This is a genomic window from Actinomyces haliotis, from assembly GCF_015355765.1.
Classification (GTDB): Bacteria; Actinomycetota; Actinomycetes; order Actinomycetales; family Actinomycetaceae; genus Actinomyces; species Actinomyces haliotis.
Map to the genome: position 1 here is coordinate 288358 of NZ_JACWNA010000001.1, position 45233 is coordinate 333590.

Annotated in this window: 38 protein-coding genes (1 of these 38 running past the window's edge); 6 read left to right on the plus strand and 32 right to left on the minus strand. The window is 71.2% G+C overall.

The window, feature by feature from the left end; translation table 11 throughout:
* The 7 genes in view from nuoF to IXW69_RS01155 are tightly spaced (at most 43 nt apart) and all read right to left on the minus strand, a layout consistent with a single transcriptional unit that may run on beyond the window.
* Positions 1 to 237, minus strand: the 5' end (the start) of a protein-coding gene (nuoF, locus tag IXW69_RS01125; RefSeq protein ID WP_194784538.1) for an NADH-quinone oxidoreductase subunit NuoF. 1119 nt of this gene lie to the left of the window's left edge; only the first 237 of its 1356 coding nucleotides appear in the window; the start codon lies at positions 235 to 237; the stop codon falls past the left edge of the window.
* Positions 234 to 965, minus strand: a complete 732-nt coding sequence (gene nuoE, locus IXW69_RS01130) for an NADH-quinone oxidoreductase subunit NuoE (protein ID WP_194784539.1) — start codon at positions 963 to 965, stop codon at positions 234 to 236. The genes nuoF and nuoE overlap by 4 nt, the downstream gene beginning before the upstream one ends.
* The gene (locus IXW69_RS01135) at positions 965 to 2359 is read right to left on the minus strand and encodes an NADH-quinone oxidoreductase subunit D (protein ID WP_194784540.1); all 1395 of its coding nucleotides are present in this window, start codon (positions 2357 to 2359) and stop codon (positions 965 to 967) included. Before IXW69_RS01135 ends, nuoE begins: the two co-directional genes overlap by 1 nt.
* Positions 2359 to 3120, minus strand: a complete 762-nt coding sequence (locus IXW69_RS01140) for an NADH-quinone oxidoreductase subunit C (RefSeq protein WP_194784541.1) — start codon at positions 3118 to 3120, stop codon at positions 2359 to 2361. The genes IXW69_RS01135 and IXW69_RS01140 overlap by 1 nt, the downstream gene beginning before the upstream one ends.
* Entirely contained in the window at positions 3117 to 3746 is a 630-nt protein-coding gene (locus IXW69_RS01145; RefSeq protein ID WP_194784542.1) for an NADH-quinone oxidoreductase subunit B, read from the minus strand. Before IXW69_RS01145 ends, IXW69_RS01140 begins: the two co-directional genes overlap by 4 nt.
* A gap of 43 nt (positions 3747 to 3789) precedes the next feature.
* Positions 3790 to 4149 (minus strand): NADH-quinone oxidoreductase subunit A, encoded by a 360-nt coding sequence (ndhC, locus tag IXW69_RS01150; protein WP_194784543.1) that lies wholly within the window; start codon positions 4147 to 4149, stop codon positions 3790 to 3792.
* Positions 4146 to 5441, minus strand: coding sequence for a geranylgeranyl reductase family protein (locus IXW69_RS01155; protein WP_194784602.1), 1296 nt, complete (start codon positions 5439 to 5441; stop codon positions 4146 to 4148). Before IXW69_RS01155 ends, ndhC begins: the two co-directional genes overlap by 4 nt.
* A gap of 406 nt (positions 5442 to 5847) precedes the next feature.
* Here IXW69_RS01155 and IXW69_RS01160 point away from each other — a divergent pair, with 406 nt between their 5' ends.
* Together IXW69_RS01160 and IXW69_RS01165 are read left to right on the plus strand one after the other, a co-directional pair.
* Positions 5848 to 6549 (plus strand): demethylmenaquinone methyltransferase, encoded by a 702-nt coding sequence (locus IXW69_RS01160; RefSeq protein ID WP_194784544.1) that lies wholly within the window; start codon positions 5848 to 5850, stop codon positions 6547 to 6549.
* Positions 6546 to 8075 (plus strand): isochorismate synthase, encoded by a 1530-nt coding sequence (locus IXW69_RS01165; protein WP_194784545.1) that lies wholly within the window; start codon positions 6546 to 6548, stop codon positions 8073 to 8075. Before IXW69_RS01160 ends, IXW69_RS01165 begins: the two co-directional genes overlap by 4 nt.
* A gap of 125 nt (positions 8076 to 8200) precedes the next feature.
* Here IXW69_RS01165 and IXW69_RS01170 read toward each other — a convergent pair whose 3' ends face one another.
* From IXW69_RS01170 to IXW69_RS01190, 5 genes are all read right to left on the minus strand, one after another.
* The gene (locus tag IXW69_RS01170; protein ID WP_194784546.1) at positions 8201 to 9937 is read right to left on the minus strand and encodes a S1C family serine protease; all 1737 of its coding nucleotides are present in this window, start codon (positions 9935 to 9937) and stop codon (positions 8201 to 8203) included.
* A gap of 201 nt (positions 9938 to 10138) precedes the next feature.
* Complete coding sequence (gene menD, locus IXW69_RS01175; RefSeq protein ID WP_323745099.1) at positions 10139 to 11914, minus strand: 2-succinyl-5-enolpyruvyl-6-hydroxy-3-cyclohexene-1-carboxylic-acid synthase; 1776 nt, start codon at positions 11912 to 11914, stop codon at positions 10139 to 10141.
* On the minus strand, positions 11911 to 13158 hold the full coding sequence (locus IXW69_RS01180; protein ID WP_456048969.1) for an o-succinylbenzoate synthase: 1248 nt from the start codon (positions 13156 to 13158) through the stop codon (positions 11911 to 11913). The genes menD and IXW69_RS01180 overlap by 4 nt, the downstream gene beginning before the upstream one ends.
* Positions 13155 to 14150, minus strand: a complete 996-nt coding sequence (gene argF / locus IXW69_RS01185) for an ornithine carbamoyltransferase (protein ID WP_228524497.1) — start codon at positions 14148 to 14150, stop codon at positions 13155 to 13157. Before argF ends, IXW69_RS01180 begins: the two co-directional genes overlap by 4 nt.
* 163 nt (positions 14151 to 14313) lie before the next feature.
* Positions 14314 to 15693, minus strand: coding sequence for an arginine deiminase (locus tag IXW69_RS01190; RefSeq protein ID WP_194784547.1), 1380 nt, complete (start codon positions 15691 to 15693; stop codon positions 14314 to 14316).
* A gap of 72 nt (positions 15694 to 15765) precedes the next feature.
* Here IXW69_RS01190 and IXW69_RS01195 point away from each other — a divergent pair, with 72 nt between their 5' ends.
* On the plus strand, positions 15766 to 16869 hold the full coding sequence (locus IXW69_RS01195) for a 1,4-dihydroxy-2-naphthoyl-CoA synthase (RefSeq protein ID WP_194784548.1): 1104 nt from the start codon (positions 15766 to 15768) through the stop codon (positions 16867 to 16869).
* Between the two features lie 283 nt (positions 16870 to 17152).
* A complete protein-coding gene (locus IXW69_RS01200) occupies positions 17153 to 17767 on the plus strand; it encodes a YagU family protein (RefSeq protein ID WP_194784549.1) in 615 nt (204 codons plus the stop codon).
* Between the two features lie 200 nt (positions 17768 to 17967).
* Here IXW69_RS01200 and IXW69_RS01205 read toward each other — a convergent pair whose 3' ends face one another.
* Both IXW69_RS01205 and IXW69_RS01210 read right to left on the minus strand, forming a co-directional pair.
* Positions 17968 to 18939 carry a 1,4-dihydroxy-2-naphthoate polyprenyltransferase gene (locus IXW69_RS01205; protein ID WP_194784550.1) on the minus strand — a complete coding sequence of 324 codons (972 nt, stop codon included), beginning with the start codon at positions 18937 to 18939 and terminating at the stop codon, positions 17968 to 17970.
* Positions 18940 to 19142: 203 nt separating this feature from the next.
* Complete coding sequence (locus IXW69_RS01210) at positions 19143 to 20558, minus strand: AMP-binding enzyme (protein ID WP_323745100.1); 1416 nt, start codon at positions 20556 to 20558, stop codon at positions 19143 to 19145.
* A 72-nt stretch (positions 20559 to 20630) separates the two neighbouring features.
* Between IXW69_RS01210 and IXW69_RS01215 the strand changes: the two genes are divergently transcribed.
* Positions 20631 to 20996, plus strand: a complete 366-nt coding sequence (locus IXW69_RS01215; RefSeq protein ID WP_194784551.1) for a PLD nuclease N-terminal domain-containing protein — start codon at positions 20631 to 20633, stop codon at positions 20994 to 20996.
* Between the two features lie 8 nt (positions 20997 to 21004).
* Here IXW69_RS01215 and IXW69_RS01220 read toward each other — a convergent pair whose 3' ends face one another.
* Both IXW69_RS01220 and IXW69_RS01225 read right to left on the minus strand, forming a co-directional pair.
* Positions 21005 to 21757 carry a hypothetical protein gene (locus IXW69_RS01220; RefSeq protein WP_228524407.1) on the minus strand — a complete coding sequence of 251 codons (753 nt, stop codon included), beginning with the start codon at positions 21755 to 21757 and terminating at the stop codon, positions 21005 to 21007.
* Positions 21754 to 22452 (minus strand): histidine phosphatase family protein, encoded by a 699-nt coding sequence (locus IXW69_RS01225; protein WP_194784552.1) that lies wholly within the window; start codon positions 22450 to 22452, stop codon positions 21754 to 21756. Before IXW69_RS01225 ends, IXW69_RS01220 begins: the two co-directional genes overlap by 4 nt.
* Positions 22453 to 22526: 74 nt before the next feature.
* Here IXW69_RS01225 and dapD point away from each other — a divergent pair, with 74 nt between their 5' ends.
* Complete coding sequence (gene dapD, locus IXW69_RS01230) at positions 22527 to 23510, plus strand: 2,3,4,5-tetrahydropyridine-2,6-dicarboxylate N-succinyltransferase (RefSeq protein ID WP_194784553.1); 984 nt, start codon at positions 22527 to 22529, stop codon at positions 23508 to 23510.
* 122 nt (positions 23511 to 23632) lie between these two features.
* Here the strand turns inward: dapD and IXW69_RS01235 are convergent, their stop codons facing one another.
* The 16 genes from IXW69_RS01235 to IXW69_RS01310 all read right to left on the minus strand — a co-directional run bounded on the left by IXW69_RS01235 (position 23633) and on the right by IXW69_RS01310 (position 45101).
* On the minus strand, positions 23633 to 25177 hold the full coding sequence (locus tag IXW69_RS01235) for a glycoside hydrolase family 32 protein (protein WP_194784554.1): 1545 nt from the start codon (positions 25175 to 25177) through the stop codon (positions 23633 to 23635).
* Entirely contained in the window at positions 25174 to 26241 is a 1068-nt protein-coding gene (locus IXW69_RS01240) for an ABC transporter ATP-binding protein (RefSeq protein WP_194784555.1), read from the minus strand. Before IXW69_RS01240 ends, IXW69_RS01235 begins: the two co-directional genes overlap by 4 nt.
* The gene (locus tag IXW69_RS01245; protein ID WP_194784556.1) at positions 26238 to 27254 is read right to left on the minus strand and encodes an ABC transporter ATP-binding protein; all 1017 of its coding nucleotides are present in this window, start codon (positions 27252 to 27254) and stop codon (positions 26238 to 26240) included. Before IXW69_RS01245 ends, IXW69_RS01240 begins: the two co-directional genes overlap by 4 nt.
* 1 nt (position 27255) lies before the next feature.
* Positions 27256 to 28122: an ABC transporter permease gene (locus tag IXW69_RS01250; protein WP_323745101.1), complete on the minus strand. Its 867-nt coding sequence runs from the start codon at positions 28120 to 28122 to the stop codon at positions 27256 to 27258.
* Positions 28123 to 28203: 81 nt separating this feature from the next.
* A complete protein-coding gene (locus IXW69_RS01255) occupies positions 28204 to 29184 on the minus strand; it encodes an ABC transporter permease (RefSeq protein ID WP_194784558.1) in 981 nt (326 codons plus the stop codon).
* Positions 29185 to 29283: 99 nt separating this feature from the next.
* The gene (locus IXW69_RS01260) at positions 29284 to 30975 is read right to left on the minus strand and encodes an ABC transporter substrate-binding protein (RefSeq protein ID WP_194784559.1); all 1692 of its coding nucleotides are present in this window, start codon (positions 30973 to 30975) and stop codon (positions 29284 to 29286) included.
* Positions 30976 to 31068: 93 nt separating this feature from the next.
* Positions 31069 to 32097, minus strand: coding sequence for a LacI family DNA-binding transcriptional regulator (locus IXW69_RS01265; protein WP_194784560.1), 1029 nt, complete (start codon positions 32095 to 32097; stop codon positions 31069 to 31071).
* A 283-nt stretch (positions 32098 to 32380) separates the two neighbouring features.
* On the minus strand, positions 32381 to 33787 hold the full coding sequence (locus IXW69_RS01270) for a citrate synthase (RefSeq protein ID WP_194784561.1): 1407 nt from the start codon (positions 33785 to 33787) through the stop codon (positions 32381 to 32383).
* A gap of 173 nt (positions 33788 to 33960) precedes the next feature.
* A complete protein-coding gene (locus IXW69_RS01275) occupies positions 33961 to 34269 on the minus strand; it encodes a GNAT family N-acetyltransferase (protein WP_194784562.1) in 309 nt (102 codons plus the stop codon).
* A gap of 74 nt (positions 34270 to 34343) precedes the next feature.
* Positions 34344 to 35564 (minus strand): succinyldiaminopimelate transaminase, encoded by a 1221-nt coding sequence (dapC, locus tag IXW69_RS01280; RefSeq protein WP_323745102.1) that lies wholly within the window; start codon positions 35562 to 35564, stop codon positions 34344 to 34346.
* Between the two features lie 91 nt (positions 35565 to 35655).
* Entirely contained in the window at positions 35656 to 36009 is a 354-nt protein-coding gene (fdxA, locus tag IXW69_RS01285) for a ferredoxin (RefSeq protein WP_194784563.1), read from the minus strand.
* Positions 36010 to 36203: 194 nt separating this feature from the next.
* Positions 36204 to 38054, minus strand: a complete 1851-nt coding sequence (locus IXW69_RS01290; RefSeq protein ID WP_194784564.1) for a VanW family protein — start codon at positions 38052 to 38054, stop codon at positions 36204 to 36206.
* Positions 38055 to 38325: 271 nt separating this feature from the next.
* Positions 38326 to 40248, minus strand: a complete 1923-nt coding sequence (typA, locus tag IXW69_RS01295; RefSeq protein ID WP_194784565.1) for a translational GTPase TypA — start codon at positions 40246 to 40248, stop codon at positions 38326 to 38328.
* Positions 40249 to 40484: 236 nt separating this feature from the next.
* The gene (locus tag IXW69_RS01300; RefSeq protein ID WP_194784566.1) at positions 40485 to 41228 is read right to left on the minus strand and encodes an MFS transporter; all 744 of its coding nucleotides are present in this window, start codon (positions 41226 to 41228) and stop codon (positions 40485 to 40487) included.
* A 141-nt stretch (positions 41229 to 41369) separates the two neighbouring features.
* The gene (locus IXW69_RS01305; protein ID WP_194784567.1) at positions 41370 to 43070 is read right to left on the minus strand and encodes an ABC transporter family substrate-binding protein; all 1701 of its coding nucleotides are present in this window, start codon (positions 43068 to 43070) and stop codon (positions 41370 to 41372) included.
* A gap of 297 nt (positions 43071 to 43367) precedes the next feature.
* Positions 43368 to 45101, minus strand: a complete 1734-nt coding sequence (locus tag IXW69_RS01310; RefSeq protein WP_194784568.1) for an ABC transporter family substrate-binding protein — start codon at positions 45099 to 45101, stop codon at positions 43368 to 43370.
* Positions 45102 to 45233: the final 132 nt, after the last annotated feature.

The following is a 45233-nucleotide window of genomic DNA, read 5'->3' on the forward strand; positions in this document are numbered from 1 at the left end:
GGTGGGGAAGCCGGCGCCGCCGCGTCCGCGGAGGTTGGAGGCCTTGACGAGGCCCACGAGGTCCTCGCGGCTCATCTCCTTGGCCTTGGCGAGGCCCTGGTAGCCGCCGTTGGCGCGGTAGGTGTCCAGGGACCAGGAGCGGTCCTTGTCCCAGATGTCGGTGAGGACGGGCGTGAGGGTGCCCGGGGTGGTGAAGACCGGCCCCTGGGGCTCGGTGTCCGTGGCGTTCTCGCTCACTTGGTCTCCTCCTTGGGGGCGGTCCAGCCGTTCTCGCGCGCGATGCGCAGACCGAGGAGGCTCGGGTCACCGGGGCGGCCGCCCTCGTCGGCGCGGCCGTCCTCGAAGCCCGCGAGGACGCGGGAGTTCTCGCGGAAGGTGGGAAGGGTCTCGGGGCCGCGCGTGGGGACGACGTCCTCGCCGCGACGGAGGCGGTCGATGAGGTCGACGGCGCTGGCCGGGGTCTGGTTGTCGAAGAACTCCCAGTTGACCATGACGACGGGGGCGTAGTCGCAGGCGGCGTTGCACTCGATGCGCTCGAGGCTGATGACGCCGTCCTCGCTGGTCTCGTCGTTGCCGAGGCCGGTGTGCTCCGCGACGGCCTTCCAGACCTCGTCGCCGCCCATGACGCCGCACAGGGCGTTGGTGCACACGCCGACGTGGTACTCGCCGGCGGGGTGCCGGCGGAACTGGCTGTAGAAGGTCGCGACGGCGGAGACCTCGGAGCGGGTCAGCCCGAGGGACTCCGCGCAGATGGCGATGCCGCGGGGCGCGACGTAGCCGTCGACGCTCTGGACGAGGTGCAGCATCGGGATGAGGGCGCTGCGCTCATGGCCCTCGGGGTAACGGGACCGGATCTGGGCGATGTCCTCGCGCAGGCGCGCCTCGACCTCGGGCTCGTAGCCGGAGGCCGTGACCGGCGCGGTGGCCGCGTGGCGGCCCGCGGTGGGGGTGTTCTCGGCGGTCATCAGCGGTCCACGCCTCCCAGGACGGGGTCGATCGACGCCAGCGACGGGACGAGGTCGGCGATCATGCCGCCCTCCCCCATCATGGCCAGCGACTGCAGGTTGGAGTAGGAGGGGTCGCGGAAGTGGACCCGGTAGGGGCGCGTCCCGCCGTCGGACACGGCGTGGACGCCCAGGACGCCCTTGGCGTGCTCGATGCTCTCGTAGACCTGGCCGGCCGGGACGCGGAAGCCCTGCGTCACCAGCTTGAAGTGGTGGATGAGGGACTCCATCGAGGTGCCCATGATCTCGCGGACGTGCTCCAGGGACTGGCCCTGGCCGTCGGTGGCGATGGCCATCTGGGCGGGCCAGGCGATGGTCGGGTCGGCGACCATGTGGCTGTTGGACGGATCGTCGCCGCGGGCGGTGATCTCGTCGAGGCGGTCGAGGGCCTGGGAGACGATCTTGAGCGACTGGTAGCACTCGTCGAAGCGCACGCGCAGTCGGTTGTAGACGTCGGAGCGGTCGTAGACGGGGACGTCGAAGTCGTAGGTCTCGTAGCCGCAGTACGGGCGGGTCCTGCGCAGGTCGAGCGGGTAGCCGGCAGCCTTGATGCAGGGGCCGGTGAGGCCCAGGGCCATGCCTGCGGAGAGGGTGATCTCGCCGACGCCGATGAAGCGGGACTTGAGGATCGGGTTCTCGAGCAGCAGCTCGCCGAGCTCCTTGACGTCGTTCTTGATGTCCGGCATGACGGAGCGGACGAACTCGCTGAACTCGGCCGGGACGTCCTGGGCGAGGCCGCCCGGTCGGACGTAGGCGTGGTTCATGCGCAGGCCGGAGACCATCTCGAAGGCACGCAGGATGTTCTCGCGGCAGCGGAAGGCGATCGTCATGAGCGTGGTGCCGCCCATCTCGTTGCCGCCGGTGCCGATGGCGATGACGTGCGAGGCGATGCGGTTGAGCTCCATGAGGATGACGCGCACGACGGTGGCCTTCTCGGGCACGTCGTCGGTGATGCCGAGGAGCTTCTCGACGGCGAGGGCGTAGCCGACCTCCTGGAAGAAGGGGGCCACGTAGTCCATGCGGGTCACGAAGGTCTCGCCCTGGGTCCAGGTGCGGTACTCCATGTTCTTCTCGATGCCCGTGTGGAGGTAGCCGGTGCCGACGCGGACCTCGGTGACCTTCTCACCGTCGGTCTCGAGGACGAGGCGGAGGACGCCGTGGGTGGAGGGGTGGACGGGCCCCATGTTGACGACGATGCGGTCGTGCTCGAGGCGGTCCTGCTCGTCGCGCGCGGCGATCTCGGCCGCGATCTCGTCCCAGTCGCCGCCCTCGGCGGTCCACTGGGGGGCGCCCTCGGCGAGCGCGTCGGTGGCGGGGCCGGTGGCGTGGAACTGGGTGCTGCTGGCGGTGCTCATCAGCGGTACGACCTCCGGGTGTCGGCGGGCGGGGTGGTGGCGCCCTTGTACTCGACGGGGATGCCGCCGAGCGGGTAGTCCTTGCGCTGCGGGTGGCCGACCCAGTCGTCGGGCATGGCGGAGCGGGTGAGGTTGGGGTGGCCGTCGAAGACGATGCCCATGAGGTCCCAGGTCTCGCGCTCGTGCCAGTCGTCGCCGGGGTAGACGGAGACGATGGAGGGCACGTGCGGGTCGGAGTCAGGGCAGGTCACCTCGAGGCGGATGGCGCGGGAGCCGTGGGTGAGCGAGAGGAGCTCGAAGCAGGCGTGGAGCTCGCGGCCGGCGTCGCCGGGGTAGTGGACGCCGGAGACGCCCAGGCACAGCTCGAAGCGGAGGTCCTGGTCGTCGCGCAGCGGGCGGACGACGTCGAGGAGGTGCTCGCGCGTGATGAAGAGGGTGAGCTCGTCGTGCTCGATGACGACCTTCTCGATCGCGTCGGCGGGCTCGACGCCGGCGTCCTGGAGGTCCTCGACGAGGGCGTCGACGGCGTCGTCGAACCAGGAGCCGTAGGGGCGCACCGCGGCGGGCGCGAGGGCGACGACGCTCGTCGTGCCGTTGTAGCCGGAGGTGTCGCCGGCGTCGGACTGGCCGAACTGGCCCGTGTGCGTGCCGATGACCTCGAGGCGCAGCTCGGGGCGCACCTCGCGGCCCGCGACCTCGGGCACGGCCGGCGCCGCGGCCTCGGGCGCCTCGACGTCGGAGGAGGGGGTGTTCTCACTCATGCGAGCAGGCCCTTCATCTCGTGGGTGGGGGTGGCGGCGAGGGCAGCGGCCTCGACGGCGCGCGCGATCTCCTCGCGGTGCTTGAAGATCGGGCGGCGCTCGATCTGGCGGGTGAGCTCGAGCATCGCGTTGATGAGCATCTCCGGACGGGGCGGGCAGCCGGGCAGGTAGATGTCGACCGGGACGATGTGGTCGCAGCCCTGGATGACGGCGTAGTTGTTGAAGATGCCGCCCGAGGAGGCGCAGGCGCCCATGGAGATGACCCACTTGGGCTCGGGCATGGAGTCGTAGACGTTGCGGATGACCGGGGCCATCTTGTGGGAGACGCGGCCGGACACGATCATGACGTCGGAGTGGCGCGGCGAGGCGCGGAAGACCTCCCAGCCGAAGCGGGACATGTCGAAGCGGGGCGTGCCGGTGCCCATCATCTCGATGGCGCAGCAGGCCAGACCCATGGTGACCGGCCACAGCGAGCGCGCCTGGGCGAGGCCCGTCAGCTTCTCGACGCTGGTGAGCATGAAGCCGGGCCCCTCGACGGACTGCTCGGCCTCGATCTGAAGATCGCCCCTCTTGGAGGGGATGGTCCTCATCTTCTCGTTGTAGGCCTTGAACTCTGTCTTGTCCATGTGCTGCTCCTGTAGGTCCTTCGCTCCGTCTTGCCTGCGCCGGTCAGTCCCAGTCGAGACCGCCGCGGCGCCACTCGAGGAGGTAGGGCACGGTGATGAGGGCGATGAAGACGAGGGCCGCGCTCAGCCCGAAGAAGCCGAGGCGGTGGAACGCCGTGGCCCACGGGTAGAGGAAGACGACCTCGACGTCGAAGATGATGAAGGTCATGCCGACGAGGTAGAAGGCGACCGGGAAGCGGCCGTGGTCGGTGTTGGTCGGCGTCGGGTCGATGCCGCACTCGTAGTTCTGCGTCTTGATCTTGTTGCGCTTGTTCGGGCTGACGATGGCCGAGAGGGCGAGACCGCCGAGGGCCACGACGAGCGCGACCGCCGCCATGATGAGCAGTGAGACGTAGGGGTTCATGCTGCCGGCACCATTCTCGAGAGGATCTGGATGAGGTGGTCGGTGGGGTCGCCGCCGCGGCGCTCCCAGCCGTCCGAGAGGAGCTTGGTCACGAGCCGCATGAGGCGCTTGCGCGGCAGCCCGTAGCGGGTGCACAGGCGCATGACCTCGGGGTGCTCGATGAGTGAGACGAAGACGCGTCCGAGCGTGTAGTAGCCGCCCATCTGCGCCTCGAGGGCCCGAGGGTACTCCGCCAGCGCGAGCTCGCGCCCCGCGGCGGTGCTGCGGGCGGAGGCGAGGGCGGCGGCCTGGGCGGCGTAGCGGCCCGACATGATCGCCTGGGCGATGCCCTCCCCGTTGAAGGGGGACACCATGCCGCCGGCGTCGCCGAGGAGCATGAGCCCGTCAGCGTAGTGGGGCTTGCGGTTGAAGGCCATCGGGAGGGCGGCCGAGGCGAGGCGTCCGACCTGGTTCTCGGGGGTGAAGCCCCAGGACTCGGGGCAGTTCTCCATCCAGCGGCTGAAGACGGCCTTGTAGTCGATGCGGGTCGTGGCGGCTCGGCTGGAGACGGAGCCGAGGCCGACGTTGACCAGGCCGTCGCCCACGGACCAGATCCAGCCGTAGCCGGGCAGGAGGTCGGAGCGGTTCGCGGGGCCGTCCCACAGCTCGAGCTGGGACTCCATCCAGGAGTCCTCGGCGCGCGGCGAGCGGAAGTAGGCGCGCACGGCGACGCCGAGCGGCTTGCGCTCGTCCTTGCTGCGCCCCACGGAGGTGGCGAGTCGGGCGGAGACGCCGCCGGCGTCGACGACGAGCGGGGCGGAGACGGTCGCGGGGGCCTCGACGCCTGGGTTCTCGACGCGCGCGGTGGGCTTCACCTCGACGCCGGTGACGCGCCCGGTCGGGGTGGTGACGGCGCCGGTGACGGTGACGCCGGTGAGGAGGCGCGCGCCGACAGCGGCGGCGTGCTCGGCGAGGTCCCGGTCGAGCTGCGAGCGACGGCGCGCCATGCCGTAGGACGGGAGCGAGGGGCGCTCGGGCCACGGCACGTGGAGCATGTGGCCGCCACCGATGACGCGAAGGCCCTCGTTGTGCTGCCAGCCGGTGGTGTCGACGCCCATGAGGGCGAGCTCGGACACCGCGGAGGGGGTGAGGCCGTCGCCGCAGACCTTGTCCCGGCCGAGCTCGTTCTTCTCGAGGAGGAGGACGTCGAGACCGAGGCGGGCCATGTGGTAGGCGGCGGAGGCGCCGGCGGGGCCGGCCCCGACGACGACGACGTCGGCGGTGAGGTCCTCGGGACGAGCGGGGGTGCGCATGGCGGGCTCGTCGGACGTCGGCGTGGCCTGGGCGGCCTGGCGGGGCTGCGGCGTGCGGGCGTCGGACACGAGCTCGTGCACCTCCTTCATGGGGAGCGGGGTCGCTTGGGTCGGCGACCGAGAGCCCCGCGGGCAGGCGGAGCCGCGCATGACTCTACCGAGGAGCCGCGGGCGGTCCGGCAGCCGCCGGGCCGTGGCGCCCTTTCGGCGTCATGGCGCCGCGGCCCGAGCCGTTCGGTCACGACCGGGTCTCGTTCCCGTGAACGTATTTAGCACTCCTCGGTCTTGCGGATTTCACGTTTGTGAGGTGGGTCTCCGGTCACGTGACCTTCCCGCGCCCCGAGCCGCCGTCGACCGCGCCGCCCGGCCGACCGTCCCGTCCTCCGCGGCCTGACATGATGGGTCCATGAGCCGAGCCACCCTTGCCAAGGACCCGCGCGAGGTCGCGGGCATGTTCGACGCCGTCGCGCGCCGCTACGACCTCACGAACGACGTCATGAGCCTGTGGCAGGTGCACATGTGGCGACGGGTCACCCGGAGCGCCGTCGGCGCTCGTCCGGGCACGCGCGTGCTCGACCTCGCCGCGGGCACCGGCACCTCCTCCGTCGAGTACGCGGCCGACGGCGCCGATGTGGTCGCCTGCGACTTCTCGACCGGAATGGTCGCCGAGGGCAAGGCGCGCCACCCCGAGATCGAGTTCGTCGCCGGTGACGCGATGGCCCTGCCCTTCGCCGACGCGTCCTTCGACGTCGTCACCATCTCCTACGGCCTGCGCAACGTCCAGGACACCGTCAAGGCGCTCTCGGAGATGCTCCGCGTCACCCGACCCGGTGGACGGATCGTCATCGCCGAGTTCTCCCAACCCGTGTTGAGGCCCTTCCGCGAGCTCTACCGCTTCTACCTGGGCACGGCCCTGCCCGCCGCCGGGCGCCTCGTCTCCTCCAACACGGAGGCCTACTCCTACCTCGGGGAGTCGATCGTCGACTGGGCGGACCAAAAGCGGCTTGCCTCCCTCATGCAGGAGGCCGGGTGGCGCGGCGTCGGCTACAAGAACCTCTCCGGCGGCATCGTCGCGGTCCACCGCGCGACGCGCCCCGTCGAGCAGTGAGCGCCTCCCCGCGCCCCCGCCGCACCGGGAGCTCGCCGTCGACCGTCTCCCCCTTCCCGCTCGTCACCGCGTTCCGGCCGGCCGACGAGGTCGCCGCGCGGCCTCCCCGGCTCTCCTTCCGCACGACGGCCCTCCCTGACGGCTCCCTCGCCCTGCCCCGACAGGGTGAGGACGGTGAGCTCCACGGCGCGCCGATCCCGGAGGACCCCGGCACCCCGCTTACACTCATCGACCTCCTCGAGTCCCACGGCGACGTCGCCTCCTGGGTGCGCGAGGGCCGCGGCGTCGTCGCCCTCGGACGGACGCTCGAGATCTCCGCCCGCGGCGAGGAGCGGATCGAGGAGCTGCGCGCCGCCTGGCGCGCCACCGTCTACGCCTCCTGGTGGGAGGACCCGCTCGTCCGCCCCGGCACGGGCCCGGTGGCACTCGGCACCATCACCTTCTCCCCCGCCTCCGCCGAGCGATCGGCCCTCATCGTGCCGCGGATCCTCATCGGCCTCGACGACGAGGGGAGCTGGATCACCACGGCCGTCGCCGAGGGCGAGGAGCACCCCGACCCCGGGGCGCTCCTGCCCGCTCTCGTGTCCACCGCGCGCCTCCACCGTGCCGCCGCGGAGCGCCAGGAGACCGCCGAGGTCTCCCCCGGCGCGCTGAGCGACGAGGCCTGGTGCGAGGCCGTCGTCGAGGCCCGGCGCCGGATGGCCGAGGGTGAGGCCCGCAAGGTCGTCCTGGCTCGGGACGTCGTCGTGCGGCCCACGCGCGGTCTCGCCACGGGGACCGTCCTCGGCCACCTCGCCCGTCACTACCCCTCGTGCTGGACCTTCGCCGTCGACGGCATGATCGGGGCGACCCCGGAGCTGCTCGTCCGCCTCGAGGGCCGCCGGCTCTTCTCACGAGTCCTCGCGGGGACGGCGCGGCGCCACGACGCGGCCGGGGCCTCGGTCGCGACCGGCCCCGGCGTCTCGCCGACCGGCGAGGACGCCGCTCCGACGACCGACGTGCTCGAGGACCTCGCCGCCTGGCTCTCGCGGTCCGGGAAGAACCGCGAGGAGCACGAGCTCGCCAGGGCCTCGGCGGTCCACGCCCTCGCCCCCCTGTGCTCCGTGGTGGAGGCGCCGGAGCCCTTCGTCCTCACGCTCCCGAACGTCCTCCACCTCGCCTCCGACGTCACCGGCGTCGTCGCCGGGGACACCGGAGCGCTCTCCCTCGTCCGGGCCCTCCACCCGACGGCCGCCGTGTGCGGTGCGCCGACGCCCTCGGCCGCCCGGATCATCGAGGAGGTCGAGGGGATGGACCGGGGCCGCTACGCGGGCCCCGTCGGCTGGGTCGACTGGCACGGCGAGGGCGAGTGGGGCATCGCCCTGCGCAGCGCACGCCTCACCGCGACCGAGATCGGGCCGTCGTCACCCGCCCGCGTCTTCGGCGGGGGCGGGATCATGCCCGGATCGGACCCCCGCGACGAGCTCGCGGAGACGCGCGCCAAGATGCGCCCCGTCCTCGAGGCCCTCGGCGCCCCGACGGACTGACTCGTCCACCGCCCCACCGGCTCCCCCGAACGTCCGGAACCACGAAGGACTCCGCTGCCCTCTCCTGCGAGGAGAGGACGGCGGAGTCCTTCGTCGCGGCGCCGGGAACCGCGCGCGGCCCGGGTTCAGGAGTCCTTGCGCTCCGAGAGGGTCGCCTTGACCTCCTGCTCCTTGCCGTCGCGGATGACGGTGAGCGTGACCGTGTCGCCCGCGGAGTACTGGCGCACGAAGCCGGTGAGCGCCGCCGCCTGGGTCGTCGGCTTGCCGTCGATCGCCGTGATGACGTCGCCCTCCTTGAGCCCGGCCTTGGAGGCCGGCGAGTCGGACTCGACGGAGCCGACCTCGGCGCCGGCGCGGGTGGCTCCGTCGACCGAGGCCGAGGCGTCGCCGATGGAGACGCCGAGGTAGGCGTGCGTGGCCGTGCCGGACTTGATGAGCTGGTCGGCGACCTTCTGGACGAGGTTCGAGGGGATCGCGAAGCCGATGCCGATGGAGCCGGACTCGGAGGAGGACGACGAGCTCATCGAGGCGATGGAGCTCGTGATGCCGATGACCTTGCCGGACTCGTCGAAGAGGGGACCGCCGGAGTTGCCGGGGTTGATCGCCGCGTCGATCTGGATCGCGTTGGTGTAGACGCTCGAGTCGGCCGAGGACTGCGACTGGCTCTGGGACTGGTCCTGCGACTGGCCGAAGAGGTCACCGAGGCCGCCGGAGGACTGGCCCTGGGAGGAGTCGGACTCCGAGGTCGTCGTGACGACGGGACGGTTGAGGGCCGAGACGATGCCGGTCGTGGCGGTCGAGGACAGGCCGAGGGGGTTGCCGATGGCCATGACGTCCTCGCCGGTGGCCACGGAGTCCGAGTCCCCGAACTGGGCGACCATGAGGTCGCTCGGGGCCTTCTCGAGCTCGACGACGGCGAGGTCGGTGGCGGGGTCGGTGCCCGTGACCTTGGCGGAGTAGATGCGCCCATCGGCGAGGGTGACCTGGATCTGGGTTGCGCCGTCGACGACGTGGTTGTTCGTGATGACGTGGCCGGACGAGTCATAGATGACGCCGGAGCCCTCCGCGGTGCCCGAGGAGGTCTGGACGGTGATGGAGACGACGGCGTTGCCGACGGCCGTCGTGACGGCCTCCCAGTCGGGAGCGGCCTGGGTGGAGGAGACGGTCTTGGTCGTCGAGCCGGTCGCGAGGCTCGTGGCGTGGCTCGTCGCCGCGGCGGTCGACGAGCTGGAGTCCCCGTCGAGCGAGTGGACGGCGACGGCGGTGCCGCCGGAGGCGAGGACGGCGGCGGCGAGCGTCGCGGCGATGACGCCGCCCCACCCCGGCCCGCGACGCTGCTTGCGACGGCGCGGCGCTGAGGAGTCCGAGGCGCTTCCGGTCGGGTAGCCGTTGTTCGGCGGCTGCCCGGGTCCGCCAGGCTGGGCGGCGGGGGCGGTGGAGCCGGCGGATGCCGCGGAGCCCGCGTAGGGGGCAGAGGCCGCGGTGGCGTAGCCCGGTGCCGAGGAGACGTACGGGCTGGTGCGGTGGGAGAGGTCGTAGCCGGCCGGCCCGCTCGGGGCGCTGCGGTAGGGCGACGACGCGGCGCCCTGCCGGAACGGGGTGACGTCGAAGCGGCTGGTGTCGTGGCGCGGGTCCGCGGCGGTGGAGGCCGTGGGCGGGACGGCCGGGGCCTGCTGCGCGGCGGACCCGCCGACGGGCGGCTGCGGGGCCTTCCGGGTCTCCCCGGTGGCCGGCGCCTGTCCGGTCTGCTGTCCGGTCGCGTGCTCGGCGTCCTGGTCGGTGCGGCCGGCGGCCTCCTGCGCGGCCTCGCGGCTGAAACGGGGGCTCGTGGGCTGGATCGCGTCGTCGTCTCGGGTGCTCATGTGTCCTCCTCGGGCCGGGCCCGTGCGTCAAGATGGCTGAAGCCTCACGCGGGAGCCTGGACCGTTTCCGACCCCTGTCTGGGACCGACCTGTGAAGCCTGAGCCTGGCATGTGAGTCTCCTCCCGTCGGGGTGCCGCGCGGGCCGAGTGACCGCAGTGCGGTCCCGCGGGACGACGCACCACGGCACCGTCCCGGGCCCCTCAGAGGCGCACGTGGAGCACTGACAGCCCGCGCACCGGCTCCGCCAGGAGCGCCTCGAGCTCCGCGAGGTCCCTCGGGCGCTCGACCCGCGCCCCGAGGGCCTCGGCGAGGGCTCCGGCGTCGGCGACCTGCGGGGTGGAGAAGTAGCGGCTCATGACGGGGGCCGGCGTGACCGCCGGGTACTCCAGCGTGGAGAAGATGCCGCCGCCGGCGTCGTCGAGGACGACCACCTGGAGGTCGGGCTCGGACTCGAGCCGTCCCCGGGACAGGCTCATGGCGTCGTGGAGGTACGTGAGGTCGCCGACGAGAGCGCGCACGGGCCGTCCCGAGGCGAGGTGGGCTCCCAGCGCGGTGGCGATGGTGCCGTCGATGCCGGCCAGGCCACGGTTGGCGAGGGCGGCGACGGGGGCTCCGTCGCCGGCGGGGGCAAGGCGGTCGAGGCGCCGGATCGGCATCGAGGAGCCGAGGACGAGCAGCGGGGCCCCGGCGTGCGCGGCCGCGCGCCAGACCGCGAGGGCCGCGGCGTCCGCGGTGAGCGCGGAGGGAGCGGCGGCGTCCTCGGGGAGGAGAGCGGGGGCGACCGTGAGGGCGGCAACGGCGTCTTCCCACTCCCCCGCCCAGGCGGCCGGTGCGGCGGCGAGGCCGAGCGCCCCGATGACGTCCTCAGAGGTCGTGACGCCCAGGGTGACGGGCAGGACGCGCGCAGCGGTGCCGGCCGTGTCCGTCCAGCGGGCGGTGTGCACGAGGACGTCGACGGGAACGTCGTTGCGCGCGAGGAGGGCGCTGACGGGGCGGGTGAGGCTCGGGTGCCCGAGGACGAGGACGTGCTCGGTACGGGCCGTGAGCCCGGCGCCGTCGGAGGTGCCGAGGAGCTCGGCGTAGCGGGGCAGGGCGCCGGCGGCGTGGCGGGCGCCCGAGCTGGGCTCGGCGAGGAGGGGCCAGCCGAGGTCCCGGGCGAGGCGGGCGGCGAGCGCCCCGAGGGGCTCCGGGCAGTCGCCGACGACGATGACGCCGCGCTCGTCGCGGGCCGGCGAGGGGGCCGCGGTCGGTGCCGGTGAGTCACTCGCGGAGGCGCCGGCCTCCGCGTCGGCGAAGCGACCGGCTCCACCCGTGACGCGTCCGGCGAGCCGGATCTTGGTCCGGCTCTCAACGCCGTCGAGCAGGGCGGGCAGGTCCTCCCCCGCGGCCGGGGCGAGCGGCGGACGCAGGCGCACGTTGACCTGCGCGGGCCCCGGATCGTTCGACAGCCGGCCCGTCGCGGCGTCGACGGCCCGACGGACGAGGCCGGTGACGGCGCTGCGGCCGGCGGCCCCGCCGAGGTCGACGGGAAGGTCCGCGGGCAGGTCCACGGTGGCGCGCAGGGCGGGTGAGAAGAGCCCGGCCTGCTGGGTCGTCTGGTTGGCACCGGTGCCGACGAGCTCGTGCGGGCGGTCGGCGGACACGATGAGGAGCGGGACGCCGGCGGCGTCGGCCTCGAGGACGGCCGGATGGAGGTTCCCGACGGCGGTGCCGGACGTGGTGATGACGGCGGTGGGACGGCGCTCCCCGGCGAGGAGCGCGGCGCGTCCGGCGCCCACGGCGGCGAAGCCGGCGCTGCGCTCGTCGAGCAGGACGCGCACGGCGAGGAGACCGCGCTCCTCAGCCTCGGCGAGGACGGGGACGAAGGGGGCCGAGCGGGACCCGGGGGCGAGGAGCACGAGGCGGACGCCCCCGGAGACGAGGGCCGTGACGACGTCGCGGGCGGTGGCGATGGAGGACGGGACGGTGCTGGTCACAGAAATACTCCGGCGAGGGCGGCAGCGGGGTCGGTGGACTCGCGGGAGCGGCGCTCCGCGAGGGCGGCGAGCATCCCGCTGAGGCGCTCGGTCCAGCGGGCGGCGGTCTCCGAGGAGGCGGTGACGCGCGCGAGGGCGCCGGGCTGGGGCTCCCACCGGCCGACGGCGAGCGCGCCGTCCACCGAGAGCGCGGGCTCGTCGCGCACGTCGTCGACCGCGAGCGCGACGGTGCCGAGGCCGCAGGCGTGGTCGAGGACGGGCAGCGCGGCGGCGAGCTGGGCACCCCTCCCGACGCCCACGCTGGAGTCCAGCGCGGAGGAGACGACGGCAGGAAGGCCGAGCGCCTCGGCGAGCGCGAGCGCGCGCCGGACGCCGCCGAGCGGGGCGACCTTGAGGACGGCGACGTCGGCCGCGGCCAGGCGCCGGACGGCGAGGGGATCGTGGCTGAGTCGGATCGACTCGTCGGCGGCGAGGGGAACGTCGACGGCTCGGCGGAGCACCGCGAGGTCCTCGACGTCCATGACGGGCTGCTCGGCGTACTCGAGGCCGCCGGCGGCGCGGTCGACCTCGGGCAGGAGGGCGAGCGCCGTGTCCAGGTCCCAGGCGCCGTTGACGTCGACGCGCACGCGGCCACCGGGGCCGAGGGCGTCGCGGACGGCCTCGAGGCGCGCCAGGTCGCGGGCGCGTGCGGCGCCCTCCTCGCCGCGGCCGGAGCCTGCTGCGGCGTCCGTGCCGAGGCGGTAGCCGGCGATCTTGACCTTGGCGGTCGTGGCGCCGGAGGCGAGGACGATCTCGCGGGCGCGCTCGGCGTCGACCTGGGGGACGGTGACGTTGACGGGGACCGACTCGCGGTGGGCGGGCAGGTCGGCGTCGTCGCGCGTGGCGGCCTCGAGCCCGGCGGCGAGCCAGGGTGCGGAGGCGGCGGCGTCGTACGTCCAGAACGGGGCGACCTCGCCCCAGCCGGCGGGGCCGTGGAGGAGGAGGCCCTCACGGCGGGTGAGGCCTCGGAAGCGGGTGCGCATGGCCGTCTCCCAGACGACGGCGCGGTCGACGTCCTCGAGGAGTCCGGTGGGGTCGAGGGGACGCAGGGCCGCCAGGTCGAGCTCGCCGGCGTCGGTCCCGGGCGCGCCCTCGGGACCGTCGGCGTGCTCGCCGGGGCGCACCCCGGCCTCCCCGGCGCCGGCGCGGTGGCCGGGCGCCGGGAAGGTCGGGGTGCTGCGGTCGAGGGGGTTGGAGGTGGTCACTCGCCCAGGGTCGCCACCATGACGGCCTTGATGGTGTGCATGCGGTTCTCGGCCTGGTCGAAGACGATGGAGCGCTCGGACTCGAAGACGTCGTCGGTGACCTCGATGCCCTCCATGCCGGTGGACTCGAAGAGCTGCTCACCGATGACGGTGTCGCGGTCGTGGTAGGCGGGCAGGCAGTGCATGAACTTCGCCTGCGCGCCCGCCTTCTCCATGAGGGAGGCGTTGACCTGGTAGGGCTTGAGCAGCGCGATGCGCTCGTCCCAGACCTCCTTGGGCTCGCCCATGGAGACCCAGATGTCGGTGTGGACGAAGTCGACGCCGGCGACGCCCTCGGCGACGTCCTCGGTGAGGGTGACGGTGGCGCCGGTGGTCTCGGCGACGCGGCGGGCCTGCGCGACGCACTCCTCGTCGGGCCACAGCTCCTTGGGGGCGACGACGCGGACGTCCGCACCGATGAGGGCGCCGTTGACGAGGAGGGAACGGCCCATGTTGAAGCGGGCGTCGCCGACGTAGGCGTAGGAGATCTCGCCGGCGGGCTTGCCGGCGTGCTCGATCATGGTGAGGGTGTCACAGAGCATCTGGGTGGGGTGCCAGTCGTCCGTGAGGCCGTTCCACACGGGGACGCCGGAGAGCTCGGCGAGCTCGGTGACCTTGGACTGGTCGTCGCCGCGGTACTCGATACCGTCGAACATGCGGCCCAGGACGCGGGCGGTGTCCGCGACGGACTCCTTGTGGCCCATCTGGGAGCCGGAGGGGTCGAGGTAGGTGGTGTGACCGCCCTGGTCGTGGGCACCGACCTCGAAGGAGCAGCGGGTCCGGGTCGAGGTCTTCTCGAAGATGAGGGCGACGTTCTTACCGGTGAGGTGCTGGGTCTCGCGGCCGGACTTCTTGTCCGCCTTGAGCTGGGCGGCGAGCTGGATGAAGGTCATCCACTCCTCCGGCGTGAAGTCCAGCTCGCGGAGGAAGGAGCGGCCCTTGAGGGCGGCCAGGACGGCGGCGTCGGGCGCGGGGATCTCGAAGCTGGTCGACGAGGTGGTCACGGGGGTCCTTTCAGGCGGTGGTCCGGACGCATCGTAGGCGCTCAGGACGACGTCCCAGTATGGACCAGGGCGGAGCAGGACCGGGAGGGGCGGGATCCCCCGTGGAGGGCCGTCAGACGGCGTCGCGCGTGACCGGGCAGGTCATGCAGTGCGAGCCGCCGCGGCCGCGGACGAGCTCGACGCCGGGGGTCTCAATGACCTCGATCCCGGCCTGGCGCAGCGCGTCGTTGGCGCGGGCGTTGTGGGCGTAGCCGATGACGCGGTTCGGGGCGACGGCGACGACGTTGCAGGAGTCGCGAGCCAGCTCGCGCAGCGCCTCCGCCTCGTCGCTCATGTCCGGGCTGATGATGCGGAAGGAGTCGATGCCGGCGGCGCGCGCGAGGACGGTGTCCATCTCGGAGCCGTCGTGGACGGTGACGTGCAGCGAGGCGCGGCGACCGCCGCCGACCTCGACGGCGTCCTTGGAGGATCCGTGCGCGGCGCCGGGCTCGATCTCGACGGTCGTGACGTCGTTGAAGCCGGGGAAGCGCAGGTAGGTGTCCGGTGCGACCTTCGTCATGAGGGTGTCGAGGTGCATGACGGCCTCGAGCTCCGTGTAGAACGCCTGGTCGGGCATGTGGACGCCGATGAGGCGGTCGGCGACGCCGTCGGCGAAGAGACGGGCCGCGAGGCGCTCGACGCCGGCGGCGGAGGAGCGGCGGGACAGTCCCATGACGAGGGAGCGGTTGCCGACGACCTGGAAGTCTCCGCCCTCGACAGTGGCCGGGGAGGCACCGTGCTGCTCGGACCAGAGGATCCCGCGGTCCTTGAAGGCCGGGTGGTAGCGGTAGATGGCCTCGTAGTTGACGGCCTCGCGTCGGCGGGGACCGAGGGCCATCGTGTTGACGTGCTTGCCACCGTAGAGCCAGGCGGTCGTGTCGCGCGTGAAGAGGTGGTTCGGCAGCGGGGTGATGACGAACTGGCCCTCGAGGGTGGACAGGAAGGTCGTGGAGAAGAGGACCTCGGCGTCGGCGGGGGTGAGGCGCTCGCGCAGCTCGGTGCGGGTGATGCCGGCGATGAGGACCTCGGCGAGCTCGGCGGAGGGCAGGCCGGAGAGGTAGTCGGTGAGGACCTCCGAGGTGGAGACGCCGACGGCGAGAGGGCCGACGGTCTCCTCGAGAACGAGCGCGCGAGCCTCGGGGTAGTCGAGGGACTCGACGAGGAGGTCGCGGAAGTCGTGGACGAGGGCGCCCTCGGCCCGCAGGATCGCGGTGAAGGCGTCGTGCTCGGCCTGCGCGCGGCGCACGGACAGGGCGTCGTCGAAGAGCAGGCTGTCGGCGTTGATCGGGGTGAGTCGAGCGATCTCGGCACCTGGGCGGTGGACGATGACCTCGCGCAGGCGGCCCGTCTCCGAGCAGACCTGGCCGCCTCCCTGGCTCGCCGGGATGAAGGCGCGCTCGCTCGCGGCGGTGGTCGCGGCTGCTGGACGTGTGACTGCCTCGCTCGTCTGCATGCGCCCCAGGGTAACGAGACGGCGTGCAACATGCCGGAAGCCCACGGGACGAAGGGCCCGTAGTCTGGCGGCATGTCGCAGCAGCATCCGGTCCCCGCCCGCGTCTCCGCGATCTTCGACCCCAGCGTCTGGCGGGAGGTCGGGGGCTTCCGTCACGCCCGGCACCCGCTGCCGGGAGCCGACGGCGGTGCCGCGGTCCCGTCGGGTGACGACGTCGCCTCCGGCCTCACGCTCACGGACGTCACCTACCACCGCGGCTGCGAGCGCGACGCTCAGGGGAGCTGGGTGCGGGACCTGCCGGTCGTGCGGGTCGCCATCGACCGCCCGGAGCTGCGCAACGCCTTCCGTCCCCGCACGGTCGACGAGCTCTACCGTGTGCTCGACCACGCGCGGATGAGCGGCGACGTCGGCGCCGTCGTCCTCACCGGGAACGGCCCCTCCCCCAAGGACGGCGGCTGGGGCTTCTGCTCGGGTGGGGACCAGCGGATCCGCGGGCGGGACGGCTACCACTACGAGTCCACCGACGGCGTCGGGAGCGGCACCGACGGCGCCGACCTCCCGCAGGCCGACGAGCACGACGCCGAGGTCGCTGCCCGGCGCGCCCGGGTCGACGCCGCGCGCGCGGGTCGTCTCCACATCCTCGAGGTCCAGCGGCTCATCCGGACCATGCCGAAGGTCGTCATCGCGGCCGTCTCCGGCTGGGCGGCGGGGGGCGGGCACTCGCTCAACGTCGTGTGCGACCTGTCCGTGGCGTCCATCGAGCACGCCCGCTTCAAGCAGACGGACGCCAACGTCGGCTCCTTCGACGCCGGCTACGGCTCGGCGCTCCTGGCGCGGCAGGTGGGCGACAAGCGCGCCCGCGAGATCTTCTTCCTTGCCCGGACCTACGACGCGCAGACCGCGGAGCGATGGGGCGTCGTCAACGAGGCGGTCCCGCACGCGGAGCTCGAGACGACGGCGCTGGAGTGGGCGCGCACCGTGACCGGGAAGTCCCCGCAGGCGATCCGGATGCTCAAGCTGGCCTTCAACCTGGCCGACGACGGCCTGGCCGGGCAGCAGGTGTTCGCCGGGGAGGCGACGCGCCTGGCGTACATGACGGACGAGGCGGTCGAGGGGCGCGACGCCTTCCTCGAGCGCCGCGAGCCGGACTGGTCGCCCTTCCCGTACTACTTCTGACCCCGGGCGCACGGGGGCTCGGCGTCAGTCACGGCGCCCGCGGGCGCAGGACGCCCGGCGCACGCTCCGTGACATTTTCGCCTGAGGTCGTCCCCGTTGCTCTCTCCCACCCGGGATTCCTGGGCTTTCGTCCCACACCACGTCCGGGGTTTCTCACGGTCATCGGACGTTTACCTCGAGACTGTTCCGTGACAGAGTCGGCTCGCCCACGAGGACGTGCCCCCCGTGGGCACCTTCCTCCCCCATCCCGAACGGCCCCGCCGCTCCCACGCTGGAGGCACCCATGCCCGCCTCGATCCTCAAGATCACCGGCCCGATGACCCAGAGCCCCCGCCGCCGTCTCGGCGTCGCCGCCCTCGTCGGCCTCATCGCCGGAACCTTCTCCGCCATCGTCAAGTTCGGCTGGGAGGTCCCCTTCCCGCCTCGCACCCCCGAGCGCCAGCTCACCAACCCGCCACAGGCCATGCTCGAGTGGTTCGGCATGAGCCACGCCCAGTCCCACGCGACCGTGTCCTTCAGCCACACGGACCTGCCGATCACGTCCTTCATCGTCCACTTCAGCTTCGCGATCGTCTTCGGCATCCTCTACTGCGTGCTGGCCGAGTACTTCCCGCGGGTCAAGCTCTGGCAGGGCGCCGCCTTCGGCCTCGCCGTGTGGATCGGCGCGCACATCATCGTCATGCCGCTGCTCCACTGGGCCCCGACCCCGTTCCCGTGGGCCGACGTCGCCCGCACCGGGATCAACCAGTACGGCCCCCAGAGCTGGTCGGAGCACTTCTCGGAGTCCCTCGGCCACGTCGTGTGGATGTGGTCCATCGAGATCGTCCGCCGCGACCTGCGCAACCGCATCACCCACGAGCCCGACGCCGAGGTTCCTCTCTCCGCCGCGACCCGTTGAGTCCGTCGCGCGAGCCCCTGGCACAGACGACGCCCGCCGCTCCGGCAAGGAGCGGCGGGCGTTCCTCGTTCCCGAGATCGGGACATCCTGACCTCGAGATCGGGACGTCCTGACCGCAAGACGGAGCCGCGCTCGGAGACCGACCGACCTCGGCGCGGAGATCAGCCGACCTCGGCCGGATGGATGGAGGGGCCAGGGCCTCAGGCCGCCGTCACGGTGACGAGGGCGATCCCGACGACGACGCCGTAGACGAGCTCGAAGAGACCCGCGTCGCGCAGGGCGGGGATGAGGGCTCGTCCCTTGGCGCCTGCGAGGACCATGCGCGTCACCTTCCGGGCCATCCAGACGAGGACGACCAGCACGACGAGGAGCTGGATCCCGCCGCCCAGGGCGGTGCCGTCGCCGGTGCGCGAGTCCGCGGCCCGGGCCCAGCCCAGCGCGATGACGGCGAGAAGCACGGGCAGGCAGATCATCGCGACGAACGAGGTCCGGGCGCCCTGGTCACCGAGTCGCACCGCCAGGGTGCGCTTGCCGTGCGCGGGGTCCGTCTCGATGTCACGCAGGTTGTTGACCATGAGCAGCGAGCAGGCGATGAGGCCGATTCCGCAGGCCGCCACCCACAGCCATCCCGGGACCGCCCCGGTCTGCACATAGGTGGTGCCGGTGGTCGCCATGAGGCCGAAGAAGACGAAGACGAAGACCTCGCCCAAGCCCGCGTAGCCGTAGGGGTGGGAGCCGCCCGTGTAGTACCAGGCGGCGGCGATCGCGGCTGCGCCGAGGGCGAGCATCCACCACTGCCCGGACAGGGCCAGGAGCACGAGGCCGAGGAGCCCACCGAGACCGAAGCATCCGAAGGCGGCCAGCTTGACCGCGCGCGGCGAGACGTCGCCCGAGGCGGTCAGGCGCGGCGGTCCGGTGCGGCCGTCGTCGGTGCCGCGCACGCCGTCGGAGTAGTCGTTGGCGAGGTTGCAGCCGATCTGCAGGGCGAGGGCGACGCCGGCCGCCAGCAGGGTGCGCGGCAGGGAGAAGCCACCGAGCGCCGCGGCGGCACCGCCCCCGAGGATGACGGGGGCGACGGCGGCGGGCAGTGTGCGCAGGCGGACGACCTCCGCCCAGCTCGTGGCACGGGGCTCGCGCGGCGCGGGGGCGTCGGGGACTGCTGGGGTGCTCATGGGGTCCTTCCTGCACGGTGGCGGCGACCTGGGAGCCTACCGCTCGCCAGCACCGGCCGACCCACCGCCGAGATCGAACGGCAGGAGCCGAGATCGAACGATGAGGTGTCGATCTGGCAGTCCACCGTTCGATCTCGGTGCGCCGGGTGCCGCGGTGCTCGCGGCAGGCGGCGTCAGACGGCGTCAGACGGCGGCGGGCGAGGTCATGCCTCGGCGACGAGGGTCGCGACGGCTCGGCGGTCGACCTTGCCCGGGCCGCGCACCGGCAGCGCGTCCAGGACGACGACCTCCTTCGGCGCGTGGGCGCCGTCGAGGAGGGCGCGAGCCGCGTCCCGCAGCGCCTCGCCGTCGAGCGTCCTGCCGGTCTCCGGGACGACGGCGGCGACGACGCGCCGCCCCCAGCGGGCGTCCGGGAGGCCGACGACGCAGGCCTGCGCCACGCCGTCGAGGCGGGTCAGGACCTCCTCGACGGCGCGCGGCTCGACCTTGATCCCACCGGTGACGATGACGTCGTCGAGCCGGCCGAGGACCTCGAGCCGCGCGACGCCGTCGGCTGCGGTGACGAGCCTGCCCCGGTCGGCCGTGAGGACCTCGCGGCGGGGTCCGTCCACACCTGGAGCGGTGACGGGAGCGGCCTCGCGGAAGGCGGTGGCGCCGCCGCCGGCGAGACAGCCCTCGGCGAGGACGGGTCCGGCGAGGACGACGCGGCCGACGCCCTCGTCATCGGGTTCCTCGATGCTCACGGTGACGCCGTCGAGCGGGAGGCCGTCGTAGACGCAGCCGCCGCCGGTCTCGCTCATGCCGTAGGTGGTGAGGACGCGGACACCGGCAGCGCGGGCGCGCTCAAGGAGTCCCGGGTCCGCCGCGGCGCCGCCGAGGAGGACCGCGTCGGCGTCCGCGAGCGCGGCGGTCGCGTCGGCGTCGGCGAGGACCTGGAGAAGCTGGGTGGGGACGAGGGAGACGTAGACACGACCGACGGGCTCTGGGCCGGCCTGGGCGCGGGCCCGGCGCAGCCCCTCGGCGAGGTCGGCGGGGTGGAAGCCGCCGGAGGTGTCGACGACGACGGGGCGCGTGCCGGCGAGGACGGACCGGACGAGGACCTGGAGACCGGCGACGTGGTGCGCCGGCAGGGCGAGGACCCAGGTGCCCGCGCCGCCGAGGCGAGCGTGCGTGGCCCGGGCCGAGGCCGCGAGCGCGGCGGCGCTCATGGCGACGAGGGAGCCCGTGCCGGTGGTGGAGCCCGAGGTGCGCAGGACGAGGTCGGCGGACTCCGGGACGGCGTCGACGCGCGCCCGCAGGTCGGCCTCGACGTCGCCGGGGTCCTCAGCGGGGCCGACCGGCACGAGGAGGAGCCGCGGCCCGGCGGGAACGGCCGCCACCTCCTGGGGGCCGAGGGCGTCGAGCAGCCCGCGCGAGGCGAGGACGGAGGTGAGGGCGCTCATGAGGAGGCTGACGTCCTCGGGCCGGGTGCCGCCGACGCAGAGGTCCAGCGCGCGCCCGGAGAGAGGACCGGTGCGCGGCCGCGTCGGGGCAGCCACTGGTGCCGCTGCGTCCTCAGCTCCCGGTGCGTGGGCGGCCCGCGCCGCCGCCTGCGAGTCCGTCTGCTCCGTGTCCGTCACCGGTCCAGGGTCGCACAGGTCACCGCGGACCGGGGTAGCCGGGAGGCGCGGGCACGCCCGTAGGATGCGGCTATGCGCGTCGCACTCACGGTCCTGGTCCTCGCCCTGACCATCTACGCCCTCCTCGACTGCGCGCGCACGCCCGACGAGTCGATGCCGGCCCGGATGCCCAAGCTCCTCTGGGTCGTCATCATCGTCATGGTGACCGGCGTGGGACCGATCGCGTGGATCATCGTCAGCCGCGTCAAGGCGGCTGAGGAGCGCGGCGGCGCCGTCGAGCCGACCGTCTGGTCCTCCTCGGAGGGCACGCGATTCCACCGTCCCGAGCGCCCGCGCCCGGTCGCGCCCGACGACGACCCGGAGTTCCTGCGGGGGCTCGAGGAGGACATCCGCCGGCGTCGGCACGAGGACGACCCCGGGGACGAGAGCGAGTCCTGAGGCGCCCCTCAGCGCAGCGTGTTCGGGTTCCAGCGTGGCCAGCGGCTCGTGTCGACGTCGTAGCCGTGGGCGGCGGCGTGCACGAACCAGTCGGCGGGCAGCCAGGTGCGCCCGAGGACCTGCGGGTGGTCCGGCATGTAGCGGGCGGCCCAGAGCACGAGGATGAGCTCGGCCCACTGCCCGCGGAGCTTCCAGCGGGCGGAGCCGTTGGCGTTGGACGCGGCCATGACGACCTCGCCCGGGGCGGTGAGCTGGACCTCCTGGACGTCGGCGTAGGAGATCGGGAGGATCCCCTCCCCCGTGCCCAGGTAGATGGCGTGGGTGGAGACCGTGAGGCGGGCGCGGGCGACGGAGCGCCAGCGCTCGACGGCGTCGGCCTCGGCGGCCTTCTTGCGGCGGGAGTTCATGTAGGCCTGGCCGCCGAAGAAGGCGGCCGTGAGGGCGAGGCCGACGGGTCCGCCGGCGAGGAAGAAGCCGCGCGAGGGGTTGTAGCTGGCGTCGCCGCGTCCGTACATGAGCATCTCGGCGTCGCAGGTGGCGAGCATGACCTCGTCGGTGGCGAAGGCGCGGCGCACGGGGTCGACGACGGGTGAGACGGGGTTGGGCCGGTGCCCGCTCGCGAGGGCCGTGAGGACCCCGGCGGTGTTCCACCAGACGAAGTCCTGCCCGGTCCAGGGGCGCTGAGGCGTCGGGCGCGCGGCGCCCGCGGCGCGTCCGCCGGCGGGGACGGGGACGCGGCCGCCGCCGGCAGGCTCGCTCACGCCCGGGTCTCCGCGCCGGAGCCGTCCCCGATCTTCTCAGCAGCGGCGGAGGTGCCCGGGACCATGTCCTCGGCGGAGCGCAGGAGGTCACCGGCGGGCTCCCAGTAGGCCAGCCCAACGAGGGTGCGGCCGTCGAAGGTGAGGGAGGTGAGGGAGGCCAGCGAGCACTGGCGACGGCGCGGGTCGTGGAGGTAGGAGCGGCCCTCGAGCCAGAGGCGCGTGGTCCAGACGGGCAGCTGGTGGGAGACGAGGAGCGCCTCGCGGCCCTCGACCTGCCCGATCGCGTCGCGGATCGCGCCGCTCATGCGCTCGACGATCTCCGTGTAGGGCTCGCCCCAGCTGGGCCGGGCCGGGTTGACGTAGTAGCGCCAGTGCTCGGGGCGGGCGAGGACCCAGCGGTTGCGGTTGACGGCGACGCCCTCGAAGTGGTTGCCCGCCTCGATGAGGCGCGAGTCGGTCGTCGCCGTGAGGCCGTAGGCGGCGGCCGTGGGCGCGCCGGTCTCCTGGGCGCGCTCGAGGGGCGAGGTGATGACGGCGGCGATGTCGTGGTCCGAGGCGGTGAGGACGTCGGCCACCTGGGCGGCCATGCGGTGCCCGAGGGCGGAGAGGTGGTAGCCGCTCATGCGGCCGTACAGGACGCCCTCGGGGTTGTGGACCTCGCCGTGCCTCATGAGGTGGATCGTGGTTCGCGCCATGGGCGCGATTCTCGCACGGCCGCTCTTCGACCATTCAGCGACGCGGGGGACCTGGGTCCCGTATCGTGTGATCCATGACCACTCGCAGCGCATGGGGTCTCGGTCTGGCGACCGTGACCGATGACGGAAACACCCTTGACGTCTGGTACCCGAGCCCGCGCCTCGGCGACGAGCCCGAGGACGGGGACGCCGCCCTCCTGGAGCAGCTCTCCGCGATGGAGACGCGCGACGAGGCGCGCAAGGTGCACACGACGGTCGTGCGCACCTGGGCGGACCTCGAGGACGCCCCGCAGACCGTCGCCGGCGCGTACCTGCGCCTCCACGTGCTCTCCCACCGGCTCGCCAGGCCGAACACCGTCAACCTGGATGGGATCTTCTCCCGCCTGCCCAACGTCGTGTGGACCTCGATGGGGCCCTGCTCCCCGGAGGGCTTCGAGGAGACGCGCGCCCGCCTGCGCGTGCGGGCGGGCCACCCGATCCGTGTCAACTCCGTGGACAAGTTCCCCCGCATGGCCGACTACGTCATGCCGTCGGGCGTGCGCATCGGCAACGCCGCGAACGTGCGCCTCGGCGCCTACCTCTCCGAGGGCACGACCGTCATGCACGCGGGCTTCGTCAACTACAACGCGGGCACGCTCGGCCGCTCCATGATCGAGGGGCGCGTCTCCCAGGGCGTCGTCATCGGCGACGGCTCGGACGTCGGCGGTGGCGCCTCGACGATGGGCATGCTCTCCGGCGGCGGCCGTCAGAAGGTCGCCCTGGGCGAGCGCTGCCTGCTGGGCGCGAACTCGGGTCTCGGCATCCCGCTGGGCGACGACTGCGTCGTCGAGGCGGGCCTCTACCTCACGGCGGGCACGAAGGTCTCACTCATGCCCTCGGGCGGGGTCGTCCCCGGCAAGCACGGCCTCTTCGCCGAGCCCCGGATCATCTCCGCGCGCGAGCTCGCCGGCGCCTCGAACGTCCTGTTCCGCCGCAACTCGCAGTCGGGCGCCGTCGAGGCCCTGGCCCGCGGCGGCAAGGGCATCGAGCTCAACGCCGAGCTGCACGGCAACCAGTAGGGTCTCCAGGCTCGACGCACGGATCAGCCCGTCTGCGTAAGACAGCCCCGCGAAACGGGGCTGTCTTACGCAGACGGGCTGAGTCGCGCATCAGGACGCGCCACGTGCCATTCCTTTATCCCTCAGGGACGGAGGACGCGTCCGCTCGCTCGCGTGCTCTCCATGGTCCAGACAGAACCCGATCGAAGTCGAGCACCCCCGTGGGCGTCGACGCGGACGCGCGTGTCCTGTGGGGCCGACGGGTAGATGCGCGCCGACATGGCACGGTGCCCGGCGAAGACCTCGAGGGCCGAGTGATCGAAGATGAGGCGCAGACCCAGAGCAGTGCCGAAGAGTGCCTTTGCGGGCACTGCCATCGTGAGCTCGGCGGTGTCGGCACCCTGTTCGTGGGTCGATGCGGAGCGGTCGAGGACCACCTCAACGCCGTCCTCGCCCGCTGCGGTCACAGTGAGCCGAGTGGTCTCACCCTGTCCGTGCTCGAGGTCGATCGTCACAGTGCTCGTCAGATCGTGTCCAAGATCCACGACGAACTCGGCATCCAGCTGGGCACCTGTGGTCGCGGACGCCGTGCCGCCAGTGAAACCGACAAGCAGCTCCTCCTCGTTGCGTCGCAGCTCGGAAACCTCTTCGACAGGATCGACGCCGAGCGAGCCGTCCGGGAGGGTTGTGAGCTCGCGCGGGACACTCATGCACCCGCACCAGCCGTGCTCGCGCATCGAGGCATCGTCACGAGCCTCCTGCATCCACGCGATCTGGATGCGGCGCCCTCGCTCATCGAGGTAGCTCTGGGGCGCGTAGGCGTGCCGTCCACCCCAGTCCAGCCTCTGCAGCCCCGTCGGCGTGAAGCTACGGCCGTCGAACCGACCTATGAAGGCGAGGGACTCGATCGTGCGGCCCTCGTCCCACGCCGAGAACATAAGAGCGTGGGTTGCAGCCTCGTGGGACGATTCGGACGGGTCGGCCATTCGTGGCATCTCGATAAGGTCGGGGCACTCCCAGGTCGTCGCCGTCCAAGGATCCGTTTCGCCCCGGTCCCACTGGTCGCCGACGAGGACGGGCCCGTCGAAAGCCCACGTACGCATGTCCGTGCTGCTGTACGCGAACGCCGTACCGCCGCGTCCCACGAGGCCCGAGCCCATGAGCTGGTGCCACGTGCCGGCTGGGTCCCGCCACACGGAGTGATCGCGGAACTGGGTCGTGGCAAACTCCGGCGGAGGGCCAGCGATGACCGGGTTGTCGGGGTCCTTCCTCCACTCGACGAGATCCGGGTCGGCTGGGTTCGCCGCGACGGCCACGGCCGCGGTCTGCCGGTTGTCGTGATTGGCTGAGTAGACGATCGTGGGGATCCCAGCGTCATCGACGATGACGCCGGACCAGCAGCCGTCATCGTCCGGCCCCGTACCAGGGTCAGCCGGCACGAGCGCGATCGGGAGGTCCCGCCAGTGAAGAAGATCCGTCGAGACGGCGTGCCCCCAGTGGATGCGGTGGTGGGAGGCCCCCTCGGGGTTGTACTGGTAGAAGAGGTGGTGGCTCCCATTGCGCTGGCACAACCCGTTGGGATCGTTGAGCCAACCTGACGGTGGGGTGAAGTGGAACTGCGGGAGAGCGTGATCGGACTCCGCCAGCTCGACCGAAGCGGCCTCCGACTCCGTCGGCAAGATGGTCATTGGCTCCTCTCCTGCCCCATGTCGGTGGTCAGCGCGGTACCAGACGCAGCCCGCGGCACGTAGCGATGGCACCTCACCCAGTGATCCGGCCCGACTTGGTGGTGAACGGGGTCCGTGCTCGAACAGACGACCTCGGCACCCTCGTGCGGACACGCCTCGGGATAGATCACGGACTCACGCAGCGCGCGGCGCTCGTCGACGGGCAGGTGGAGGCGCCGTGTCGGGTCCGGCACCGCGGAGAGCAGCAACTTCGTGTAGGGGTGGTCCGGGTGGTCCATGACGTCGACGGACGGACCGGACTCGACGAGCTCACCACCAAAGAGCACGGCCGTGGTGTCGGCGACGTAACGGGCGGAAGCGAGATCGTGGGTGATGTAGAGCATCGACAGTCCCCGCTCGTCGCGAAGCTTGAGCATGAGGTTGAGGATCCCGATGCGCACCGAGATATCGAGCATAGACGTCGGTTCGTCAGCGAGGAGGATCTGCGGGTCGCAAGCAAGGGCCCGGGCGATGGCAACACGCTGCCGCTGACCGCCGGAGAGCTGGTGCGGGTAGGAATCGAGCATGCTCGTCTCGAGGCCTACTGTCGCCATGAGTTCCGCGGCGTCTGCGTCACGCCGAGCGGAGCGCCGCCCGGGCTGGTGGATGGCGAGGGAACGGCGCAGGACGTGGCCGATGGTGTGGACTGGGTTCAGTGAGCCGAAGGGATCCTGGAAAACCATCTGGACCCGTCCCCGGTAGGCGCGGGATACGTGGTGACGCTCTTTGGCCAGGACGTCTTCCCCGTCAACGAGGAATCGTCCCGATGTGGGCTTTTCCAGCCTGGAGACGATCCTGGCAAGGGTCGACTTGCCGGATCCGGACTCGCCGACAAGAGCGAGGATCTCGCCCTTGCGGAGGGTGAGGCTCACGTCACTGAGGGCATGGACGGACTGGCGAGACAGCAGCCCGCCCTGGTTGAAGTCCTTGGACAGGTGGTCAATCTCAAGGACGGGCGCGCCGAGCTCGGGCGTGGAGATGAGCTCCTGCGGCGTCTCGGCGGCGGTCTGCGCGTTGATGGTCATGACTGCTCCTTGCCGTGGTGGGTAACGGCGCCGGCGGTGGGGGTGCGAGGGGGCATCTGGTCGAACGGAGCGACCCAGCGTCCTGGGGAGACCTCCTCGAGGTCGGGGATCGAGCGGGCCCACGGCCTGTCGGCTCCGTTTCTCGAGTCGGAGAGACCCGTGCGGTGCACTCGAGGCCCGCTGATGGGCGGGAAGGCACCCATGAGCGCCTGGGTGTACGGGTGGAGTGGGTCGGCGAAGATATCCTGAGACGGCCCCATCTCGACGAGCCGTCCGGCGTACATGACGCCCATCCGGTCCGAGATGTCGACCATGAGCGAGATGTCGTGGGTGATGAAGAGGATCGAGAAACCGAGCCGGTCCTTGAGGTCGACGACCTGCTCCATGATCTCCTGCTGGACGACGACGTCGAGGGCGGTCGTCGGCTCGTCCATGATGAGGAGCGACGGGTTGAGCGCGAGGGCGATCGCAATGACGGCCCGCTGGCGCATGCCGCCGGAGAGCTGGTGCGGGTAGGAACGCATCCGGTCCGCGGGGATTCCGACGACGCCGAGGAGCTCGACGGCCCGTTCGCGAGCCTCGTGCTTGCGCACGCCCTCGTGGGTCGTAAGCACGTCAATGATCTGGTCCCCGACGGTCATGACTGGGTTGAGAGAGTTCATGGCGGACTGGAACACCATGGCGACGTCGCGCCAGCGGAACCGCCGCAACTCCTCCGCGCTCATGGCGAGGACGTCGCGCCCGTCGAACTCAATCCGGCCGCGAGTGATCTGGGCCGGCGGCTTGAGCAGCCGCATGATGGCGTTCGCCGTCGTTGACTTGCCGCAGCCGGACTCACCAGCGAGCCCGAGGACTTCGCCGCGGCCGATTGTGAGGCTGATTCCATCGGCGCCCACGACGGAGCGGGCGTCCCCGGCGTACTCGACTCGGAGGTCCTCGACGACGAGGAGCGGCTCGGGTGCCGCGGTGCCCCGGTCGCCCCAGGGGTCAGAAGTGAGTGTCGTGTCAGTCATGTCAGGCCTCCACCAAGGTCGCGCCCTCACGAAGTGCCTTGCGTGCGGCCTTCGAGGGCTTGCGAAGACGCGGGTTGGTGACCTCGTCCACGCCATAGTTGATCATCGCCAGGGCAAAGGCGACCAGAGCGATGCACAGTCCGGAGGGGAGGAAGGTCCACCAGCGGCCGGTCATGAGGGCGCCGTCATTCGACGCCCAGTAAAGGTTTGTGCCCCACGAGACGACGGAGGAGTCACCAAGACCGAGGAACTCTAGGCCTGCCTGGCTTCCGATCGCCGCGTTGACGCAGCCCAGCACCGTGGACATCACGATCGACGCCATGTTGGGGAGGATCTCTCCGAACATGATCCGCAGCGGCCGCTCACCTGTGACGAGCGCCGCGGCGACGAAGTCCTTGCCTCGCACGCTGAGCGCCTGGCTGCGCAGCACTCGGGCTGCTCCTGCCCAGCCGGTGACGACGAGGACGACGACGATGGTGCCCTGCCCCGGCGGCATGAATCCCGCGAGGACGACGAGGAGCGGAAGCCCAGGAAGGAGCAGGAAGACGTTGGTCAGCACGGCGAGCAGACCGTCGACAGCCTTGCCGAAGTAGGCGGACGCGAGCCCGATGAGCAGAGCTACGGCGGTCGAGATCAGGCCGACGCTCAGTCCGACGGCCAGCGAGCTGCGCGCTCCCCACACGGTCATCGAGAAGACGTCCTGTCCCTTGGCAGTTACGCCGAGCCAGTGTGCGGCGCTCGGTGGTCCGGCCGGGTCAGAGGTGATGCGCGACGGGTCACCGGGGGCGATAACCGGCGCGAGAAAGGCGATGGCAATGAACAGCGCGAGGACGACGACCCCGAACATGGCCTTCCCGGACCTCGTCACGCTGCTCAGAAGGCCCCCACGAACGCGGCGCGCCCGCGTGGTAGGCATGGCAACCGCTGGATTTCCCATGATGATCTCCTCTCAGGCGGCGCGCACGCGCGGGTCGAGGCGGACGTAGACGATGTCGACCAGGAAGTTCGCCGTGAGAACGGCTGCCGTGATCGTGAAGAAGATGCCCTGCATGAGGGGGTAGTCGAGCGAGTTGACCGCGTTGAGCAACTGGTAGCCGACGCCGGGATAGGCGAAGACGACCTCGGTGAGCATTGAGCCGCCGACGATGAATCCCAGGGACATCCCGAAACTCGTCACGGAGGGGAGCATCGCGTTACGAGCTGCATACCGGAGCATGATGCGGCTGCGCTTGAGGCCCTTGGCCTCCGCCATGAGGATGTAGTCCTCGGAGTTCGTTGAGATCATCGTGTTGCGCATGTTGAGCGTCCACCCTCCCAGGGAGACAAGGATGATCGTGAGCGCGGGCAGGACGAGGTGGTAGGCGATGTCGCCGAGGAAGGTGGGACTGCCCCAGTCAGCCACGATGCCTGCAGTGAAGGCATGGCGCAGCGGGAACCAGCCCAGCCCCGCCCCGAACACGTACAGCGCCGCCATGGCGAGCCAGAAGTACGGGAAGGAGCCGAGGAAAACGAGCAGGGGAGGCATGACCGAGTCGAACAGACCGCCACGGTGCCACGCGGCGACGATGCCGATGAGGTTGCCGAGAAGAACTGCGATGATGAGAGCGACCGAGCCGAGCAGGATCGTCCACCCGATCTGGCCACCGATCACCTCGCTCACCGGCGTGGGGAACCTCGAGATCGAGACCCCCATGTTCCCGGTCAGCATGTCCTCGATGTAGGAGACGTACTGCTGCCACATGGGCCGGTTGTCGAGACCGAAGAGTTGCTTGAGCTGAAGGGCCTGTTCCTCGGTGAGCTGCGCCCCTCCCTTGGCGAACATGCGCGACACAGGGTCGCCCGGCATGAGCCTGGGGAGGAGAAAATTCAGGGTGATCGAGGCCCAAAACGCCAGGAGGTAGTAGCCCAGGCGATTGAGGATGTAACTCATTCCTCGTTCCTTCCGGATAGGGATGGGGAGCGCTCATTCCGGTCGTCCCCGGGTCGGGGCGCGGGGCCGGGCAAACGGCCCCGCACCCAGGTGTCTCGATCAGGCGGTCGGCTTGAGCGTGGTGAGCACGAGCACCGTCGTCGTCGCCTTGACGTTGAGCGAGGCGTAGCCGTTCTTCTCCGTGGGCCACCCGGTGAAGTTGACGTCCGTGTAGGCACCCCACATCGGGCCAGGGAAGAGCGGGCACACGGGCCAGACCTCGAGGTACCGCTGCTGGATCTTCTTGCAGATCTCCTTCTGCTCGTCCTCGTCGAACGTCGCAGCGAAATCGGCGAGCAGACTGGTGGCCTCCTCGTCACCGCATCGGTGGTAGTTCTCGAAGGTCTGCTCGCCGACTGCCTTGAGCTTCTCCTTGGAGAGCGCCGACTGGTAGTAGGTGTACGGCGTCGCTCCGGTGGAGGACCAGCAGATCGCAGAGTCGAAGGTGCCGTCCTCGAGGCTCGCGGAAACTTCGGACCAGTCCGGGGAGTCAACGGTGGCGGTGACGCCGACGTCCTTGAGGTTCTGGACGATGATCTGGGCGACGCTGAGCCAGTCAGAGGAAGTCGAGCCGACGCTGATCTTGAACGAGAGCGCCGATCCGTCGGGCATGGTCCGCACGCCGTCGGAGCCCTTCTTGTAGCCAGCGGCGTCGAGGGCATCCTCAGCCGCGGCCTTGTCGTAGGTGCAGAGCTTCGACGCTACGACGTCGGAGTCCTTCCAGTCCTTGAAACCGTCACCGAGGCCAGTCGGGTCGACAGGGGATGCGTATCCAGACATGCCGGTCTTGCACACGGTCTCGCGGTCCACAGCCTGGCTCACGGCCTTGCGGAAGGCTGGGTCGTCGAATGGCGCCTTGGTGTTGTTGAGCTCCCAGTGGATGGTGGAGTCAATGCCGGGGAACCAGTAGTGGCGGTGGTCGGGGTCCTTGTCGACGTAGGCGGTCTGGATGTCCGCCATGTACTGGGGGGCCCAGTCGACGTCGCCGTTGACGGCGGCGAGGTTGGCACCGTCGTTCCCGGCGAAGGCGAGCATGCGGATGCCGGGGATCTTGACCTTGTCGCGCTGCCAGTACTTCTCGTTAGGCAGGAGGTCAAACGACTGGGACTGGAAGTTCGAGATCTCGGTGAACGGTCCGGTGCCGACCGGGGTCTCGTTGGTGTCTTTCGACGGATCTGAGATCTTGGACCACACGTGATCCGGGGTGACGAGCTGCTGGCCGAGTTCGTACAGCGCGACTGAGTAGGCACGGTTGAACGTGAAGCTCACCGTCTGGTCGTCGTCGGCGGTCACCGAGTCGAGGTAGTCGTACCCACCGAGGGTCTTCTTCTGGACCGCGAAGGTGGTGACGACATCCTGGGCTGTGAGGGGCTTAGCGTCGGACCAGGTCACGTCCTTGCGGAGGTGGAACTTCATCGACTTGCCGTCGTCAGCGGTGTCCCAGGACTCGGCCAGCCACGGCACCGTCTTGCCCTGGACGGGATTGAAGATGAGCATCGGCTCGTAGATCGCCTGTCCCGTCATCGGGGCGGCATTCGGCGAGAACGGGTTGAAGTTGCGGGTGAAGGTGCCCATGTCCTCACGGGGGATCGTGAGGAGGTGGCCGGAGCCGGCACTCGAGCTCGCGCTAGAGCCGTCGGGCGAGCTGGTGGAGCAGCCCGCGAGAGCGAGGAGCGCGGCCACTGAGGTGACTGCGCCGCCCGTGAGCGCCTGACGGCGAGAGATTCCGGTGGGCAGGAGGGACGAACGCATGATGGGTTCCTTTCGACGTTGAAGGTGAGCGTTGCGTTGCTTGGGACACGGTTTGGAACGGTCGGTGGACCGGGTACGACGACGTCGTCGTGATCAGGCCGAGTGGCGTCGGACGAGCGGGCAGGGCAGCACCTGGACTGCCTCGACCTCCTTTCCCTGTGAGAGCGCGCCAATGGTGGCAATAGCCGCCTGCCCCATCTCCGCGAAGGGAAGAGCGACGGTACTGAGGTCGGGCCGGAGGCCAGTCGCGATGAGCTCCTGGTTGTCGATGCCGACCACGACGACGTCCTCGCCGACCCGGAGCCCCCGCTCCTTGATCGCGTCGTAAGCGCCCATCGCCATTCTGTCGTTGGCGCAGAAGAGCGCAGTTGGAGGCGCATCGAGGTCGAGCAGGGTACTGGCGGCTCGGTAACCGCCATCCGCGGTCGCACCACCGATCTCAATCAGGACAGGGTCGACAGGGAGTCCGGCCGACTCGAGGGCAGTCTCGTAGCCAGCACGACGTCCGACTGATGCAGGGATCGCGGGATCGAGCTCAATGAGACCGACTCTCGTACGCCCCGACTCGAGCAGGACCGTAGTCGCCAGTCGCCCCGCCTGTTCCTCATCGGGAAGGATGGTGGGCAGGGCACGCGCGCGACGGGTGACGCCGTCGGGTTCGAAGCAGTGGACGAGGACCGTAGGCACCTCATCGGCCTCCGCAGGGAGGCGGACGGCACGGTGGGAACCCGTGGCATAGATGATGCCTTCAACGCGGTGCTCGAGCATGGTCGCGAAGGCACGGTGGTCATGGTCCGCGTCACCCGTCGAGGCGACGATGAAGAGCGTGCTACCGGCCTCGTGCGCTGCGTACTGAGCACCGACCACCGTCTCCGCAGCGAAGGGGCCTGTGACGATCTCTGTGACCATCCCGATGATCCCCGTGCGCCGTGAGGCGAGAGCCCGAGCCGAAGCATTTGGGCGGTACCCAATGCGGCGGGCGGCGTCCCGTACCTTCTGCCGTGTCTCCTCGGGGATGGCTGCACCCTGGCGGTCATTGAGGACGAACGAGACGGTGGTACGCGAGACGTCAGCGGCGCGAGCCACGTCAGCCATGGTTACCTTGACCGGCTGTTCACCCATCGGTCCTCCTCGACCATTGAAACCGCTGTGTTCCAGCTCTCGAAACGCGCGTTACTAACGCGCGTTACCTTCGGCGGTCACTATTTAGCACCTCAGATGCGACATCTGTCAAGTCTGCAGCCTCGCGTGATCAGGACCGGCAGCCCCGGCCCGCCACAGCAACCGTCTTCTTCATCCTCCGGTTCCATGCGCGGATCAGCCCGTCTGGCGTGAAACAGCCCCACGAAGGGGACGTCTCACGCCAAACGGGCTGACTGGCGTCTAGGTCGTGTGACGAGCTCCGTCAGACGCGGGTCACCTGGTCCAGGCTCGGGACACCGGTGCGCGTGCTCGGGTAGCTCTGCACCTTCTTCTCACGGCGGTGCATGGCGACGTAGTGCCGCTCCGTCTCGCCCGTGTACACCTGGCGCGGGCGACCGATGCGCTTGGTGGGGTCGGTGATCATCTCGCGGTACTGGGCGATCCAGCCGGGCAGGCGGCCGATCGCGAAGAGCGGGGTGAACATCTTGGTCGGGAAGCCCATGGCCTGGTAGATGAGGCCGGTGTAGAAGTCGACGTTCGGGTAGAGCTTGCGGGAGACGAAGTAGTCGTCGTGGAGGGCGACCTCCTCGAGCTCCATCGCGATCTCGAGCTTGCGGTCGCCGTCGTCGGAGCCGAGGCGGGTGAGGACGTCGTGCGCGGTCCCCTTCACGAGGGCGGCGCGCGGGTCGTAGTTCTTGTAGACGCGGTGGCCGAAGCCCATGAGCTTGACCCCGTCCTCCTTGTCCTTGACCTTGCGGACGAACTCCTCGGTGCTCATGCCCTCGGTCTGGATGCGGTCGAGCATGCGCAGGACGGCCTCGTTGGCGCCGCCGTGGAGGGGGCCGGACAGGGCGCCGACGCCGGCGGCTACGGAGGCGTACATGTTGGCGTCCGAGGAGCCGACGAGGCGGACGGTGGAGGTGGAGCAGTTCTGCTCGTGGTCCGCGTGGAGGATGAAGAGCATGTCCAGAGCCTTCACGACCGCGGGGTCGATCTCGTAGGACTGGTAGGGCATGCCGAAGGTCATGTGGAGGAAGTCGTCGACGTAGCCGCGCTTCGGGTCCGGGTAGAGCAGGGGCAGGCCGACGGCGCGGCGGGCGATGTAGGAGACCATCGTCGGCATCTTGCTGAGGAGGAGGACGGTGGCGAGCTCGCGCTCGTAGGGGTCGTGCGGGTCGAGGGTCTCCTCGTAGTAGGTGGCCAGGCCCGAGATCCCCGCCTGGAGGATGGCCATGGGGTGCCCGGATGACGGGAAGGAGGTGAAGAAGGAGCGGAAGTCCTCGTGGAGGAGGCGGTGCCGGGCGATGCGGCGCTCGAAGCGCTCGAAGGTGTCCTGGTCCGGCAGCTCACCGTTGATGAGGAGGTAGGCGACCTCGAGGAACGAGGAGGACTTGGCGAGCTCGGCGATCGGGTATCCGCGGTAGCGAAGGATTCCGGCGCCGCCGTCGATGTAGGTGATGTCCGAGGTGCACGAGGCGGTGTTGGTGAAGCCCGGGTCGAGGGTGACGAGCCCGGTGGTGCCCAGCAGCTTGCCGATGCCGAGGCCGTCGGAGCCCTCCGAGGCGGTGGAGCGGGGGAGCTCGAGCGTGGTGCCCTCGACGATGAGGGTCGCGGGGCCGCCCTGCTCGGGGGCCTGGGGCTCGGTGGACGAGTCGCTCGCGTTGGTCATGGTGCCTCCTTGCGGCTGACGACGGAGGACGCGGCGGCCCCGTCGCGACGCTCATGACTGCCGTGACCGGGGCCTAGGTCCTGTTCCGTGGACCACTCTAGTAGGTGCTGGGCCACACCGGGGCCGCGTCAGGCGAGGAGCGTCCGGCGGCTGCGCCGGGCGCCCCGGCCGTCTCACTCAGTGACGACGAGGTCCTGGTACTCCGCGTGGCGCTCGATGTAGGAGGCGACGAAGGAGCAGGTGGGGACGACGCGGCCGCCGACCCCGCGGACGGAGTCGAGGGCGCTCGCGACGAGCGTCGAGCCGACGCCCTGACCCTCGAACCGCGGGTCGACCTCGGTGTGAGGCATGGTGACGACGTCACCGTCGACCTGGTACTCGAGGAAGCCGGCGAGCTCGCCGTCGACCCGAGCCTCGTAGCGGTTGGCGTCCTTGGCGTCGGTGACCTCGACTGCGGGGTTCTCGTTGGCTGCGTTGGTCATGGTGCGTCCTTCCTCGGGTGGGGCGTCGTCCCGGTCACGGGACGACGAGTGCCTTCCGAGGGTATCGCCGCAGGTCAGGCCCGGAACAGGTCGGTGGTGCGCAGCCGCTGGCAGGCGGCGGCGACGCGCTCGTCGGAGTCGGTGAGGCTGACGCGGACGCGACCGGCGCCGGCCTCGCCGTAGAAGTCGCCCGGGGCGACGACGATCCCGAGCTCGGCGAAGGCCCCGACGAGGTCGAAGGCACTCATCGCCTCGGGCCCCGAGAGCCAGAGGTACAGGCCAGCGACGGAGGCGGGGTCGTTGACGAGGCCGGCGGCGGCGGTCGCGGCGAGGAGCTGCTCACGGCGCGCCCGGTAGCGCTCCCTCTGGGCGGCGACGTGGGCCTCGTCGGCGAGCGCGGCCACCATGGCCGCCTGGACGGGGGCGGGCACGAGGAGGCCGGAGTGCTTGCGGACCTCGGTGACGGCGGCGACGAGCTCGGGGTCGCCGGCGAGCAGGGCGGCACGGTAGCCGGCGAGGTTGGACTGCTTGGACAGGGAGTAGAGGGCCAGGAGGCCGGAGCGGTCGGGCTCGCCGTCGGGGCCGGTACCGGTGACGCGGGCGTCGAGGAGGCTCGGGACGCCGTCGGCGGCCGCTCCCTCCCAGCCGAGCTCGGCGTAGCACTCATCGGAGATGACGACGGCGCCGCGCCGCCGCGCCCAGGCGACGACGCGGGCGAGCTGGGCGACGGTGAGGACGTGCCCGTCGGGGTTGCCCGGGCTGTTGAGCCAGACGATGGCGACCTCGCCGTCGGGCAGCTCCCAGGTGTCCGGGTCGGCGTCGGCGTCGACGGGCACGGGGGTGGCGCCGGCGATCCGGGCGCCGACGTCGTAGGTGGGGTAGGCGGCGCGCGGGTGGAGGACGAGGTCCCCGGCGCGGGCGCCGAGCTGGAGGGGCAGGAGGGCGACGGACTCCTTGGAGCCGATCGTCGGGATGACGCAGGCGTCGGTGAGGCCGGTGACGCCGCGTCGGCGGGCGAACCACTCGATGATGGCGGCGCGCGCGGCGGGGGTGCCGACGGTGGCCGGGTAGCCGGGGGCGTTGGAGGCGGCGGCGAGGGCCTCGCGGGCGAGGTCGGGGGTGTCGTCGACAGGGGTTCCGACGGCGAGGTCGACGACGCCGCCCGGGTGCTCGGCGGCACGGGCCCGGTAGGGGGCGAGGGAGTCCCAGGGGAAGTCCGGCAGGGCGAGGGGGCGCGGCAGGGAGCGCCGGGCGGACGAGGCGGCGGGGGACGTCGAAGGGGTCGCAGAGGTCACGGAACTGATTGTGCCCCGGGACGCGGCGACGGCGCCGAGCCGTCCAGCAGGCGCTGGGGCTCGGCGCCGTCGGGCGTCGGGAGGACGGGGCTCAGTCGAGCCCGTTCTCCTGGCGGTACTCGAGGTTCTGCGGGGGCAGGGCCGCGATCATCGGGTCGTCGTAGGGCAGGACGCCGGTCTTCTGGGCGCCGCCGGGCGCGCCCAGGCCCTTGAGCTCGAAGAAGTCGATGTTGGCGCGGGAGTAGTCCTCCCACTCCTCGGGGACGTCGTCCTCGTAGAAGATGGCCTCCGTGGGGCAGACGGGCTCGCAGGCGCCGCAGTCGACGCACTCGTCGGCGTTGATGTAGAGGCTTCGCTCGCCCTCGTAGATGCAGTCGACGGGACACTCGTCGACGCAGGCACGGTCCTTGACGTCGACGCAGGGCTGGGCGATCACGTAGGTCATGAGCGACGATCCTCTCGCGGTGGGCAGCGCCGCTGGTCGCGGCAGACGCTGCCCCCAGTATCGTCCCGGCCCCCGCAGGGCCCAAGCCACGGCGGGAGTGCTCGTCACCACGCCGTTTCGCACGGCGCGCTCCGGCCCTATTTCGGGAAGGGGCGCTGCGCGGATCCTGGCGTGCGCGCAGGGGCCGACCGCGCTCAGCGGCAGACGACCGGGTTGTCCGACTGGTACGAGGTGGTGAGGACGTCGTCAGGCAGGCTCGTGCCGTCCGGCTTCGTGCGGTGGCGCGTGACGGTGATGTCGAAGCCCTGCTCGCCCCCGGCGTAGGGCGTGCAGGACGAGCCGGTCTCGACCTTGGTCGAGTAGGCGCGGTAGCTGTGCGGGGTGCCCTCGTCGATGGAGACGTCGTAGTAGCGCGCGCCCCACAGGCGGGCGTGCACCTCTCCCCCGCTCACCCAGGCCTGGAGGAGGACGGCGTTGGGCGTGGAGTTCTTGAACTTGAGGTCGAGGACGCCGGTCCACAGGGTCGCGTCCCGCCCAGCGGGGTACCGGGTGAACCAGTAGGTGTGGGGGTGGTGCTCGACGTCGTCCATGCCGGCCTCGAAGCCGGCGTTGAAGACGGTGGTGTTGACCTGGCTGAGGCCGCCGCCCATGGCGTCGGTGTGCTGGCCGGCGTTGATGACGCCGGCGGCCGCGAAGCCGTGCTCGGCGTCGACGGGGCCGAGGGCGTCGGAGAGGGAGAAGGTCTCCCCCGCCCTGACGAGGGTGGCGTTGATGGCGGCGGTGCCGGCGATGAGGTTCTGGTCGCGCCCGTACTGGGAGGTGTAGGGCGTCGCGTACTCGCCGACGACCTCGTCCATCGTCCAGTCCGCCTCGGGGGTCGTGACCGCAGGCTTGGCGACGGAGGCGGGCAGGACGGCGGCGCGGTCGCCGTCGGTGGTGCCGGCCGTGAGGACGCTGGCGGCGAGGGCGTCGGAGTCGATGCTGAGGCCGTCCTTGGCGGCGACGTAGGTGGGCTTGGCGTCGTCGGTGCCCTCGATGGTCCAGGTGGCGTCCTGGGCGGCGGTCTCGACGGCGGCGCCCATGGCGCCGATGACGGCGTCGTGGAGGCCCTGGGCGTCGAGGGACGCGGTGAGGTTCCCCCCGTCCGCGGTGATGCGGGTGAGGGAGGCGGTCTGCTCCGGGGTGAGGGTGAGGGTGCGGCCGTCGGCGGCCTCCTCGGCGTCGGAGCCGGCGGCGGTGACGGTGAGGTCGCCGGACAGGAGCGGGGTGAGGGTGGTGTCGATGAGGCCCTGGGCGTCGGCGTCGGTGATGCCGGGCTGCGCCTCGCCGGCGACGAGGGCGATGCTCTTCTCCCCCAGGGGCCAATCCTGGGAGAGCTCCGTGACGGAGGCGTCGACGTCGAGGCCCGTGCCGACGGCGCCCGGGTGGAGCACCGGGGTGGCGCCGTCGAGGGTGACGGAGGCGTCGGCGGTGCCGGTGGACAGGGTCCCGAGCTTGGCGACGAGGGCGGAGCGCAGGGCGTCAGCGTCGACGGTGGTGACCCGGGCGGCGTCGACGGACTCCCCGCTGAGCCGGTGGGCGATGGTGACGGGGTTGAGCGTGAAGGAGGTGAGGCGCTCGACGGCGTCGGCGGCGTTCGCGCTGACGCCGGAGTCGGCGGGGACGAGGGTGTCGGAGGCGTCGCCGACGGTGATGGTGACGGGCTCGGCGAGCTCGGCGTCGACGGCCTCGGTGACTGCGCTGCGTGCGGCGGCGGGGCTCATCCCGCCGACCTTCGTGCCGGCGACGGAGGCGTCCCCGAAGAGGTGCTGGGTGGTGGCCAGGGCGAGGCCGCCCCACACGGCGGCGACGGCGAGCACACCGGCCCCGGCGAGGAGGAGGGGGCGACGGCGGAGCTTCGGAGCGGCGGTCTGCGCGGTGTCGCTCCGGGCGCCCTCGGCCTGCGCGGTGTCCGCCGTCTCCAGGGCGCTCTCGGGCGCGTCGGCGGCAGCGGCGTCGGGGAGGGCGTCGGTCTCGGGAGCGGGGTCGGGCGTGGGGGCGCTCATGGCCCCATCCTGACGAGGATCGGGGCGTGCGCCCAGGAGGCGGGCCCGGTCCTGCGGTGCCGTGACCGGAGAGTGACCCTCGTCCTCACCCGCTGGTCCGGGGCGGGTTCCCGCTCCCCCGCCGCGGCGAGGGCCGCGGCGGGCCCCGCCGGCGCCCCACGGCAGCCCTGACCTGTCCCGTCCCTCCCCCGGGGACGACGACGGCCGGCGCCCCGCGGGTGCGGGAGCGCCGGCCGTCGCTGCCGGGAGTGGGCCGGTGGGCCCGTGCGGCTCAGGCCTGGCCGCGGCGGCGCTTGGCCGCCTCCTTGAAGCGCTCCTGGGAATCGAGGATGACCTTGCGGATGCGGACGGCGTCCGGGGTGACCTCGACGCACTCGTCGTCGGCGGCGAACTCGAGGGACTCCTCGAGGGTGAGCCTGCGCGGCGGGACGAGGCCCTCGAAGGAGTCGGCCGTGGAGGAGCGCATGTTCGTCTGCTGCTTCTCGCGGACGACGTTGACGTCCATGTCCTCGTTGCGCGGGTTCTCGCCGACGACCTGCCCCTCGTAGGTCTCCTGGGTCGGCTCGACGAAGAAGGTGCCGCGGTCCTGGAGGCGGATGAGGGCGTAGGCGGTGACGGCGCCGGCGCGGTCGGAGACGAGGGATCCGGTGGTGCGGGCGACGATCTCCCCGGCCCAGGGCTCGTAGCCCTCGGAGATGGAGGAGGCGATGCCGGTACCGCGGGTGTCCGTGAGGAACTGGGTGCGGAAGCCGATGGTGCCGCGGGCCGGGATGAGGAACTCCATGCGGATCCAGCCGGTGCCGTGGTTCGTCATGGTCTCCATGCGCCCCTTGCGGGCGGCCATGAGCTGGGTGACGGCGCCGAGGTACTCCTCGGGCACGTCGATGGTCATGCGCTCGACGGGCTCGTGGCGCTTGCCGTCGATCTCCTTGGTGACGACCTGAGGCTTGCCGACGGTGAGCTCGAAGCCCTCGCGCCGCATCTGCTCGACGAGGATCGCGAGTGCGAGCTCGCCGCGCCCCTGGACCTCCCAGGCGTCGGGGCGGGAGGTGGGCAGGACGCGCAGGGACACGTTACCGATGAGCTCGCGGTCGAGGCGGTCCTTGACCTGACGGGCGGTGACCTTGGCGCCCTTGGTGCGGCCGGCCATCGGGGAGGTGTTGATGCCGATGGTCATGGAGATCGCCGGGTCGTCGACCGTGATGAGGGGCAGCGGGTGCGGGTCGTCGGGGTCGACGAGGGACTCGCCGATGGTGATGTCCTCGATGCCGGCGACGGCGACGATGTCACCGGCGTGGGCCTCCTCGGCGGGCTTGCGCTCGAGGCCCTCGGTGATGAGGAGCTCGGAGACCCGGGCGTTCTGGATGGTGCCGTCGTGGCGCGCCCAGGCCACGGTCTGCCCCTTGCGCAGGGTGCCGTTGTGGATGCGCAGCAGCGCGAGACGGCCGAGGAAGGGCGAGGCGTCGAGGTTGGTGACGTGGGCCTGGAGCGGCGCGTCCTCGTCGTAGGAGGGACCGGGAATCCGCTCGATGATGGTGCGGAAGAGGGGCTCGAGATCCTCGTTGGCGGGGAGCTGACCGTCGGCGGGCTGCTCGGTGTCCGCGCGGCGGGCCTTGGCGGAGGCGTAGATGACGGGGACGTCGAGGACGGCGTCGAGGTCGATGTCGGGGTGCTCGTCAGCGAGGTCGGAGGCGAGCGAGAGGAGGAGGTCCGTGGACTCGGCGACGACCTCGTCGAGGCGGGAGTCGGGGCGGTCGACCTTGTTGACGACGAGGAGGACCGGAAGGTTCGCGGCCAGGGCCTTGCGCAGGACGAAGCGGGTCTGGGGCAGGGGGCCCTCGGAGGCGTCGACGAGGAGGACGACGCCGTCGACCATGGACAGGCCGCGCTCGACCTCGCCGCCGAAGTCGGCGTGGCCGGGGGTGTCGATGACGTTGATGGTGATGCCCTCGGGGAACCCGGCGTCCTGCGCGGCGGGGCCGCGGTAGTGGATGGCCGTGTTCTTCGCGAGGATGGTGATGCCCTTCTCGCGCTCGAGCTCGCCGGAGTCCATGACGCGGTCACCGGTGGACTCCTCGGTGGCGCGGGCGCCGAAGGCGCCGGCCTCCCAGAGCATCCCGTCGACGAGGGTGGTCTTGCCGTGGTCGACGTGGGCGACGATGGCGACGTTGCGCAGGTCCTGGCGCACGGTCATACGAGGGTCTTCTTCCATCCGGGAGGTCGCGCCCCGCTCATGTCGCTCCGACGGGCCCGGCGGGGCCGCCGGCGCAGGGCGCACAGCGTGGCAAGGGTAGTGGCCGGGGCCGCTCCCCTGCCATGACGGCGGCGACAGGCCCGGTGTGCGTCGCCTCACGGCGTCAACGCGGGCGGCGGGGGACGACGTACGGGCCGTCGGCACGGGCGGCAGGAGGCCGGCCGTCTCCGCCCCGCTCAGAGGACCATGAGCGCGAGGACGAGGCCGAGCACGACGACCGCCACGACGACGAGGGGCGCGACGTCCCAGCGGCTCGTGACCCCGGGCCTCTCCTCCGTTCCGCCGTCGGAGCCTGCGGCGGAGCGCCCGAGGCGCTGCTCGCGGCGGCGCAGCCGGGTGACGAGTCTGAGGTGCTCCTCGCGGGAGGCCTGGTAGAGGTCGATGAGGTAGGCGCCGTCGGCGGCGTCGAGGTGGGTGCGGTAGCGGCGCGGGGCGGCGTCGAGGTCCTGGCTCGCGGTGACGTACTCCTCGCGGGCGGCGCTGCCGCGGCGCTCGTGGCGGGTGGCGGCGATGACGCCGCCGCGCTGGCAGGCGGAGACGGTGACGGAGCGGACGCGCGTGTCGCCGGGCGCGGTTCCGGTCGCCGTGGCGGCGCCGGTAACCGTCCCGGTCGCGGTCGCGTCGGCGGGCACCTCGACGGCGAGGGCCCAGCGCGTCGGCGCGGCGCACAGGGCCTCCCAGCTCAGCACGTGGCTGCGCCAGGCGTTGCGGACCGTGAGGGAGTCCTCCGCGAGGGTCGCCTGCGGGCGCCACCACAGGAGCCAAACGATCACCTCGACGCAGGCGACGACGGCGAGGGCCTGGAGGCCGTTGCGGTAGCCGTCGGAGGACCAGATCGCGACGACGACGTAGAGGCCGCCGAGAGCGACGGCGACGGCGCCGACGCGGCCGAGGAGGGAGCGCAGGATGACGGTGGGCACGGCCCCATCCTGCCCCATGACGCCGATCGCTCGGCGGGAGGCGACCGGGCCCCGGACGCGGGTGCGTCCGGGGCCCGGGGCGGCCGGCGGCGACGCGGGCGGCGGGGACCGCCGGGGGCGCGCGCCGTCGGTCTCAGCGGCTCACTTCGTGTAGCCGATGTCCTCGGGGCGGACCGAGGACAGGCCGAAGGAGCCGTAGTTGGCGAGCTTCTTCGGGACGGCCGTGTAGGCCGCGCGCGAGTAGATCGGGATGACACCGGCGAGCTTCCAGATCTCCTTGTCGGCGTCCTGCGCGAGCTCGACGCGCTTCTTGTGGTCGGCCTCGACGGCGACCTCGTCGATGAGCTTCTCGAGCGCGTCGGAGGACAGGCCCGTGTAGTTCGAGGCGGAGCCCTTGCCGTAGACCTGCCCGATGTTGGCCATCGGGTAGGGGGTGCCCTGCCAGGCGAAGGAGACGATCTCGAAGTTGCCCTTCTTGATCCGCTCGGGGAGGAAGTCGTCGTTGTTGGTGTCGTCCATGACGATCTCGACGCCGATCGCCTTCATGTTCGCCTGGAGGACCTTGCCCTCCGTGGCGGAGGTGGCGACGTCGGGGAGGCGCAGGTACTTGATGGACAGCGTCTGGCCGTCCTTCTCGCGGTACTCCTTGCCGTCGGGGAGCGTCCAGCCCAGGGACTCGAGGTCCTTGACGGCCTGCTCCTTGTTGAAGGCGAGGTCGCCGGTGTTGTCCTGGTAGTCGGCGTCCTGCGGCGCGAAGAGGTGGTTGCCGAGCTGGAGCTGGCTGGCCGGGACCGGGAGCCCCTGCAGGTCAGCCTTGGTGATGGTCTCGCGGTCGATGCCCTTGACGATCGCCTGGCGCAGCTTCTGGTCGGCCAGCAGGCCGCTCGCGCCGTTCATGGTGAAGTGGCGCCACTGCAGGCCCGCGGCCTGGCGGATCTCGCCGTCGGCGCGCTGCTGGCACTGCTGGTAGGTCGAGGCATCGATGATCGTGTCGACGACGTCGAGCTCCTTGTTCGCGAAGGCGGTGCCCGTGGCGGAGGAGTCGACCACCTTGAAGGTGACCTTGTCCAGGAGCGGCTTCTCGCCCCACCAGGCGTCGTTGGGCTCGAGGACGACGGTCTGCTTGGTGGAGTCGGCGCTGGTGACGATGAAGGGGCCGGCCCAGCTGGAGGTGTCGGACGCGTCGGTCCAGGAGCTGAAGGCCTCGGGGGACTCGGTGAGCTTGGCCGGGACGATGGTGCCGGACAGGACGGCGGACCAGTCAGGGAAGACCGAGTTGAAGGTGACGACCATCTCGTACTCGTCGGAGCCCTGCTCGATGGACTCGATGTGGTCCCAGCCGTCGGTCGAGGAGACCACGGAGGTGAAGGCGTCGTCGGAGCCGTTGCAGGCCTTCCAGCAGCCCTGGTAGTCGGCGTAGGTGATGGCGTCGCCGGAGTTCCACTTGGCCTCGGGGTTGAGGTGCATGGTGACGACCGTCTTGCCGTCCTTCTCCTCGTCCTTGAAGTCCTTGCAGAACTCCTCGCGGGCGGTGAAGGTGCCGTCGTCGGCGTAGACGAAGTTGTGGATGCCGGCGAAGTCCTGGATCGCCGCGTTGTCGGTGGTGCCGCCGTCGATGTGGAGCGGGTTGTAGTTCGGGACCATCGAGCTGAGCGGGATCCGGAGCTCGCCGCCCTGGGCGAGCTTGCTGCGGTCCTGCTTGTTGATCGCGGAGGCGGCGAGCTTGACCGGCGTGGCGGAGGCGTCCGAGCCGCTCGAGGAGCCGGACCCGCACGCCGCGAGGGCGGCGAGGGCGGCGACGGACGCGGAGCCTCCGAGGAAGAGGCGACGGGTGATCATCATGGGTGGGATCCATTCGTCGGGATGGTGATGTAGCCAACATGTTAAGCGTTGGCGACGAACGGGTGTCGTCGAGGGGCACCATCCTGCGAAGTGAGACCGATCACCACGCCCAGGGTGCTCACAGGTGCGAGAGCAGCCCAGGTCGAGTCCTTGCGAGCGCAGCCCCAGCCCGGCCTCGCACCCGCGGTCCCGGCACGCGAGCCCACCGTTGCCAGCGACGCGACGGGGCCCGGGCGGTGCGCTCGCACCACCCGGGTCCCACGGGTCCGGTCGCGCCTCAGGGACGCTCCCCCAGGATCAGGCCGACGGCGTCGCCGTCGCGCCGGAGAGGTCGGTGTAGCCGATGTCCTGCGTGCGGCCGGAGGACAGGCCGAAGGCGCCGTAGTTGGCAAGGGCCTTCGGGACGGCGACGTAGCCGGCGCGCGAGTAGATCGGGGTCACGATGGCCTCGTCCCAGATGATCTTGTCCGCCTTCTGGGCGAGCTCGACGCGCTTCTTGTGGTCGGCCTCCTTGGCCACCTCATCGATGAGCTTCTCGAGCTCCTCGCTCCACACGCCGGTGTAGTTCGAGGCGGAGCCCTTGCCGTAGATCTGGCCGATGTTGGCCATGGGCCAGTCGGTGCCTTTCCACGTGAAGGCGACGATCTCGAAGTTGCCCTTCTTGATCCGCTCGGGGAAGAAGTCGTCGTTGTTGGTGTCGTCCATGACGATCTCGACGCCGATGTCCTTCATGTTCGCCTGGAGGACCTTGCCCTCGGTGGCGGAGGGGGCGAAGTCGGGCAGGCGCAGGTACTTGATGGAGAGGGTCTTGCCGTCCTTCTCGCGGTAGTCCTTGCCGTCGGGCAGCATCCAGCCGAGGGACTCGAGGTCCTTGATCGCCTGCTCCTTGTTGAACTTGTAGTCCCCGGTGTTGTCCTGGTAGTCGGCGTCGTTCGGCATGAAGAAGTGGTTGCCGAGCTGGAGCTGTGAGGCGGGGACCGGCAGACCCTGGAGGTCGGCCTCGGTGATGGTCTCGCGGTCGATGCCCTTGACCAGCGCCTGACGCAGCTTCTGGTCGGCCAGCACGCCGCTCGCGCCGTTCATGGTGAAGTGGCGCCACTCGAGGCCGGCCGCCTGACGGATCTCGCCGTCGGAGCGCTGCTGGCACTGCTGGTAGGTCGAGGCGTCGATGATCGTGTCGACGGTGTCGATCTCGGAGTTGGCGAAGGCGGTGCCGAGCTGGGAGGCGTCGACGACCTTGATGGTGACGGTGTCGAGGAGCGGCTCGTCGCCCCACCAGTTGGGGTTGTGGCCGAGGGTGATGATCTGCTTGGTCTTGTCTGCGCTCGTGACGATGAAGGGGCCGGTCCAGTAGTCCGTCTTGGAGGCGTCGGTCCAGCCGGAGAAGGTGTCGACGTCCTTGCAGAGGGCCGCCGGGACGGTGGCACCGCCGATGACGGAGGACCAGTCGGGGAAGATGCCGTCGAAGGTGGTGATGACCTCGAACTCGTCGGCGCCCTGCTCGATCGACTTGATGTGGTCCCAGCCGTCGGTGGAGGCGACGACGGCCGTCTTGGCCTCGTCGGTGCCGTTGCAGAACTCCCAGGCGGCCTTGTAGTCGGCGACGTTGATGGACTCGCCGGAGTTCCACTTGGCCTTGGGGTTGAGGGTGAGGGTGATGACGGTGTTGCCGTCCTTCTCCTCCTCCTTGTAGTCCGTGCAGTAGTCCTTGTCGACGGAGATGGAGGCGTCGTCGGCCCAGATGAAGTTGGAGCCCAGGACGAAGGAGGCGAGCGTCGCGGCGTCAACGGTGTTGCCGTCGATGTGGAGGCGGTTGTAGTTCGGGATCCACGTGCCGATCGGGATGGTGAGCTCACCGCCCTTCTTGAGCCTGGAGCGGTCGACCTTGTTGATGTCCGAGGCGGCGAGCTTGGTGGGGGTGGCCGAGGCGCCGGAGGACGAGCTGCTACCGGAGCCGCTGCAGGCGGCGAGGGCGGCGAGGGCGGCGACCGAGGCCGAGCCGCCGAGGAAGAGACGACGGTTGATCATCATGGGGGGGGCGGATTCAAGGGGTGGTCGCAACACTGCGAGGATCGGAGGGGTTGTCGGTGGTTGAGGATCAGGGTCGGCGTCGGCAGTGGCGGGCGGATCGTGCGGTTCGTGAGGTGATGCGTTCTCCGGGGC

Excerpts from the sequence above, each read along its gene's own strand:
- nuoE (WP_194784539.1), bottom strand. The coding sequence starts at position 965 with ATGACCGCCGAGAACACCCCCACCGCGGGCCGCCACGCGGCCACCGCG.
- IXW69_RS01135 (WP_194784540.1), bottom strand. The coding sequence starts at position 2,359 with ATGAGCACCGCCAGCAGCACCCAGTTCCACGCCACCGGCCCCGCCACC.
- IXW69_RS01140 (WP_194784541.1), bottom strand. The coding sequence starts at position 3,120 with ATGAGTGAGAACACCCCCTCCTCCGACGTCGAGGCGCCCGAGGCCGCG.
- IXW69_RS01145 (WP_194784542.1), bottom strand. The coding sequence starts at position 3,746 with ATGGACAAGACAGAGTTCAAGGCCTACAACGAGAAGATGAGGACCATC.
- ndhC (WP_194784543.1), bottom strand. The coding sequence starts at position 4,149 with ATGAACCCCTACGTCTCACTGCTCATCATGGCGGCGGTCGCGCTCGTC.
- IXW69_RS01155 (WP_194784602.1), bottom strand. The coding sequence starts at position 5,441 with ATGCGCACCCCCGCTCGTCCCGAGGACCTCACCGCCGACGTCGTCGTC.
- IXW69_RS01160 (WP_194784544.1), top strand. The coding sequence starts at position 5,848 with ATGAGCCGAGCCACCCTTGCCAAGGACCCGCGCGAGGTCGCGGGCATG.
- IXW69_RS01170 (WP_194784546.1), bottom strand. The coding sequence starts at position 9,937 with ATGAGCACCCGAGACGACGACGCGATCCAGCCCACGAGCCCCCGTTTC.
- IXW69_RS01190 (WP_194784547.1), bottom strand. The coding sequence starts at position 15,693 with ATGCAGACGAGCGAGGCAGTCACACGTCCAGCAGCCGCGACCACCGCC.
- IXW69_RS01195 (WP_194784548.1), top strand. The coding sequence starts at position 15,766 with ATGTCGCAGCAGCATCCGGTCCCCGCCCGCGTCTCCGCGATCTTCGAC.
- IXW69_RS01200 (WP_194784549.1), top strand. The coding sequence starts at position 17,153 with ATGCCCGCCTCGATCCTCAAGATCACCGGCCCGATGACCCAGAGCCCC.
- IXW69_RS01205 (WP_194784550.1), bottom strand. The coding sequence starts at position 18,939 with ATGAGCACCCCAGCAGTCCCCGACGCCCCCGCGCCGCGCGAGCCCCGT.
- IXW69_RS01215 (WP_194784551.1), top strand. The coding sequence starts at position 20,631 with ATGCGCGTCGCACTCACGGTCCTGGTCCTCGCCCTGACCATCTACGCC.
- IXW69_RS01225 (WP_194784552.1), bottom strand. The coding sequence starts at position 22,452 with ATGGCGCGAACCACGATCCACCTCATGAGGCACGGCGAGGTCCACAAC.
- dapD (WP_194784553.1), top strand. The coding sequence starts at position 22,527 with ATGACCACTCGCAGCGCATGGGGTCTCGGTCTGGCGACCGTGACCGAT.
- IXW69_RS01235 (WP_194784554.1), bottom strand. The coding sequence starts at position 25,177 with ATGACCATCTTGCCGACGGAGTCGGAGGCCGCTTCGGTCGAGCTGGCG.
- IXW69_RS01240 (WP_194784555.1), bottom strand. The coding sequence starts at position 26,241 with ATGACCATCAACGCGCAGACCGCCGCCGAGACGCCGCAGGAGCTCATC.
- IXW69_RS01245 (WP_194784556.1), bottom strand. The coding sequence starts at position 27,254 with ATGACTGACACGACACTCACTTCTGACCCCTGGGGCGACCGGGGCACC.
- IXW69_RS01255 (WP_194784558.1), bottom strand. The coding sequence starts at position 29,184 with ATGAGTTACATCCTCAATCGCCTGGGCTACTACCTCCTGGCGTTTTGG.
- IXW69_RS01260 (WP_194784559.1), bottom strand. The coding sequence starts at position 30,975 with ATGCGTTCGTCCCTCCTGCCCACCGGAATCTCTCGCCGTCAGGCGCTC.
- IXW69_RS01265 (WP_194784560.1), bottom strand. The coding sequence starts at position 32,097 with ATGGGTGAACAGCCGGTCAAGGTAACCATGGCTGACGTGGCTCGCGCC.
- IXW69_RS01270 (WP_194784561.1), bottom strand. The coding sequence starts at position 33,787 with ATGACCAACGCGAGCGACTCGTCCACCGAGCCCCAGGCCCCCGAGCAG.
- IXW69_RS01275 (WP_194784562.1), bottom strand. The coding sequence starts at position 34,269 with ATGACCAACGCAGCCAACGAGAACCCCGCAGTCGAGGTCACCGACGCC.
- fdxA (WP_194784563.1), bottom strand. The coding sequence starts at position 36,009 with ATGACCTACGTGATCGCCCAGCCCTGCGTCGACGTCAAGGACCGTGCC.
- IXW69_RS01290 (WP_194784564.1), bottom strand. The coding sequence starts at position 38,054 with ATGAGCGCCCCCACGCCCGACCCCGCTCCCGAGACCGACGCCCTCCCC.
- typA (WP_194784565.1), bottom strand. The coding sequence starts at position 40,248 with ATGACCGTGCGCCAGGACCTGCGCAACGTCGCCATCGTCGCCCACGTC.
- IXW69_RS01305 (WP_194784567.1), bottom strand. The coding sequence starts at position 43,070 with ATGATGATCACCCGTCGCCTCTTCCTCGGAGGCTCCGCGTCCGTCGCC.
- IXW69_RS01310 (WP_194784568.1), bottom strand. The coding sequence starts at position 45,101 with ATGATGATCAACCGTCGTCTCTTCCTCGGCGGCTCGGCCTCGGTCGCC.